Below are 52,748 nucleotides of genomic sequence, written 5' to 3'. Positions count from 1 at the left end.
GCGCTCCCGAGGTCGGCGAGATCCCCGTCACCCCTGGGAAAGGCGGCGCCTTCAAAGTCGACGGACTGCCGATGGGCACCTACCGCCTGACGGAGACCGCGGCTCCCGCGGGCTTCCGCAAACTCGCCGCCCCCATTGACATCACCATCGACGAGGACGAGAAGGTCCGCGGGCTGCCCGAAGACGGCAAGATCCGCAACGCGGCCCTCCAGACTCCCGTCCTCCCGCTGACCGGCGGTGCCGGGTCCGACGCCTTCCTCATCGCAGGCTCGGCCTTCCTGATCCTGTGCGCAGGCGCCCTCTGGATCGCCCAGCGCAGGCGCAAGCACCGGGACGCCTGAGCGGGTACACCCACGAAGTCGAACACGGGGACATCATGAGCATTCGTCGACGCAAAGGCGCCGAGCCCGCAACATCCTGCGCGCTCGCAGAACCGCCGAACGGCCGGACGCCCTCGATGGGGGAGCGTCGCGCCTGGCGCCCCGACGGCTTCTCGATCATCGCCTCCGTCTTCGCGATCATCGGGATGCTTACGCTCCTGTATCCGAACATCGCGAGCTGGATCAGTCAGTACAACCAGTCGCGGATCGTGTCCGAATACGGTCTGCGCGTCGCTGCGGCCAGCTTAGAAAAAGAGGCCCAACTCCAGCGGGCCCGCGAATACAACGAGGGGCTCCGCGTGGGAGCCGTCCTCGAAGGGAACGTGAGCATCCCGAAGTCAGAGGGAGAATCGGAGGGGACTGAAGGCGAGTACCGCTCGATCCTGTCGCTCAACGACAGCGGCCTCATGGGCCGCATCCGGATACCCTCCATCGAACTCGACCTGCCTATCTACCACGGCACCGATGACCAGACCCTTCTCGAAGGGATCGGCCACCTCGAAGGAACCTCCCTGCCGGTCGGAGGCTCCGATACGAGGACGGTGCTGACCGGGCACCGAGGGCTCGCGCAGGCCCGCATGTTCACCGACCTGGACGCCGTCGAGATCGGCGACGTCTTCACCCTCGAGGTGTTCGGCGAGGTCCTGGCCTACCGGGTCTCGGAGAAGAAGGTCGTCGAGCCCGAAGCGACCGAGTCCTTGCAAGCGGTCCCCGGGAAGGACCTGGCCGCCCTGGTCACCTGCACCCCGATCGGCATCAATACGCATCGGATCCTCCTCACGGGCGAACGCATCGCCCTGCCCGCGGCTAAGGGGTCTCCCGCCCCCTTCTCCGCCCCCACCGTTCCCGGCTTCCCCTGGTGGGCCCTGGGGCTCGCGGCGACGATCATCGCCATCGGCCTCTACATCCGATGGGCGGGCTCCCCGCGCTCCCCTCGGCGAGCGCGGGCCCGATGAAGCGCGGCCATTCATCGCCCGAGCACCGCCCTCGTGCCCACGAGCGCTCCTGAGGGAAGCTGCTGCGACTCGTAGCGCATGACAACGAAAGGAAAACATGAACCCTTCCTCGCCCCAAGCAACACGGACGATCATCGCCTCCGCGGCACTGGCCCTCGGCCTTGCGGGCATCGGCGGTGCGGCTCATGCCGCTGATCCCGCGGCGGGGAACATCCCCCGCTTCGAAGACGGCGTCATCAATGTCCACAAGCACTCGAATCCGGGAGGGGAGCTCTCCCGTGCCGACGGCTCCGCCCAGTCGCTCCTCGAGGGCGCGAAGCCCCTGGCGGGAGTCGAGTTCACCCTGTATCAGGTCCAGGGCGTCGACCTCGCAGGTGCGCAGAGCCTGAACGACAACAGCGGCTGGGATCTCGTTCAAAAGCTCACCGAGAACGACTTCTCATCCGAAGCGCGCGTGGACAACGAGGGCTCCCCGACGAAGGTCACGATCGACCAGCGCGAGCACCCCCTGTCCCCGGGAACGACGATCTCGACCGACCAGCAGGGCCTCGCCTCCTTCACCAAGCAGAAGCCGGGCCTCTACGTCCTCGTCGAAGGGGCCGACAAGGGGAACAACGGGATCGTCGCCAAGGCCAAGCCCTTCTTCGTCGTCCTCCCCTTCTGGAACGCGCGCAACAAGGAATGGCTCAAGACCCTCGAGGTCTACCCGAAGAACATCGTCTCCGAGAAACCGATGAAGACGGTCTCCATCGAAAAACCCTCCGGCGGGGTCCTCACCTGGACCGTCGAACAGCGCATCCCGCTTCACGATGCGAGCACCTCGCTCTCCTCCTTCAAGATCGTGGACGACCTGTCCAAGGCGGGGGTGACCGAGACGACCCTGACGAGCATCGAGAAACTCGAAGTGATCTCCGGGGAGCAAACGAGCCTTCTCATCAAGAACGCCGACTTCACGGCGACCCTCGAGGGCGCGAGGCTCACCATTGAGGTTAAGCCCGAGGCGATGCGCAAGCTCGTCTCGGGGGCGAATGCGCGGGTCACCTACACCACTCGCGGTGAACACGGTCTCTACTCCAACACGGTGAGCACCTTCATCAACGATCCCGCCAAGGAGATCGGAACCAGCACGAAGACCGCCCGACTCGGTCGCGTCGAAGTCAAGAAGGTGGACAAGGAGACGAAGAAGGCGCTCGCCGGCGCCGAATTCAAGGTCTGTCTCCAGGAGGCGCAGACGGGCGCCGACTGCCAGGGCATCGCCAGCTTCACAACCGACGACCAGGGCAAAGCCGTTCTGAACGGCCTCAGGGCGCCCGGCAAGTACGTCCTCGTCGAGACCAAAGCGCCCGCGGGCTACGTCCTCGACCCCGCGGTCCGTCCCTTCGAATTCTCAGGTGAGGAAGCCGAAGCGGCGATGCTCACCGCCCCCATTCGTATTCGGCTCCGCTGAGGGGCCGAGCCCCGAGCGCCCAGAGAGGGCTTCGATCCGACTACTCGGAGCCGCGTGTGATGCACACCGTCTTGGACGACACGCCCGAGTGCGGGTACACTCGTTTCCCGGTGCTCATCGAAGGCGCGGCCGGACCCGTGTGCGGCCGCTCGGATCGATGAGCGGAATCGATCTTCCGCACGATGTCGGAGGATTCACACGCCGGCGGCGGGTTGTGAACTTGCCGCGGGTGAAGTGGATCTGACACACTGGGACGGTTGCCTCGCGATCCGCGCGGGGCGGTTTCGCAGGGCTTCTGCGAACCGGGCATCACGCCCGAGATCTTTGGACAAGACAACGGTCCGCCCCCGATCCAGGGGGAAGCCGCGCACGAGTGCCGCCGATAAGGCGACACGCCCGAGTGCGGGGACCGGTGACGAATCTGTACGAGAAGAGGTAAGACGGCATGGCGGGACAGAAGATCCGCATCCGGCTGAAGTCGTATGACCACGAGGTCATCGACAGCTCCGCGCGCAAGATCGTGGACACCGTGCAGCGAGCGGGCGCCACCGTGGTGGGCCCGGTGCCGCTGCCGACCGAAAAGAACGTGTTCGTCGTCATTCGGTCGCCCCACAAGTACAAGGACAGCCGCGAGCACTTCGAGATGCGCACCCACAAGCGGCTCATCGACATCATCGACCCGACCCCGAAGGCCGTCGACTCGCTCATGCGCCTCGACCTGCCCGCGGACGTCAACATCGAGATCAAGCTCTGAGGACATCTGCAATGACTACTGACAACACGCAGCACGCGCCCGTGAAGGCGCTGCTCGGCCGCAAGCTCGGCATGACCCAGGTCTGGGACGCCGACGGCCGCCTCGTGCCCCTCACTGTCGTTCAGGTCGACACCAACGTCGTCACGCAGGTTCGCACTGAGGACGTCGACGGCTACAGCGCCGTCCAGCTCGGCTTCGGCGAGCTCCCCGCCCGCAAGGTGACCAAGCCGATGGCCGGTCACTTCGCCAAGGCCGGTGTCGAGCCCCGCCGCCACCTCGCCGAGATCCGCACCTCCTCCGCCGACTCCTATGAGCTCGGCCAGGAGCTCGACGCCGCCACCTTCGAAGCGGGCGAGTCCGTCGACGTTTCCGGCAACACCAAGGGCAAGGGCTTCGCGGGCGTCATGAAGCGTCACGGCTTCGCCGGCGTCTCCGCCTCCCACGGTGCGCACCGCAACCACCGCAAGCCCGGTTCGATCGGCGCCTGCGCGACCCCCGGACGCATCTTCAAGGGCCTGCGCATGGCCGGCCGCATGGGTGGCGTCCGCCGTACCGTCCAGAACCTCAAGGTCCAGGCCGTCGACACCGAGAAGGGCCTGCTGCTCATCAGCGGCGCCATCCCCGGTCCGAAGAACGGCGTGGTCCTGGTTCGCTCGTCCGTGAAGGGTGCGTGAAATGTCTGACGTTCAGACCCTCGACGTCCTCGATCTTTCGGGCAAGAAGGCCGCTTCCGTGGACCTTCCCGCCGAGATCTTCGACGTTCCGACCAACATTCCGCTGATGCACCAGGTCGTCGTCGCTCAGCTCGCTGCCGCCCGCCAGGGCACGCACGCGACCAAGACGCGCGGCCAGGTCTCCGGCGGCGGCAAGAAGCCCTTCCGTCAGAAGGGCACGGGCAACGCCCGTCAGGGCTCGATCCGCGCCCCGCACTTCACCGGCGGCGGCATCGTCCACGGCCCGCAGCCCCGCGACTACGATCAGCGCACCCCCAAGAAGATGAAGCAGGGCGCACTCCGCTCGGCTCTGTCCGACCGTGCGCGCGCCGGCCGCATCCACGTCGTCACGGCCCTCATCGAGGCCGAGACCCCGAAGACGAAGGTCGCCCTCGCCGCGCTGCGCAAGCTCGTCGAGGACCGTCAGGCCCTCGTCGTCCTCGAGCGCGGGGACGAGGTCACCGCCCTCTCCCTTCGCAACGTCCCCGAGGTTCACGTGCTCTGGGCCGATCAGCTGAACACCTACGACGTCCTCGACGCCGATGACATCGTGTTCACGCAGACCGCCCTCGAGTCCTTCCTCGGCACCAAGGAGGAGACCAAGTGAGCACCCTCGAAGCGAGCAAGAATCCTCGCGACATCATTCTGAAGCCGGTCGTCACCGAGAAGTCCTCCATCCTCATGGATGAGGGCAAGTACACCTTCGAGGTCGACCCGCGCGCCAACAAGACCGAGATCAAGATCGCCATCGAAGCGATCTTCGGTGTCAAGGTCGGCCAGGTCGCGACTCAGAACCGTAAGGGCAAGACCTACCGGACCCGCACGGGTCAGGGCAAGCGCAAGGACGTGAAGCGAGCGATCGTCACCCTGCGCGAGGGTGCCATCGACATCTTCGGCGATCAGGCCTGAGAACCGGAGAGGTAGAGGACAAACATGGGAATCCGCAAGTACAAGCCCACGACTCCGGGTCGTCGCGGCGCCTCGGTCTCCGATTTCGTCGAGATCACCCGCTCCACGCCCGAGAAGTCGCTGCTCCGTCCGCTGCACAAGACCGGCGGTCGCAACTCCAACGGTCGAGTGACCTCGCGTCACCGCGGCGGCGGCCACAAGCGCCAGTACCGCGTCATCGACTTCCGTCGCCATGACAAGGACGGCGTGCCCGCGGTCGTCGCTCACATCGAGTACGACCCGAACCGCACCGCCCGCATCGCCCTCCTGCACTACGCGGACGGCGAGAAGCGCTACATCCTGGCCCCGGCGAAGCTGAACCAGGGCGATCGCGTCGAAGCCGGCCCCGCGGCCGACATCAAGCCCGGCAACAACCTGCCGCTGCGCAACATCCCCCTCGGCACCGTGATCCACGCGGTCGAGCTCAAGCCGGGCGGCGGCGCCAAGATCGCCCGCTCCGCGGGTTCGTCCGTTCAGCTCGTCGCCAAGGAAGGCCGTTTCGCGCAGCTGCGCATGCCCTCCGGCGAAATCCGTAACGTCGAAATCACCTGCCGTGCGACGGTCGGCGAGGTCGGCAACGCCGAGCAGTCGAACATCAACTGGGGCAAGGCCGGCCGCATGCGCTGGAAGGGCAAGCGCCCGCACGTCCGCGGCGTCGTCATGAACCCGGTCGATCACCCGCACGGCGGTGGCGAAGGCCGCACCTCCGGCGGTCGTCACCCGGTCAGCCCGTGGGGCAAGCCCGAGGGCCGCACCCGCCGTCCGAACAAGGACAGCGATCGCCTGATCGTTCGCCGTCGCAAGACCGGCAAGAACCGCTGAGTAGGAGTCGATAACTATGCCGCGCAGTTTGAAGAAGGGCCCGTTCGTCGACGACCACCTGCTTAAGAAGGTCGACGCCGCGAACGAATCCGGCTCGAAGAACGTCATCAAGACCTGGTCGCGCCGTTCGGTCATCACCCCGGATTTCCTGGGCCTGACCTTCGCGGTCCACGACGGTCGCAAGCACGTCCCCGTCTTCGTCACCGAATCGATGGTGGGCCACAAGCTCGGAGAGTTCGCTCCCACGCGCACCTTCCGCAGCCACGACAAGGACGATCGTAAGGGACGCCGGCGCTGAGCCGGCCCTGGGAAGAAGAGGCAGATACATGGAAGCCAAGGCGCAGGCGCGTTATGTCCGCGTCACGCCCCAGAAGGCCCGCCGCGTCGTGAACGAAGTTCGTGGCAAGGCCGTCCTGGAGGCCGCCGACATCCTGAGGTTCGCTCCTCAGGCCGTCGCCACCGATGTCCGTAAGGTGCTCCTCAGCGCCGTCGCCAACTCGAAGGTCAAGGCGGAAGCCGCCGGCGAGACCTTCAACGAGGCTGAGCTTCAGATCATTGAAGCTTTCGTCGATGAGGGCCCGACCATGAAGCGCTTCCGTCCGCGCGCTCAGGGGCGCGCAGGACGCATCCTCAAGCGCACGAGCCACATCACGCTCGTGGTCGGCACCAAGGAAGACAAGAAGAAGGGAGACCGCTGATATGGGCCAGAAGGTCAACCCCACCGGGTTCCGCCTGGGAATCACCACCGATCACCGGTCCCGCTGGTTCTCCGATTCCACGACGAAGGGTCAGCGCTACGCCGACTACGTCGCCGAGGACGTCGCCATCCGCAAGAACCTCACCGAGAACCTCGAGCGCGCGGGCATCTCGAAGGTCGATATCGAGCGCACCCGTGACCGCGTGCGCGTCGACCTGCACACCGCCCGCCCGGGCATCGTCATCGGCCGCCGCGGCGCCGAGGCCGATCGCCTTCGCCAGGACCTCGAGAAGCTCACCGGCAAGCAGGTCCAGCTCAACATCCTCGAGGTGAAGAACCCCGACATGGATGCGCAGCTGGTCGCCCAGGGCATCGCTGAACAGCTCGCCGCCCGCGTCTCCTTCCGCCGCGCCATGCGCAAGGGCCTCCAGTCCGCGCAGCGCGCCGGCGCCAAGGGCATCCGCGTGCAGGTCTCGGGCCGCCTCGGCGGCGCCGAAATGAGCCGCTCGGAGTTCTACCGCGAGGGTCGCGTTCCGCTGCACACCCTCCGCGCCAACATCGACTACGGATTCCACGAGGCGCGCACGACCTTCGGTCGCATCGGCGTCAAGGTGTGGATCTACAAGGGCGATCTGACCGAGCGCGAATTCGCTCGTCAGCAGGCCGAGCAGGCCAACCGCGGCGGACGCCGCGGTGATCGTCGCGGCCCGCGCCGCGGCGGACGCCCGAACCAGGAGACCGCTCAGCAGCAGGCGCCCGTCGAGGCCGCGCCCGCCGCTACTGAAAACGGAACGGAGGCCTGAGCCCCATGCTCATTCCCCGTCGTACCAAGTGGCGCCGTCAGCACCGCCCGCACCGTACAGGTAACGCCACCGGCGGCACCGAGCTCGCCTTCGGCGAGTACGGCATCCAGGCGCTGACCGGCGCGTACGTGACCAACCGCCAGATCGAGGCGGCACGTATCGCGATGACGCGCCACATCAAGCGTGGCGGCAAGGTGTGGATCAACATCTTCCCGGACCGTCCGCTCACGAAGAAGCCCGCCGAGACCCGAATGGGTTCCGGTAAGGGCTCCCCGGAGTGGTGGGTCGCCCCCGTCAAGCCGGGCCGCATCCTGTTCGAGCTGGGCGGCGTCGACGAGGCCCTCGCCCGCGAGGCCATGCGCCGCGCCCAGCACAAGCTTCCGATGAAGACCCGTTTCGTGGTCCGAGAGGGTGGTGACATCTGATGGCGGAAAAGGGTCTGACCACCTCCGACCTCGATGCCATGGACGACGCCCAGCTGTCCAAGGAACTCGAGAAGGCCAAGGCCGAACTCTTCAACCTGCGTTTCGCGCAGGCGGTCGGCTCGCTCGAGGATCACGGCCGCATGAAGACCGTGCGCCGCGACATCGCCCGGATCTACACGATCGCGCGTGAGCGGGAGCTCGGCTACCGCACCGCCCCGAGCACCGAGGAGTGAGTGACATGGCAGAATCGACCGAGCGCAACGACCGTAAGGTGCGCCGCGGCTACGTTGTGAGCGACAAGATGGACAAGACCGTCGTCGTTCAGATCGAGGACCGCGTGAAGCACGCCCTCTACGGCAAGGTCATGCGCAAGAACAAGAAGGTCAAGGTCCACGACGAGAACAACGAGTGCGGCATCGGCGACCTCGTTGTCATCATGGAGACCCGGCCGCTGTCGGCGACCAAGCGCTGGCGCGTCGTGGAGATCCTCGAGAAGGCGAAGTGATCCTTCACCGGAACGAGTGATCCTTCGGGTTCAGCTCAGGGTCCGGCCCCTCTTCGGAGGGGTCGGACCCTTTTCCACGCCCTCCCGGAGGGCGGCTCCGGAAGCGGCCCGCAGTACTTGCGAAGGGCTTCGGCCCCGCCCTCGCCCCTCCCGGGCCCGTTTCATGGGGCAGATCACCGAAAAGACGGTTTCGTCCTCGGCGCGGATGAGGGTAGGCTTGAACAGTTGCGTGACGCGGGTGCAGTGCACCCTCGTCGATAGTGCGAGCGAGCAACATCACGACCCTGTGGTGCGTTCGCGCTGTTGTCGGCTCTCGATGCGCAACGGTCAATGCACGTTCGGCAAGGCTCGCGGGAAGTAATGCTCCCAAGAGAACCTGCTCGACGACAGGAGTCAATAGAAAATGATCCAGCAGGAGTCGCGACTCAAGGTCGCCGACAACACGGGTGCGAAGGAGATCCTCACCATTCGTGTGCTCGGCGGCTCCGCGCGCCGCTACGCGGGAATCGGCGACACGATCGTCGCCACCGTCAAGGACGCCATCCCCGGTGGCACCGTCAAGAAGGGCGACGTCGTCAAGGCGGTCGTCGTCCGTGCCCGCAAGGAGACCCGTCGTCCCGACGGCTCCTACATCCGCTTCGATGAGAACGCGGCCGTCATCATCAACTCGAACGGCGAACCGCGTGGTACGCGCATCTTCGGCCCGGTCGGCCGCGAACTGCGCGACAAGAAGTTCATGAAGATCGTGTCGCTCGCGCCGGAGGTGATCTGATGGCAGCCAAGATCCGTAAGGGCGACCTCGTCGAGGTCGTGCGCGGCCGTTCATCCGACGAGAAGAAGCTCGCCAAGCGCAATGCTCGTCGCGCCGCCGAGGGCCTCGAACCCCTCAAGCCGGGCGACAAGGGCAAGCAGGGGCGTGTCATCAAGGTCTTCCCCGCCGAGGGCAAGGTCCTCGTCGAGGGCATCAACCTCAAGACCCGTCACCTTCGCCAGGGTCAGCAGGGCCAGGCCGGCGGCATCGAGACGATCGAAGCCCCGATCTCCCTCGCCAAGGTCGCCCTGGTCGACCCCGACACCAAGAAGCGCGTTCGCGTCGGATTCCGCGAGGACACCGTCGAGCGCGATGGCCGCACCCGTACCGTCCGGGTCCGCGTGACCCGCGGCGGCGCCAAGCGCGGCATCGAGCAGGGCAAGGAGATCTGAGCATGGCCCCGCGTCTCAAGGAAAAGTACGTCTCGGAGATCCGTGACGCCCTCCGCGCCGAGTTCAAGCACGAGAACATCATGCAGGTCGGCGGCCTCACCAAGATCGTCGTCAACATGGGCGTCGGCGAGGCGGCCCGCGACTCGAAGGCTCTCGAGGGCGCGATCCGCGACCTCACCCTCATCACCGGCCAGAAGCCCGTGACCACCAAGGCCAAGAAGTCCATCGCGCAGTTCAAGCTCCGCGAGGGCCAGGCGATCGGCGCTCACGTCACGCTCCGCGGCGACCGCATGTGGGAGTTCCTCGATCGTCTCCTCTCGACCGCCCTTCCCCGAATCCGCGACTTCCGCGGCCTCTCGGCGAAGCAGTTCGACGGGCACGGCAACTACACCTTCGGTCTCACCGAGCAGTCGATGTTCCACGAGATCGATCAGGACTCCATCGACCGCGTTCGCGGCATGGACATCACGGTCGTCACCTCGGCCGCGACCGACGAAGAGGGCCGCGCCCTTCTGCGTCACCTCGGCTTCCCGTTCAAGGAGGACTGACACATGGCCAAGACGTCCCTGAAGATCAAGGCGGCGCGCAAGCCGAAGTTCGGCGTCCGCGCCTACACCCGGTGCAACCGCTGCGGTCGTCCGCACTCCGTGTACCGCAAGTTCGGACTGTGCCGCGTGTGCCTGCGCGAGCTCGCCCTTCGCGGCGAACTCCCCGGTGTCACCAAGAGCAGCTGGTAAGAATCTGACGTCGCAGGTCCCGGTGTACCGGAGAAACCGCGACGAGGAAGGGGAGAATCCCCAATGACAATGACAGACCCGATTGCAGACATGCTCACACGTCTGCGCAACGCGAACCGCGCTCACCACGACTCGGTCTCCATGCCGTACTCGAAGCTGAAGAACGCGATTGCCAACATCCTGGTCGAGGAGGGCTACATCGCCTCGACGTCCGTTGAGGACGCCCGCGTGGGCAAGACCCTCATCCTGAACCTGAAGTACGGCTCGCACCGCGAGGCCGCGATTCAGGGGCTGCAGCGCGTGTCCAAGCCCGGTCTGCGCGTGTACGCCAAGTCCACCAACCTGCCCAAGGTCCGCGGCGGCCTCGGCGTGGCGATCCTGTCCACGTCCTCCGGCCTGCTCACCGACCGTCAGGCGGCCGACAAGGGCGTGGGCGGGGAAGTCCTCGCCTACGTCTGGTGATGAGGAGGCTTCACAATGTCGCGAATCGGTAAGACCCCCATCGCCATCCCCGCCGGAGTCGACGTCGCCATCAATGGCGCCGACGTCACCGTCAAGGGCAAGAAGGGCGAACTCACGCACACCGTCGCCGCTCCGATCTCGGTCGCGATCGAAGACGGACAGATCCTGGTCACCCGCCCCGACGACGAGCGCGCCTCGCGTTCGCTCCACGGGCTCACCCGCACGCTCATCGCGAACATGATCGTCGGCGTGACCGAGGGCTACAAGAAGGAGCTCGAGATCACCGGTACCGGTTACCGCGTGGTCGCGAAGGGCAAGAACCTCGAGTTCTCGCTCGGCTTCTCCCACACCGTTCCCGTCGCCGCCCCCGAGGGCATCGAGTTCACCGTCGAATCCCAGACCAAGTTCACGGTCCACGGCATCGACAAGCAGCTCGTCGGCGAGACGGCCGCTCGCATCCGCAAGCTGAAGAAGCCCGAGCCCTACAAGGGCAAGGGCATCCACTACGTGGGTGAAACGATCCGTCGCAAGGTCGGAAAGGCTGGTAAGTGATGGCTTACACCGTCAAGGGCAAGGGCAAGTTCGTCGCTCGCAAGCGTCGTCACCTCCGCCTGCGCAAGAAGGTCAACGGCACGCCCGAGCGCCCCCGTCTCGTCGTCACCCGTTCGAACCGTCACATCGTCGCCCAGGTCATCGACGACACCGTCGGTCGCACTCTCGTGTCCGCCTCGGACATGGAGACCGCCCTCGTCAACGAGGAGGGCACCAAGACCGACAAGGCCCGCAAGGTCGGCGCCCTCGTCGCCGAGCGCGCGAAGGAGGCCGGCGTGACCGCCGTCGTCTTCGACCGTGGTGGCAACAAGTACCACGGCCGCATTGCGGCCGTCGCCGAAGCCGCCCGTGAGGCCGGCCTCGAGCTGTGACCGGATCCAAGGAAAGAGAGATCAACTGATGGCTGCACCGCAGCGAACCAGGAACGGTCAGGAAGGCTCTGAGCGTTCCGGCGACGGCGAGCGTCGCGACCGCCGCAATGGCCGCGGCAACGACCGCGACAACCGTCGCGGCAATGACAAGAACGAGTACATCGAGCGCGTTGTCACCATCAACCGCGTCTCCAAGGTCGTGAAGGGCGGACGCCGTTTCTCCTTCACCGCCCTGGTCGTCGTGGGCGATGGTGAGGGCACCGTCGGTGTCGGCTACGGAAAGGCCAAGGAAGTTCCCCAGGCCATTTCCAAGGGCGTCGAAGAGGCGAAGAAGAACTTCGTCCGCGTCCCGATGATCCGCCGCACCATCACGCACCTCGTGCAGGGCCGCGACGCCGCCGGCGTCGTGCTGCTCCGCCCGGCCGCCCCGGGAACCGGCGTTATCGCCGGCGGTCCGGTCCGCGCCGTGCTCGAGGCCGCCGGTGTGCACGACGTGCTCACCAAGTCCCTCGGCTCCGACAACGCGATCAACATCGTCCACGCGACGATCGACGCGCTCAAGCAGCTCGAGCAGCCCGAGGCCGTCGCGGCACGCCGCGGCCTCCCGCTCGAGCGGGTCGCCCCGGCCTCGATGCTCCGCGCTCGCGCGGAGGGCGAAGCCGAGAAGCGCGCTGCTGCTGAGAAGGCTGAGGCCGACAAGGCCTCCGCGGGGGTGAATGAGTGATGGCGAAGATCAAGATCACGCAGATCAAGTCCACGATCGGCGCCAAGCAGAACATGAAGGACACCCTGCGCACCCTCGGGCTGCGCAAGATCGGCCAGTCCGTCGTCCGTGAGGACATCGCCACCGTTCGCGGTGCGGTGCACACGGTGCGTCACCTGGTCACCGTTGAGGAGGTCGACTGACCATGGCGGACTCGAAGAACGCCTCGCAGGAGAAGGTGCAGATCGTCAAGCTGCACCACCTGCGGCCGGCCCCCGGCGCCAAGACCGCGAAGACCCGCGTGGGTCGCGGTGAGGGCTCCAAGGGTAAGACCGCGGGACGTGGCACCAAGGGCACGAAGGCCCGCTACCAGGTGTCCGCAGGTTTCGAGGGCGGCCAGATGCCGATCCACATGCGCCTGCCGAAGCTCCGCGGCTTCAAGAACCCCTTCCGCGTCGAATACCAGGTCGTCAACGTCGCCAAGCTCGGGGAGCTCTTCCCCGAGGGAGGCAAGGTGACGGTCGAGGATCTCGTCGCGAAGCACGCCGTCCGCGACGGCGCGCCCGTCAAGGTGCTCGGCTCCGGCGAACTGTCGGTGAAGCTCGAGGTCGAGGTGGACTCCTGGTCCGCCTCCGCCGCCGAGAAGATCACCGCGGCCGGCGGAACCATCACCGCCCGCTGACGTGCGATCGGGGGCGGCCCGGACTCCGGGCCGCCCCCGTTTCTCGTCACTGATCCCCTTCGGGATCCCCCTCGGGTCCCGTTCACGACACGACCGTGCGCGAAGCCCCCTGAAACCTGGGGTAGGCTGGCACGGTCGCCGGAGCTGCGCCCCCGGCATGCCCGTCACCAGTAGGAGGAAGCCTTGCTCAGTGCATTCGCCCAGGCGTTCCGCACGCCCGACCTGCGCCGCAAGCTGCTGTTCACGCTGTTCATCATGGCGATGTTCCGCCTCGGCTCGTACATCCCGACACCGGGTGTCGACTCGCAGGCGATCCAGACATGTCTCGCCCAGCAGTCCGAGGCGAACCTCCTCGACCTCGTCAACCTCTTCTCCGGCGGCGCACTCCTCCAGCTGTCGATCTTCGCGCTCGGCATCATGCCGTACATCACCGCGTCGATCATCATCCAGCTGCTGCGCGTGGTGATCCCCCGATTCGACGACCTCCACAAGGAGGGGCAGACCGGTCAGGCGAAGCTCACGCAGTACACGCGCTACCTCACGATCTTCCTCGGCGTCCTCCAGGCGACGACCACGATCACCCTGGCCCGCACGGGCCGCATGTTCTCCGGCTGCAACGCCAAGATCATCGCCGATGAGTCGGCGATCATGTTCCTCATCATGGTGATCGTCATGATGGCGGGCACGGGCGTCGTCATGTGGCTCGGCGAGCTCGTGACCGAGCGCGGCATCGGCAACGGCATGTCGCTCCTCATCTTCACCTCGATCGCCGCCCGCCTCCCCTCCCAGATGATCGCCATCGGCCAGGCGGGCAAGTGGGGCTCGGTCCTCGCGATCCTCCTTCTGCTCCTCGCGGTCACGCTCGCGGTCGTCTACATCGAACAGGCCCAGCGGCGCATTCCCGTGCAGTACGCGAAGCGCATGGTCGGCCGCCGCCAGTACGGCGGGACGACCACGTACATCCCCTTGAAGATCAACATGTCGGGCGTCATCCCCGTCATCTTCGCCTCCTCGATCCTCGCGCTGCCGATGATGGTGGCGCAGTTCGGCCAGCCCACCGACGGCTGGGTGCAGTGGATTTCGGCGAACTTCCACCAGAACTCTGGGGTCTACCTGACGCTCTACGCGCTCTTCATCCTCTTCTTCGCCTTCTTCTACACGTCGATCACCTTCAACCCGGAGGAGACGGCGGACAACATGAAGCGCTACGGCGGCTTCATCCCCGGTTACCGCGCCGGACGCCCGACCGCCGAGTTCCTGGCCTACGTGATCAACCGTCTGACGACTGCTGGCTCGCTCTACCTCGTGGTGATCGCCCTCCTGCCGTCGCTCCTCATCATCCCCTTGAAGCTCTCGCCGGGTCAGATGCCCTTCGGCGGCACCACGCTCCTCATCGTCGTGGGCGTCGGCCTTCAGACGGTCAAGGAGATCAACACCCAGCTCCAGCAGCATCACTACGAAGGATTCCTCCGATGACGTCCGTCATTCTCCTCGGCCCTCCGGGGGCCGGTAAGGGCACGCAGGCCGCCCGCATCGCGGAGCGGCTGGGCATCCCGGCGATTTCGACCGGTGAGATCTTCCGGACCAACATGGCCGAGGGCACCGAGATCGGCCTGCAGGCGAAGGCGTACATGGATCGGGGCGAGTTCGTCCCCGATTCGGTGACGAACGCGATGGTCCAGGCCCGTCTGTCGGCTCCGGATGCCGCGGGGGGCTTCCTCCTGGACGGCTACCCCCGCAATGTCGAGCAGGCGCGCGTCCTCGCGTCGATGTGCGAGGACCTCGGGCAGTCCATCGACCTGGTCCTCGAGATCGAGGTCGACGAGGACGAGGTCGTGGCCCGCATGCTCAAGCGCGCCGAGGAGCAGCACCGCGCCGATGACACGGAGCCCGTGATGCGCCACCGTCTTGAGGTGTATCACCAGCAGACCGAGCCGGTCGCCGCGTTCTACGCCGACCACGACCTCCTGGAGGTCGTCGACGGGACCGGTTCGATCGATGAGGTCACCGCCCGCATCTTCGCGGTTCTCGACCGTTTGGAAGGCCGCTGACGTGGCCCGTATCGAGCTCAAGACGATCGAGCAGCTCCGCTGGATGCGGCGCGCCGGTCTGGTCGTCGCGGACATCCACGCCTCGCTGCGGGACGCGGCGCGCCCGGGTGTGACGACGGCGGAGCTCGATGAGGTCTCGGCCGAGGCGATCCGCCGTAACGGCGCGACCTCGAACTTCCTCCACTACTTCGGTTATCCGGCGACGGTGTGCATTTCGGTGAACGACGTGCTCGTCCACGGCATTCCCGGTTCGCAGCGCCTGGAGGCCGGCGACATCGTGAGCTTCGACTGCGGTGCCTGGGTCGGGCAGGCCGGGCGCCAGTGGCACGGGGATGCGGCCTTCACCATGGTGGTCGGGGATCCTTTCATCTCGGATGCGGATTTCGCTTCGGGGACGAGGGCGAGCGGCCCGGCCCCTGCGGGTGTGTCCGAGGAGGTGCTCCGCAAGCGGCGTGAACTCGATGCGGTGACGCGCGAGGCGCTGTGGGCGGCTCTGGCGGGTATCGCCCGCGGGAAGCGCGTGAGCGCGGTCGGCGCAGCCGTCGAGGAGGTCGTGGCGGCTCGCGCCCTCGACTTCGGCTGGGAGGCCGGCATCATCGAGGAGTACACGGGCCACGGCATCGGCACGGCGATGCACCAGGAGCCGGAGGTTCTGAACTTCAACGCCCGTGGTATTTCGCCGCGCCTGAAGCCGGGCATGGCGCTGGCGGTGGAGCCGATGCTGACGACGGGTTCGATCGAGACCTTCACCGAGGACGATGAGTGGACGGTGCGGACCGAGGACGGCTCGGATGCGGCGCAGTGGGAGCATTCGATCGCGATCCTGCCGGACGGGGTCTCGGTGTTGACCGCTGCGGACGCGGGTGCGGCCGGGCTCGCGCCCTACGGGATCACTCCGATCAGTCTGGACTGATTGCTCGGGCCGGATGCCGTGACGGAACTCGGGGGGCGGAGCGCAATGCGCTCCGCCCCCCCGATTCGCGTCCGCCCGGTGAGACTCCTCGTCAGGAGGAAGCCCGTTCCTCCTTGCGCCCTCGGTACCACCTGTAGGTGAGGTAGGCGGGGCTCTGTTGCAAAAATCGTGAAGCTTGAGCATGCTTGGCGGAGATTGGACGGACGGAACGATGACGGATTTCAAGTGGCGCCATTTCCAGGGTGATGTGATCCTGTGGGCGGTGCGCTGGTATTGTCGCTATCCGATCAGCTATCGCGACCTTGAGGAAATGCTGGCGGAACGCGGCATTTCGGTCGACCATACGACGATCTATCGCTGGGTCCAGTGCTACGCCCCGGAGATGGAGAAGCGGCTGCGCTGGTTCTGGCGGCGTGGCTTTGATCCGAGCTGGCGCCTGGATGAAACCTACGTCAAGGTGCGGGGCAAGTGGACCTACCTGTACCGGGCAGTCGACAAGCGGGGCGACACGATCGATTTCTACCTGTCGCCGACCCGCAGCGCCAAGGCAGCGAAGCGGTTCCTGGGCAAGGCCCTGCGAGGCCTGAAGCACTGGGAAAAGCCTGCCACGCTCAATACCGACAAAGCGCCGAGCTATGGTGCAGCGATCACCGAATTGAAGCGCGAAGGAAAGCTGGACCGGGAGACGGCCCACCGGCAGGTGAAGTATCTCAATAACGTGATCGAGGCCGATCACGGAAAGCTCAAGATACTGATCAAGCCGGTGCGCGGTTTCAAATCGATCCCCACGGCCTATGCCACGATCAAGGGATTCGAAGTCATGCGAGCCCTGCGCAAAGGACAGGCTCGCCCCTGGTGCCTGCAGCCCGGCATCAGGGGCGAGGTGCGCCTTGTGGAGAGAGCTTTTGGCATTGGGCCCTCGGCGCTGACGGAGGCCATGGGCATGCTCAACCACCATTTCGCAGCAGCCGCCTGATCGGCGCAGAGCGACAGCCTACCTCTGACTGCCGCCAATCTTTGCAACAGAGCCCTTGCCCGCCTGCTTTGCCAGCTGGATACCCTGCCGCTGCCGCTCGCGCCTTTCCTGGTAATCGTCCCGCGCCATTTGTAGAGCCAGGCGTAAAAGCATGGCCTGCACACTCTCCAGCACCACCTTTGCCACGCCTTCGGCTTGGTCGGCCAGGTCGGTTAAATCGACAATGCCAGGCACTGCCAGCCGTGCGCCTTTGTCTTGTATCGAGGCAATTAGTTTCTCGGCTTCTGGTAGGGGTAGGCGGCTGATTCGGTCTATCCGCTCGGCAATGACCACCTCACCCGGCTGCAAGTCGGCAATCATCCTTAACAGCTCCGGGCGGTCTGCTCGCGCTCCGCTGGCCTTCTCACGGTAAACACCGGCAACGTAATAGCCCGCGTCCTTTGCGGTCGTGATTATTTCCTCTTGACGTTCCAAGTCTTGCGCGTCCGTGCTGACGCGCAGATATACCCGCGCAACTTTCATGGCTCTGGCTCCTTTGGCTATGCCTCAAAGTGCCAGTTTATCGCCGGTGGCTCATAGCTCAAAAGGTCGGCTTATAAGTGTCGTTTTCAGAAGACGGCTGCACTGAACGTCAGAAGCCGACTGCACTATAGCAGCGGAGGGGTTGGATCCATCAGGCAACGACGGGCTGCTGCCGGCCATCAGCGGACGCAGGGAGGACTTTCCGCAACCGGCCGTTCGATGCGGCACCGATGGCCTTCGCGCAGGGGTAGTGAATCCGCCAGGATTGACTTGCGCTGCCCTACCTCTCACTAGTGAGGGGCGGCAGCGCATCAAGCGGTGAGCGCACTCCGGCACCGCCAACTTTCAGCACATGCGTGTAAATCATCGTCGTAGAGACGTCGGAATGGCCGAGCAGATCCTGCACGGTTCGAATGTCGTAACCGCTGCGGAGCAAGGCCGTCGCGAACGAGTGGCGGAGGGTGTGCGGTGTGGCGGGCTTCGTGATGCCTGCTTGTTCTACGGCACGTTTGAAGGCGCGCTGAAAGGTCTGGTCATACATGTGATGGCGACGCACGACACCGCTCCGTGGATCGGTCGAATGCGTGTGCTGCGCAAAAACCCAGAACCACGGCCAGGAATGCCCGGCGCGCGGATACTTCCGCTCAAGGGCGTCGGGAAGCGCAACGCCGCTGCGGCCCTCGGCCTGGTCCTTCAGCCACCATGCCCGTGCACGCGACAGCTGCTCGCGCAGGCTGGGTGCCAAGCTCTCGGGTAACATCAAGGCCCGATCCTTGGAGCCCTTGCCCTCCCGCACGATGATCGTGCCGTGATCGAAATCCAGATCCTTGACCCGCAGTTGCAAACCCTCACTGATCCGCATGCCCGTTCCATACAGAAGCTGGGCGAACAAACGATGCTCGCCTTCCAGAAAACCGAGGATGCGAACCACTTCATCCGGGGTCAGCACCACCGGCAAGCGCCGCGACGGCCGAGGTCTTCCGATCTCCTGAAGCCAGGGCAGATCCGTGCACAGCACCTTGCCGTAGAAGAACAGCAAGGCCGCCAATGCCTGACGATGCGTGGAGACCGAAACCTTGCGCTCGTTCGCCAGCCAGGACAGAAATGCCTCGACTTCGCTGCTGCCCAAGGTTGCCGGGTGACGCACACCGTGGAAACGGATGAAGGCACGAACCCAGTGGACATAAGCCTGTTCGGTTCGTAAGCTGTAATGCAAGTAGCGTATGCGCTCACGCAACTGGTCCAGAACCTTGACCGAACGCAGCGGTGGTAACGGCGCAGTGGCGGTTTTCATGGCTTGTTATGACTGTTTTTTTGTACAGTCTATGCCTCGGGCATCCAAGCAGCAAGCGCGTTACGCCGTGGGTCGATGTTTGATGTTATGGAGCAGCAACGATGTTACGCAGCAGGGCAGTCGCCCTAAAACAAAGTTAGGTCGCACAGGTACCACATGGAAAGAAATACTGCCGAAGATATATTTGCTGCCTGCGAGCGTGCATTAGCGAATCTTATGGAGGCAGAGATTGCAATTGCTCAAATCTCCGATCCAGTAGAGCGCGCCGAGCTCATGAAGGCACTTTTGAGTTCACTCGCCGAAATAACTGCAGGTGTTAGGGCCTCGGCTTTGCGCCAGTATCCTGACATTCATCCGCCGGAGCCACATGGAGCGCCTGATACAACAATCGTTGAAGAAGATGTCGCTATAGTCTCCCAACTGACCACTATTGACATTACCGCCATAGACAAAGCCCTCCTAGCAGAGTGCGCATCTTCTTGGCAAAAGGTTGCCCGTGTTGTGGGGGATGCATTGCACTCTTCCTCCCCAAACCTCAAAAAAGTTCCAGTTGGCTATTACGCCCAAAGGATTATTGCGCTGGTCGAGCTCGGAAAGCTTGAATCTCAAGGAAATCTTCATTACATCCGAAGCAGTGAGGTCAGGCTTCCAAATGACAGTAAAAGTGCAGCCTAACCCTTCAATCAACAGGGACAGTCCAAAGCTAGCGCTTTGTCCTGCCCCTTATTTCAAACGTTAGACATCATGAGGGACGCAGTGATCGCCGAAATTTCGACACAACTGTTAGAGGTGCTTAGTGTCATTGAGCGCCATCTGGAGCCGACGTTGCTGGCCGTGCATTTGTACGGCTCCGCAGTGAATGGCGGCCTGAAGCCATACAGCGATATTGATTTGCTGGTTACTGTGACTGTAAGGCTTAATGAAACAACGCGGCGAGCTTTGCTCAACGACCTTCTGGAGGTTTCGACTTTCCCCGGCGAGAGTGAGGCTCTCCGCGCTATAGAAGTCACCATTGTCGTGCACGACGACATCATTCCGTGGCGTTATCCAGCTAAGCGAGAACTGCAATTTGGAGAATGGCAGCGCAATGACATTCTTGCGGGTATCTTCGAGCCAGCCACGATCGACATTGATCTGGCTATCTTGCTGACAAAAGCAAGAGAACATAGCGTTGCCTTGGTAGGTCCAGCGGCGGAGGAACTCTTTGATCCGGTCCCTGAACAGGATCTATTCGAGGCACTAAATGAAACCTTGAAGCTATGGAACTCGCAGCCCGACTGGGCTGGCGATGAGCGAAATGTAGTGCTTACGTTGTCTCGTATTTGGTACAGCGCAGTAACCGGCAAAATCGCGCCGAAGGATGTCGCTGCCGACTGGGCAATGGAGCGCCTACCGGCCCAGTATCAGCCCGTCTTGCTTGAAGCTAGACAGGCTTATCTTGGACAAGAAGAAGATCGCTTGGCCTTGCACGCTGATCAGTTGGAAGAATTTGTTCACTACGTGAAAGGCGAGAGCACCAAGGTAGTCGGCAAATGATGTCTAACAATTCGTTCAAGCCGACGCCGCTTCGCGGCGCGGCTTAACTCGAGCGTTAGATGCACTAAGCACATAATTGCTCACAGCCAAACTATCAGGTCAAGTCTGCTTTTATTATTTTTAAGCGTGCATAATAAGCCCTACACAAATTGGGAGATATATCATGAAAGGCTGGCTTTTTCTTGTTATCGCAATAGTTGGCGAAGTAATCGCAACATCCGCATTAAAATCTAGCGAGGGCTTTACTAAGCTTGCCCCTTCCGCCGTTGTCATAATCGGTTATGGCATCGCATTTTATTTTCTTTCTCTGGTTCTGAAATCCATCCCTGTCGGTGTTGCTTATGCAGTCTGGTCGGGACTCGGCGTCGTCATAATTACAGCCATTGCCTGGTTGCTTCATGGGCAAAAGCTTGATGCGTGGGGCTTTGTAGGTATGGGGCTCATAATTGCTGCCTTTTTGCTCGCCCGATCCCCATCGTGGAAGTCGCTGCGGAGGCCGACGCCATGGTGACGGTGTTCGGCATTCTGAATCTCACCGAGGACTCCTTCTTCGATGAGAGCCGGCGGCTAGACCCCGCCGGCGCTGTCACCGCGGCGATCGAAATGCTGCGAGTCGGATCAGACGTCGTGGATGTCGGACCGGCCGCCAGCCATCCGGACGCGAGGCCTGTATCGCCGGCCGATGAGATCAGACGTATTGCGCCGCTCTTAGACGCCCTGTCCGATCAGATGCACCGTGTTTCAATCGACAGCTTCCAACCGGAAACCCAGCGCTATGCGCTCAAGCGCGGCGTGGGCTACCTGAACGATATCCAAGGATTTCCTGACCCTGCGCTCTATCCCGATATTGCTGAGGCGGACTGCAGGCTGGTGGTTATGCACTCAGCGCAGCGGGATGGCATCGCCACCCGCACCGGTCACCTTCGACCCGAAGACGCGCTCGACGAGATTGTGCGGTTCTTCGAGGCGCGGGTTTCCGCCTTGCGACGGAGCGGGGTCGCTGCCGACCGGCTCATCCTCGATCCGGGGATGGGATTTTTCTTGAGCCCCGCACCGGAAACATCGCTGCACGTGCTGTCGAACCTTCAAAAGCTGAAGTCGGCGTTGGGGCTTCCGCTATTGGTCTCGGTGTCGCGGAAATCCTTCTTGGGCGCCACCGTTGGCCTTCCTGTAAAGGATCTGGGTCCAGCGAGCCTTGCGGCGGAACTTCACGCGATCGGCAATGGCGCTGACTACGTCCGCACCCACGCGCCTGGAGATCTGCGAAGCGCAATCACCTTCTCGGAAACCCTCGCGAAATTTCGCAGTCGCGACGCCAGAGACCGAGGGTTAGATCATGCCTAGCATTCACCTTCCGGCCGCCCGCTAGCGGACCCTGGTCAGGTTCCGCGAAGGTGGGCGCAGACATGCTGGGCTCGTCAGGATCAAACTGCACTATGAGGCGGCGGTTCATACCGCGCCAGGGGAGCGAATGGACAGCGAGGAGCCTCCGAACGTTCGGGTCGCCTGCTCGGGTGATATCGACGAGGTTGTGCGGCTGATGCACGACGCTGCGGCGTGGATGTCCGCCAAGGGAACGCCCGCCTGGGACGTCGCGCGGATCGACCGGACATTCGCGGAGACCTTCGTCCTGAGATCCGAGCTCCTAGTCGGGGTCTGCTGAAGGTTGAGTTGACTCGTTTCCTTCTACGCCGCGAGTGCGACTTTGCCCAGCATAACCATTTCAAACTCGATCGGTGTCAACCGCCCGAGCCCGCGCTGGCGGCGCTTGCGATGATACGTCCCCTCGATCCATGACACGATCGCGAGGCGCAGCTCCAGCCTGGTCCGCCACGACTGCCGATCGAGCACGTTTTTCTGCAGCAAACTAAAGAAACTTTCCATCGCTGCGTTGTCCGCGGCTGATCCCACTCGGCCCATCGAGCCGCGCAGCCCGGCCCGTGTGAGGGCTTGCTGAAACTTCCGCGACCTGAATTGAGATCCGCGGTCCGAGTGCACCACAACACCTGTCGGGATGCCGCGGTGGGCGACCGCCATCTCGAGCGCGTCTACCGCAAGTCTTGCCTTCATGCGCTTATCGATCGAGTAGCCGACAATCTTGTTCCCGCACAGATCTTTGATCGCACACAGGTACAGTTTTCCCTCCGCGGTCCAATGCTCGGTGATGTCTGTCAGCCACACCTGGTTTGGGGTGTCAGCGGTGAAGTTGCGTTGCACGAGATCGTCTCCCACGGGCGGGCCAGCCTGCTGGTAGCGGCGTGTTCGCTGCGTGATCACAGAAGTGATCCCAGCCACGTTACACAGCCGCCACACGCGTCGCTCTGACAACACATGACCGAGGTCTTCCAGCTCGTCAGAGAGACCCCGATACCCAAACTCGGGCTCTTCCGCATGCAAATCATGCAGCTCATTGATCAAGTGCGCCTCTTCCCATACGCGGTCAGCGACGGGCTGCCGCACCCACTTGTAGTAGCCCTGTTTGCTGAAGCCCAACACCCTGCACGTCACCGCGACCGGCACCCTGATGGGGGCGCCGGCCGCAGCCAATTCACGGACGAGCGGGTACATCATTTTGGGGGCGTGATGTGTACCTGTGACAGATACGCTGCCGCGCGGCGCAGCACCTCAACTTCTTGTTCGAGGAGCCGGTTGCGTTTCATCAGCTCCCGCACCCGCGCATCCTCGACCGGCGACTCAACCTCTTTTGACGCGGGTAACCCCATGTCGGCACGGTCAGCGTCAGTCACCCATTTTGAGAGCGCCGACTTCGACACCCCAAGGTCTTTGCCGATCTGTCTTTGACTGTTGCCTTGTCGCACCAGCGCGACCGCGTCGCGCTTGAATTCCTCGCTGTACTTCGCCATGGCTCATATCCTCCCAGCCCGTCCCTTCGAACAAGCATCCAGGAGTCAACCAAAGCTTCAGCAGACCCATCAGGAAACGCAATCGAGACGGACGGCAAACGAAAGTGAGCGACCGCTAGAGAGCTGAACAGACCCGACGAGTCCGATCCGGTCTACCTGAAAGCGCAGATCCGGACACGAAAAGCACGAATTGCGACGCAATGGTCCGGGATCAAGCCGCTTTCATCTGGATCACTCGGCGGCCGGGATACGGCGACTTAGAGCCCTGTACTGGCGGGGCGAGTAGCCCACACTCTGTTTGAAAAGCCGCCCGGCATAGTCTGGGTCAGGCCATCCCAACTGAGATGCAATCGTAGCGATTGGCGCGTCGGTGGTGCGCAAAAGTTCAGCCATTCGCTCGGCCCGCAGCATTGTCAAGTAGGCGATCGGGGTCTTGCCGAACGCTTCGCGAAACACCCGGCCGAGCCTCGACCGTGACAAATGCACTGAAGCGGCGAGCCGGTCTAGCGTCCACTCCTCGGCGAGCCCGTCGCGAAGCATTCGAGCAGCCAGGCGCGCTTCTTCCTGCACTGGTGAGAACGCGCGGCGCCGTGGCAAACGCGGCAGCACACTTGTCCGGCCACGAGGCACGATACCTCCATCGTCGAGCGTTGGCACGACGATGTCGAAGATGCAGAACAGGAGCGCTTGGAGCCGGTAGAACCGCTCCGGCAACAGGCCATTCGTGCTTAGGGCGGTTAGTTCGTCCAGCCATGGCGTAAGCAAGCTAGCTCGGTTTTCCCCGAGGCGCACTACATGAATCGGGTCAGTATCTTGGGCATCGAGGAAGGTCTGGGTGTCGAGCCGATCGGTGAAGTGCGCAGCGTACTGCCAGAAGATCTGATCGACCAGATAGTCGTTGTCCACGTACAGTGTGGTTATGGTGACCCATGGTTCCGGCTCGACACGGAACAGGGTACAGGGAGAGATCAGCGCAACGTCACCGATATTGAGATAGTGGTCACCGAACTTTCCGAACAGAATTGCGGACCCCGCGCGAACAACCGCCATCTGGGCGCAGTCGAACGCACGGGGCCCGAGAGGGCGATGCATGGTCCCTAAGCGAGCCACGACTGGTGAAAACTCGCTACCGCGTGTTCTCACTAACCTTGGCACCACGTCGAGCTCCTGGCTCGTCCATGTACGCCTCCGTTGTCGTTGGCGGACGCAATTGCACCTGTCGGACTCGCCACGAGTGAGTCCTCACTGATCCTCGGCAAATCGGCGCCCAAAGTAGCGAGCCAAATCCGTGGCGAGTTCATTGTCGAAAGTCCCGTCTTGCTCCCTCTTGGTCGTGCGGTTGCCGGCGTTGGGTAAGGCGGGACCACAACACGGCCCATGTATCAGCCCGGAGATCGCGTGGCAGGCGAACATCCCCGAGTGACAGCTCACTGAGCACTCGGGATGCCTGGTTGCTTGGCGCTCCACTCGCTCGGCCAAGGATCTGTGGGAGAGTGCGACCTCTGCCGGTGAACGCTGCACGCACGAAGCTCTCATAGTTGCGCCGTTCCGCTGAAGACACGAGGGGTTTTTCGCGGCGAGCTATGTGGAGAATTCCACCGTCTACGCTTGGCTGCGGTGCGAAATGGCGTGCTGGTACTCGACCACGCAACTCGAATACATACCAGGGAGCGGCTTGTGCAGTCATCATCGTGCATCCGCCGACGCCAGCCCGCTTCCGTGCGACTTCCCACTGTGTCAGTAGAACTGCATAGTTCCAGGTGGATGATTTAAGCAGGCGGCGCAGAATTGGGGTCGTCAGGTTGAAGGGGATGTTCCCCACTATGACCGGAAAGTCGAGTGAGAAACGCAGAGCGTCGGCACGCTCGACTCGAACTGTAGGAATATCCCGCTGCAAACGTTTGACAAGTTGTTCATCAACATCGATTGCGGTGATATCTCGATTTAGTAGAGACAGTTTCCGCGTGATGGCACCATCGCCGGCACCTACTTCAAGGATGCTCCCTTCTGTATCGCGAACGACCGCAATGAAACGGTCAATGGTGCTGGGACTACGGAGAAAGTTCTGGCCGAGTTCATGACGGCCGCCAAAGGTTGATTGAAATCGCATGTGAGCGCTCCAAGAGTCATGGGAATTGGAGCACCCGACGTCACAACGAACACTGAAAGAGGTGGGAACGCGCGCGCGGGTGCGGTGGACACTCCGTGCGATGGCGTCAACAATCTGGGTTCAAAAAGAGAGCGCTCAGGTCGCTACGAGCGACTGTCGCTATCCCCAGAGAGCGCCATCAGCGCGCGAAAATCAAAGTTCCCATAAACGTCAGGCTACTTGACCCTCCGTAGAATGCCAAGCCGCTGGCCGACGTGTCAACGGACGTCGTTCCCCATGCTTCCGGGCTAGGCTAGGTGAATCGCGCGACCCGGCGTGGTATAATTTGCGCCATGGGTGCGCTGATTCTTTAGTACGGGACGCCGCGTTGAGCTCTCTCCGTGGTGGGTCCTATGCGCGCCGGGCGGTAGTACGTTGCAGGCGCGAGGTTCCCGTACACCGTGCGACTCCGTTTTCGAGTCGCACCTGTTGCGATTCTGCTGGTGTTCCCGCCTGCCGGTCGCGCAGAGGAGTTCGCTTTGCCCCGTTCAACACCGTTCAACCTGCACACGAGTGCCACTAAAACCCATCACCGTATTTGCTCAATCCGGAACGGCACCGTCCGTTTCGCCGACATGTGGTGTTCCGAAACATCGATATCAGCGTCGGGGCTCACGAACGACTCGCGGTCATCGGGGACAACGGCGCCGGAAAATCGACCCTCCTGCAGGTTCTCGCCGGAATCGTTTCCCTGGAATCCGGTGAGCGCACCGTCGAGCTTCCAGGTGGCTTCGTCCTTGCCGAGCAGCAACCTCACTTTCCACCCGAAGCCACGATCTCCAACGCACTAGACGAGTTGCTAGTCGAGGTTCGAGAGATCGAGGCGGCAATGCAGCACATCAGCGATAGCATTGCGGATGCTGCTGAATCCGAACTTCCTGCTCTCCTCAACAACCTGGCTGAACTAACAGATCAATTTGAGGCCAGAGACGGGTACGGCGTTGACCAGAGAATCGACGCTGCACTCAACCAACTCTCCCTTGAAGGTTTGGATCGCACCCGTCTCGTGGGTTCACTATCCGGCGGCGAGCGTACGCGACTAGCGCTCGCGGCGGCGCTGTCCTCTCAATCGGACTTGATCCTCCTCGACGAACCCACGAACGACCTCGACGAAAAGGGCGTGGCATGGTTAGAGGAGAGACTCTCGGAACATCGAGGTGCGCTTGTCGTCGTGACTCACGATCGGGCGTTTCTCGACCGAGTAGCAACAGAAATTGTCGCCGTGGAAGATGGGGAACTCCGGAGGTATGGCAACGGTTACGCGGGATACCTTGCCGCGCGCGACACAGAGCGACAGCGCCTCCTCACTCAGTACGAGACGTGGCGGCAGGAACTCTCTCGGAGTGAGGCATTGTTGGCCTCGAACTCGTTCCGCCTCACTGCAATTCCGCGCAAGCAAGAGAGAGCTAGCTTTGGTCACGGTGCTTTCCGGGCTCGAAGCAGCGACCACGGCGCGACAGGAAGAGTCAGGCAAGCCAAGGAACGCGTGGCACGATTGCACGCAGACCCAGTGTCAAGACCCGCAGACCTTCTGAGCTTTTCGCCCGCCTTCACAAACCGGTCGCTCGTCCAGGACCCCGACGCGATGCCCGAGCAAACACTACTCCTAGCCGCGCATTCGCTACGCAACAGGGCGAGCATCGGACAACCGGGGCTGCTGCTCGACTCGCTCGAAGTTCACGAGGGCGACCGTTGGCTCATCGCGGGACCAAACGGAGCGGGGAAGACCACGCTCCTGCGCGCGCTTGCCGGCGAGTTCCCCCTGCAAGAAGGCGAGATATGGGGGACACCCGACCTTCGCATAGCATGGCTCCGGCAGGAACCCGCGGGCGAGATCGGAAGCACCCTTTTGGAAGCGTTTGCCGAGGCAACACACTCCTATGCGGGGGACGCAGCAGAAACGCTTCTCGCACTGGGGCTCTTCTCGCCACGTGACCTGGAACTACAGATGAACAAGTTGTCCGTTGGGCAACGTCGACGCATGGAAGTCGCCGTTGCGGTGTCCGCGCCCAGTGATATTTTGTTCCTCGACGAACCCACGAACCACCTTTCACCGGAACTTGTCGAGCAAATGGAAGACGCGCTACGCGATTACCCAGGGGCAGTCCTCACCGTTACACACGATCGGCGATGGCAAGAAAAAGTGCTGGCAAGAGGCAGTGTGCAAAGAGTTCATGTTGACCTCGGCGGCATAGCGAGCGTTGAATGTTGAGTGTTGAATGACTTCCGAAGGATGCCGCGTGAATTGGCAGACGGGCCCCTCACTTCCGGTGGCGTGACGTCGTTCTCAGGGGCAGTCGCCGTCTGTCTCAGGCGGAGTGCCCCTCGACTGATGTCTACCCGATATTGCTAAAGAACGCGCGAAGTGCATAGAGAGCTTGTACCGGAAGAACTCCGTTGCCGAGAACAGCGGTCTGCTGGTTTAGTGTAAGCCCATGGGCTTCAGCTGTCACCCAGCCTGTGGGAAGCCCCATCAGCCATTCGACGAACTCCGGTGCCGGGCGAGGTCCAGCCTTCTTCGTCAGGAGTTCAGGTGACGGAGCTTGGCGTCCTGTGACGCGTTCCCAGCGAGTGATGGCGTCGGCGTAGCGTCCCCATCGTCGAGCAGCGCGTCGATCAGTGAACACAGAGTCTCGGAGTCGTTGTTCTTGTTCGGTGAGCCATGCGGTCCGTGGAGGGCGAAGTCGATGATCTGGTGTGAAAGCGCGATGGTCCCACGACGCGCCTTCACCTGCTGCAGACTCTCTCCGCCTCGGGAGACGTCCGAGGCGAGCGGGGTCCGGAACAGTGCGACGGGCGAGGATGAAGACTCGGTAGCGAGGGTGCGGTGCACCGATGGCGGAAGCGGGAAGACCGATCCATTGCGCGTCATACCGGAGGTCGGCCAGGTCTCCCAGAACTGCTCCTGCTGCCCGAAGAGGTCGAGCTGCGGTTTCTCCCAGATGCCACGGGTCGCGTTCCATACCGCGAGAGGTAGCGGCTTCTGGGTTTGCATGTTCGGGGTTGCGTTGCTCATTCTTGTCTCCTTCGTTGCCTGCGCGGATTGCGTCTGCGGAGAGCAGTCCGCGGACGTTCTCAATCACAACCCACTCGGGTTGCAGTACGTCGATCGCCGCTGCCATGTGCGCCCACAAGCCGGAGCGAGTGCCGGGTTTCAGGCCGGCCATTTTCCCCACAGTCGATATGTCCTGGCAGGGAAACCCGCCGCAGAGTATGTCTATCGGTGGAACGGTACCCCAGTTGATCGCAGTGATGTCGCCGAGGTTCGGGGCATCTGGCCAGTGGTGGGAGAAGACGCGGGCGACGGGTTGGTTGATTTCGGAGAACCAGACCGTGCATGCGTCGAAGGCTTCCTCGACCGCAAGATCAAGTCCCCCGTAGCCCGAGAACAGCGATCCGAGCCGTAGCGGTGTGGTCCGGTCGGTCGGGGTCTGAGTAGCCACTGGGAAACCTCCTGTAACGGTGACTCCGGAGCTTTGCTGTTGCTCCGAGCTGGTCACTCACCAGGTGCACGAACCACCCCAGCACGCCGCCACTCAGTCGATGCCTCGCATCTCGCGCTAGCCGCCGTCGACGCGTAGCGTCTCCGACCTCTCACGGTTCGCTCGAACGGGTTGTCACGCGTCTTGCAAGCGAGGTCCGGCACCCGATTAGCCGGGTGCCGGAGGGTGTGCTGTGGGAGGGTGATGACACCTGGGTCTGCTGAAGGTTGAGTTGACTCGTTTCCTTCTACGCCGCGAGTGCGACTTTGCCCAGCATAACCATTTCAAACTCGATCGGTGTCAACCGCCCGAGCCCGCGCTGGCGGCGCTTGCGATGATACGTCCCCTCGATCCATGACACGATCGCGAGGCGCAGCTCCAGCCTGGTCCGCCACGACTGCCGATCGAGCACGTTTTTCTGCAGCAAACTAAAGAAACTTTCCATCGCTGCGTTGTCCGCGGCTGATCCCACTCGGCCCATCGAGCCGCGCAGCCCGGCCCGTGTGAGGGCTTGCTGAAACTTCCGCGACCTGAATTGAGATCCGCGGTCCGAGTGCACCACAACACCTGTCGGGATGCCGCGGTGGGCGACCGCCATCTCGAGCGCGTCTACCGCAAGTCTTGCCTTCATGCGCTTATCGATCGAGTAGCCGACAATCTTGTTCCCGCACAGATCTTTGATCGCACACAGGTACAGTTTTCCCTCCGCGGTCCAATGCTCGGTGATGTCTGTCAGCCACACCTGGTTTGGGGTGTCAGCGGTGAAGTTGCGTTGCACGAGATCGTCTCCCACGGGCGGGCCAGCCTGCTGGTAGCGGCGTGTTCGCTGCGTGATCACAGAAGTGATCCCAGCCACGTTACACAGCCGCCACACGCGTCGCTCTGACAACACATGACCGAGGTCTTCCAGCTCGTCAGAGAGACCCCGATACCCAAACTCGGGCTCTTCCGCATGCAAATCATGCAGCTCATTGATCAAGTGCGCCTCTTCCCATACGCGGTCAGCGACGGGCTGCCGCACCCACTTGTAGTAGCCCTGTTTGCTGAAGCCCAACACCCTGCACGTCACCGCGACCGGCACCCTGATGGGGGCGCCGGCCGCAGCCAATTCACGGACGAGCGGGTACATCATTTTGGGGGCGTGATGTGTACCTGTGACAGATACGCTGCCGCGCGGCGCAGCACCTCAACTTCTTGTTCGAGGAGCCGGTTGCGTTTCATCAGCTCCCGCACCCGCGCATCCTCGACCGGCGACTCAACCTCTTTTGACGCGGGTAACCCCATGTCGGCACGGTCAGCGTCAGTCACCCATTTTGAGAGCGCCGACTTCGACACCCCAAGGTCTTTGCCGATCTGTCTTTGACTGTTGCCTTGTCGCACCAGCGCGACCGCGTCGCGCTTGAATTCCTCGCTGTACTTCGCCATGGCTCATATCCTCCCAGCCCGTCCCTTCGAACAAGCATCCAGGAGTCAACCAAAGCTTCAGCAGACCCTCTTCCGCGCGGGGAAGAACGCATACTGCCCGGCCCGGGCGTGGTCTATTGGAACGTTCCCGTGGTCGACACGACGAGATCGCCGTTCGGCAAGGAACTTGGCCGCGCCGCCTGGAAACGTACGACCACGAATCGCAACATCCGCACCGTCAACAAGATCGCGGCGTGAGCCGCGACAATGAGGATCGCACCGGAGCGATCACACCCCAGAAGCCGCGCATTGTTCGCGGCGCACTGCGCCTGGTGTCCGTCCGATGATGCGTGTGAAGGCGCGGTTGAATGCCGCTTCGGAGTGGTAGCCGAGTTCGGTGGCGAGTCGGGCCGCGGTGGTGTTCTCTTCACGGAGCCGGGTGTGGGCGATGTTCATCCGCCAGCGGGTGAGGTACGCGATCGGTGCTTCCCCGACGAGCTCTGCGAAACGCGTGCTGAATGATGAGCGCGACATCGCTGTGAGAGTTGCGAGTCGTTCGAGCGTCCATTCGTGACCAGGGTTGGCGTGGATTGCTTCAAGCGCTCTGCCGATTCGTTCGTCTTGCACGGCGCGTAGCCATCCGGTGCCGGTGTCGGGAGCGGTGGCGAGCCAGGTGCGGATCGCTTGGATGACGAGGATATCGGCGAGTCTGGTCGCCACGGCTTCCCCGCCGGGCTGTGTGCGGGAGAGTTCACCGGCCATGAGGCGCAACGTGTCACGGATCGCTCCGTCGGCGGAGGCAGTGTCACCGCCGACGGACAAGAGCTGTGGGAGCGCACGCATGAGCTCTCGTGCTGCGGGGTCGTCGAACGTGACGATGCCGCAGATCAATTGGCCGGGGCGGCCATCGCCGCCGTGCTGCAGGCGGGAGTAGCGGTCGGTGAGGTACTGCTGCGGCAGGAGATCGACGCGAGGACCTGACGGCGCGTCTGGCGCGCTGGCGAGATGATGTCCGAGTCCATGTGGCACGAGCGCGAGGTCTCCTGCCCGCAGCTCGCAGGGTTCACCGCCGGGCAGTCGGATCCAGCAGGTACCGGCGGTGACGACGTGAAAGCTGATGGAGTCGGAAATGGCTGGCATCTCGAGTGCCCAGGGCTCGGTGAGCTGGGCATGGCAGTAGAACGTGCTGCGCATTCGAAGCGTGTGCAGTACTCGGGCCAACCGATCCGTGCGGCCGGGCGTGACGGCATCTTCCATGCATACAGCTTCGCATGGATGGTTACGATAGTTCCGCCCATTTCGGTTGAACGAGCAAGAATATTGAATTCTGAGTCATAGATTTACCTTCGTTTACCTCGTACTGTCGAACTATTAAGTGAGTTATACGACCGAAGGGAAACGCGATGTACGTCATTGCTGGGGCAACAGGCAGAGTCGGATCGAATGCGGCAAGGCAGCTACTGTCCGCGGGAGCGGAAGTGCGGGTGCTCGTGCGCCGCAGGGCTGATGCCGATGCCTGGGAGGCGCAAGGAGCCGGAGCACGCCTCGTCTCATTGGACGACCGTTCCACACTGACTGAAGCGCTTACAGGTTGCGCTGGGTTCTTCGCCCTGCTTCCGTTCGATCTCACGGTCGACGCTCTCGACGACCACGCGGAACGTCTGATCGAGTCGATCGCTGGGGCCGTGGCCGACGCCGGGGTGCCGCATGTCGTGCTGCTCTCGTCCGGGGGTGCGGACCTTGCCGAGGGTACCGGACCGATCGCAGGGCTGCACCGCATGGAAGTCGCTCTGCGTGCAACGGGAACGGTGCTCAGTGCGTTACGCTCGGGTCACTTCCAGGAGAAGCTCACCGATGTGCTCGATGCGGCTCGCGAGAGCGGCATCTACCCCGTGTTCGCAGGTTCGGCGGATATGCCCATCCCGATGGTCGCCACTGCTGACCTTGGAGCAGTCGCCGCCGATGTCCTGCAATCCCCTCCAGGCGTGAGCGAAGCAATTGATGTTCTCGGCCCTTCGTATTCGGAGCGAACTGTTGCTACGGTGTTGGGTCGCGCACTGGGCCAGGAATTGACGGTCGAGCTGATCCCAAAAGAAGCATGGGTGGACGCATTTACCGAAGCAGGCTTCCGGTCGCATATCGCAGTAAGCCTTGCCGAGCTGTATCAAGCTGATCAACAGGGGCTGCTCGCGCCACGTGGCGACCGCCGGGTTAGCGGGCATACGCCGATCGAGGTCACGATCGACCGCCTCCTCCGGGCAAACTGAAGAGGCAGACAGAGATGTCCGTCCTTCTGACGAGCATGCTCTCGGTCGCGACCGTCACCAATGGGCTGCTCGCAGGAGCGTTCTTCGTATTCTCCTGCGCCGTCGTTCCCGGCCTCCGACGTGTAGATGATCACACATTCGTGCGCGCGTTCCAGACGATCAACCGCGCGATTCTGAACGGATGGTTCTTGAGCATTTTCATCACGGCTCCCATCACAGGAGTTGCCTGTGCCGCATTCAGCGTCTGGTGGAACGCGCCGTTCCCACCCACGCTCATCTGCACTGCTGCAGGTGGATCGTTGCTCACCTTCATCATCACGGCAGCAAAGAACGTGCCGCTGAACACCCAGCTTGATCGCGCGACGTGCGGTAACCCGGAAGAGATCCGGGCTGCACGCCAAGCCTTCGAACGCTCATGGGGGCGCTGGAACTTCGTCCGCACGCTCGCCAGCGTCGTGGCGCTCGGCTGCCTTGTCATCGCGGAGATTTCAATATAGTCAGACGCCTCCAGGTCGAGGGCTGTCATGCCGGTGTGTAGTCAGGCAGGTCAATGTCGGACGCTTTGCTGAACTGTTTCTCCATGAAGCCTCGCATAGGCCAGCGTGTTGCCCACGACATCGACGCCTGCATGAACCGGATCGCAAGAGCCGTCATCGGCGCATATCCGCCAGGCCCGCCCGCAAGCTGCTGCGCACCCTCGACATACGGGCGAACGAGGCGATCGTACGCCGCGAACGCAGCGGCATGGTCGCTTCCGTCTCCGAGTTCTCCGGCGAGCACATAGGCGCCCACCAGCGCGACGCTGGTGCCGAGCCCGCTGAGCGGGGTCGGACAGGCGGCTGCATCCCCGATCAGGGCAATGCGGCCATTCCACCAGCGAGACAGTTGAACCTTCCCCATCTCATCGAACGAGAAATCCGATGCCGAGCGCGCGGCCTCGAGCAGCCGCGGAACATGCCATCCGACACCACCGAACCGATCTTCCAGGAGTGCGATCTGGGAGGCGCGGTCGCGTCGGTCGTGGCCGACCCTCTCTCCGGGGCGGGTACGAAAGCTCAGCGCTGCTTTGGACTCACTTGGCTGGCTCCCGGGCCTGATCGAGGCCACGAGTCCGCCGGTGTGGTTGTACAACTGATACCAGTTGTCGAGTTCTTCGAACGCCGGAGCGGTGAACCATGCCGTGTACAGCCCGAGCGGATGGACGAAGTCCTCTTCCCGCCCAAAAGCGGCCGTCCGAACTGCCGAATGTAAGCCGTCGGCGCCGATGACGAAATCGAAACGCTGTGGGCGTGCGCCACGGAACGTGACATTCACGTAGTTCGAACTCTGCGCGAGCTCGGTGATGGTGTCGTTGAAGATCCACTCGATACCGTCACCGAGCTGTTGGTAGAGCAGGTCGACGAGATCGCCGCGGAGGATCTCGATCTCCGAGATGAATCCTTCTCCCGAACGCATCCGTCGGCATGGCGGCGCGTGTCTGGCCGTGTGCGTCGACCCAGGACATGCCCGCCTGCTCGAGGCCGATCGCACGCGCCCCATTGAGCAGCCCCATACGGTCGATGACTGTGCGTCCGGCGCCGCGCAGGTCGACGGCTTGACCGCCGGGCCCTGGGCTGGGAGCGATCTCGACGATCGTGACGGAGAATCCGTGCCTTCGAAGCCAGTAGGCGCATGCCAGTCCTGCGATGCTTGCGCCAGAGATGAGTACTCGTCGTTCATTCATATTCATGACGCCAAACCTAAGGAAGGCCTGAGATGGTGAGCAAGCTCGTACTAGTACAGCGATGCTGAGACCTGCTCCACTGTGACGGAATGGCAAGGTTCTCATCGCTTGCCAACGCTGGTGTTCTAGTACAGGATGGCAAGGGTGGGAACGTCATCTGCGGAGATCGCTGCCGAGCTGCGGGCGCAGATATTTGCTGGAGAATTGCGGCCCGGGGAGATGCTTCCTTCTGCCAGGGAGATCACTGGTACGTGGAATGTCGCAATTGCAACGGCCAGTCGTGTGCACGCACTACTGCGATCCGAGGGACTGGCGACACCGGTGCCCGGTGTCGGAACGGTCGTCGCGACAACGGCACCAGGGGCAAGGGGTGGGCGCAGCTCACGAGACGCACCCCAGCACCCACAACGGCGGCAGCATGTGCAGCGTCCGGTGCCGGAAGCAGATGATGCCGTTGCGGAACGCATCGTAACTGCCGCTGTTTCCATCGCCGATGTCGAGGGTATTGACTCGCTTTCGATGCGGAGGGTCGCGAATGTGGTCCATATGGGGTCGGCCACGCTATATCGGTTCTACCCGAGCCAGGAACATCTGCTTTTCGCGATGATGGATCGTGCGCTTCGCGATTGGTCTGCGGGTGATGAAGTCGGGACCTGGCGTGAAGATCTGATCCGCGGACATCGAGAGCTGTGGCGAGTGTTCCGACGGCATCCGTGGCTTGCTCCGCAGCTTTCCGTCACACGCCCGCAATTAGTGCCCGCAGCACTCGTCTTCGCAGAGTGGGTGATTCGAACACTCACTCGGGCGGGTATCAGTGCCGAAGAAGCGATGGAGACGCACATTCTGCTCTTCACGCAGGCGCGAGGCACGGCAATTTTGCTCGAGCCCGAAACAGAGGCAGAATCTATCACCGGTGTCGATGCAGATACCTGGATCGATGAGCGTATCGACAAACTCGAGCAACTCAGTTCGAATGAGAACCACGCCGCGCTGAAATCCTTGATCGGCTCGGGTTATGCCCTCGATCTTGATCGTGCCTATGAGCGCGGTCTGGCGCTTATGGTGGACGGGATCTTTTCCCGTCTCGCGCGAACCCGCTGAGCGTCGAATGAGGTCACGATTCGCTCGAGGTCAATGACGCTGTGCGGGAGTGAGAGAATCCGTCGATCAGTGCTGTCAGGCCGAAATCGAATTCCCGGTCGCGTTCAGGAACGCTCGCATTGCCGACCTCTGCGGTTTGCTCCTCCAGTACGACACCGACGGTGTATCGGCTGACCGCGATGAGCATGCTGATGGCTGTCTGTTCATCGAATCCCTGAGACACGAGAAGCCCGACTTGCTGACCGGAAGCCTCAGCTCCTTCGTCGGTGTCGTCGCCGGATGGTCTGCGGTGGTGCTCAGCGTGGAGACGCGCACCGTCACGGACCGCGTGTAGTGCGTGGCGGAAACTTCTTGCGTTTCGCAAGAGAAATGCGTCCCATTTCTCGTCGGACTCGGGGAAGGAAGCGTGATGCTCTCGGTCAAGCACGTCGCTCGCCAGCGCTGCGAGGAGTTCGGCCTTCGTGCGGAAGTGCCAGTAGAGGCCGGGCTGCTGTACCTGTAAGTGAGCCGCCAGCGCGCGAGTGGTGAAGCCATCGAGCCCAGTCTCGTCGAGCACCTGCCGGGCCCCGAGCAACACGGACGTGCGGTCGAGACGCTTCCGGTGGTGAGTCATAGTTGCACTTTATCATCGATAACTTTATCTTAGATAAAGTGACTGCTCGCTACTCTCATTGTGGAATCCTGACAGCCGTGCTCATCACGGCGACCCTCGATGCTGCAGGGCTGGGCCTCGTGATGCCGATCTTGCCTACCCTTCTCGACCAGGTCGGTGCCCCCGACGACATGATCCCACTGCACGTCGGACTACTGACAGCGCTCTATGCGATCATGCAGTTTCTTTGCGCCCCGATCCTTGGCCGACTCTCTGACCGTTTCGGACGCCGCCGCGTGCTTGTCGCCTCCCTCGCAGGCGCGACGATCGACTACCTCGTGCTCGCACTGACGGACACGCTGTGGGTCTTTTACCTCGCCCGCGCGGTTGCAGGCATTACCGGCGCCACGAACGCCGTCACCGCGACGGTGATCGCCGACATTACTCCGCCGGATCAGCGCGCAAAACGCTACGGGTGGCTCGGCGCATGCTACGGCGGTGGCATGATCGCGGGTCCCGCCATTGGCGGTCTTTTCGGCGGGGTCTCACCGCATCTGCCATTCCTCGTCGCCGCCGCGCTCGCCGGAATCACCCTCGTACTCAGCGCGAGTCTTCTGCGTGAGACGCGGCCACCGGGCAGCAACGGCTCGCACGCACAGCAACCCGGTACGGCGAAGCGAACCGCAGTGCCGGGGATGCTTATCCTTCTCGCAGTCTTCGGCATCGTGCAGTTCATCGGCCAAGCACCAGGCTCCACCTGGGTGCTCTTCACGCAGCAGCGCCTCGACTGGAACCCCGTCGAAGTCGGCGTTTCGCTATCCATCTTCGGAATGGTGCAAGTATTCGTGCAGGCGGCACTGACCGGACGCATCGTGTCCCGGATCGGCGAGACCCGGGCGATCCTCGTCGGTATCGCCGCAGACGCCATTGGGCTCATCGGCCTTGCCCTCATCGCCAGCACATGGGCGATGCTACCGATCCTCGCAGCGCTCGGACTCGGCAGCATCACGTTGCCCGCACTGCAGACGCTGCTCTCGAGACGCGCGCCCGAGCAGCAGCAGGGACGCCTGCAGGGAACACTTGCAAGCCTGAACAGCCTCACCTCGATCATCGGCCCGGTCACCTTCACCGGCATTTTCGCACTCACCCGAACGAATGCAGACGGCACCCTCTGGATCTGCGCCGCAGCGCTCTACGTTCTCTGCGCCCTCCTGATGATCCGTGAGACATGCGCCTCACGGCGATCTCGATAACCGCGCTAAGGTGCCATCCCGATGCGACGGGATCGCTCTGCCACCAGTCAAGTCTCCCGTAGCCGGTATGAGCTGACAAGCACGGATATGGTGACTCGCTCGGGCAGGTCGTCGTCCGAGACCTCTGCCGGGGTGATGTGCCGCGCACTCGGCGTCATTCCGAGCAGATCGCGAGCCGTTTGCGGTTCAATCTCTGCGATGTAGCCGACGTGTTGATCTCGCTCCTGTTCGAAGAACGGTGCCAGGGCGTCATGCAGGCGTTGCTCCTTGGAAACATCGATAGTCACCGAGTCGGGCACATCGCGGCGCAACTCGGCCAGGTGGTCGACCGTCGGACGCACCACGATCAGGCTGCCGTTCGGGCGGAGGACCCGGTGAAACTCGCCGGGGTTGCGCGGAGCGAACATGTTCAGCACAGCATCCACCGACTGGTCGGCCAACGGATACGGGCGGAACACGTCCCAGCTCGCTGCGGCTGCTCGCTCGTGGACGCGCGCAGCGACCCGCAGCGCACGCACCGAGGAGTCAAGCCCCAGGCCGCGAGCCCCGGTCACTTTGTCGAGCGCACCGGCGAGGTAGTAGCCGGTACCACAGCCAACATCGAGAACTATGCCATCACGAGGGATCGTATGAGACACCATCGTCGAGACGGCCCGGCGTATCGGCTCGTAGGCGCCGGTCGCGAGGAAACGTTCTCGAGCTTGGATCATCGGCGCATCATCCCCGCTGATCGCATTAGTCCCAGACAGTAGGCTGACGTAGCCGTGCCGAGCGATGTTGAAGGTGTGTCGCTGACGACAACGCAGTGCCCCCGGTGTCAGTTCGAGGCGACCGGCGCAGATCGGGCACCGGAGTGAGTCACGGATAGCGCTGAGGCCAGGTGCGGCCAGGGCTGACATGATGGTCTACCTCTCTTCGGTCGAACGACGGTGTCAAAGACGATCTCGGCCTTCTGGGGGCGAGACAACGACTCTCACACAGTCATCGGCGGTCTTGTGGGATCCGGAGTTGGAAAGTTGGTTGAAGTCTTAGGAGCCGTCTTGCACATTTACGGGTACAGGACTGCCTTACACGGGGTATCCGTAGCGAAGTAGCAAGATGATTCCGGACGCAATCGCGAAGACGAGAAACGTCAAAGCAATCCAGGGGCATGCCCAGCGGCTGGTCGCATACGTACCACGCTTCAGAGGTGGAAACATGGTGACGAGACCGGCGACTTGAACAACAGCGAGCACAAGGTAGGACCAGTCTTCGAATATCCATGCCAGGGGAATAAAATGCAACGCCACACATATCCCGATCCACCACCCGTACCAGCGAGTCAATCCCCGCCGGGCGAGAAAAATACATCCGACACCGATGAGCACAGCTTCAGCAAGAACAATGAGACCAAACACCCAATAGCGACCCTCGAGAGCAGTTGGTGTTGTCCAATTGCGCCATACGAGGAGCCCGGCAGCTATCGCGATAAGCATTCCCAGCACTGAACCCGTACCGAGGGCGCCTCGGAGCCGAGGTTTGGGGTCTTCCTGGGACCACCCGAGCCATGCAGCGGCCATCATGGACAACCAGGCGACCGCGAATGCTTGATCTCGTAAGAAATCCGTTAGCATGTATCTCCTCGTACACCACGGCGCCGTGAAATGTCGGTGTATCCAATTGTGTCACACGAAGTTGCCCGATCTCTTGCTCGACCGTCGCGCAGTTCAATTCGGGACAAGCTGATTTAGATATTCGACGAGCCCGTACCCGCGGGCGACTTCGTGCTCTGTTAGATAGTGCGAGGGCGAATAGCTAGCGAGCACGAACACGGTCAGCTGTTTGTGGAATCATTCGCTGGCAAGAGTCGTTCGCGTAGCTGTTCATTCAGCATCACCTCTTTGCGCTTCATCAGCGGCGTGAATGGACAATGTGGCGGCCACATCGACCGATGAGGGACCTCCGGGAAAACCGGCCTGGGAGATGATCACAGCCCCGAAAACGGCGCTCCAAAAGGTTTTCGTGGCGCGGTCGATGTCTTGGTCTATCGTCCAGTGCTGCTCCCATAGCTTTCTTACTAAGAACTGCTCTGACTGGCGAAACAGGACATTGAGTCCAGCTTCAACTTCTGGCTGCAGCGTGGGGTTCCCGCGCGCGAGTGCGAGGGCGCTCACTACAACCGTTATTGACGGCATGGTCAGAGCAGTTCGGGCAAGGACTCGCTTCATGGCATCCGGCGTGCTGGCTCTACGCCCGGCTTTCTGCAGCCGCTCCGTATCTCGCAGAAGCAACCCGAATGCGACATCAACGTACAGTGCATCCTTGGACCCAAAGTGATGAGTGATCTGGTTGGGATACACCCCAGCCGCCTTTGCCAACTCGCTCATTGTGACCTCTACAAACTTGCGGTCTGTGAAGAGCGTCATTGCTGCGGCACGAATTCTACGGCGCGTGCCCGCTCCTCGCACCACTTGCTTGCGCTGGTTCTTATCGCTCACGCATCAATTGTATGTGATACAGTTCAACTTGATCATCATACAAGTTAGGGAGAGTCTTGATGCGAATTGCAATGACGGGGTACGGGGCGGTAACCCCGCTGGGGGCTGATGTAGAAGCCCTGTGGTCCGGGTTGCTTGAGGGGCGCTCTGGCATTTGTGAACTCGACGGCCTCGGCGACACATGGGCCAGTCTCCCGGTGCGTGTCGCCGCTCCGGTAACGACTGATCTCGAAGTGGTGCTCAGTCGCGTTCGCGCACGGCAGCTTGACCGCAGCCAGCAGTTAGCGCTTGCTGCGACCAGAGAGGCATGGCTTGATGCAGGCCTTTGCGACATAGACCCCGAACGTCTGGCTGTCGCAGTGGGCACTGGTGTTGGTGGCGTAGAGACACTCCTTGAGCAGGATGACGTGCTCGAGAGCCGGGGTGCGCGTCGTGTTTCTCCACGCGCCGTGCCCATGCTGATGCCCAACGGTGCCTCGGCTCAGATCAGTATCGAGTACTCCGCGAAGGCCGGTGTGTACACTCCGTCTTCGGCCTGCGCATCCGGAGCCGAGGCTATCGCCTTGGGAGCACGACTCATCGAGGCTGGCGAGGCGGATGCGGTAATTGCAGGTGGTGTTGAAGCGGCAATCACCCCGCTTACTCTGGCGGGCTTCGCGCAAGCGCAAGCGCTCGCGAAGCCCGACGGCGGCGACGTCACGTGTCTTTCCCGCCCATTCGACGCCAACCGTAGAGGCTTCGTGCTGGGTGAGGGTGCCGGGATCGTGATCCTTGAGAGTGAGAGGCACGCTGCCGCACGCGGTGCCCGCGTCCACGCCTGGCTCGCCGGTTGGGGCATCACCGCGGACGCGCACCACATCACCGGCACCGAACCAAGCGGACATGGGCAGGTCCGCGCCATTCGCAAGGCACTCACAGTGGGTGATCTCACGGTGAACGACATTGACCATGTGAATGCCCACGCGACCGGGACAGTCGTCGGGGATCGCGCTGAAGCACAGGCGCTCGTTGAAGTTTTTGGGGAAGACATCAACGTCACCGCCCCGAAGGGTGCGCTCGGGCACTTGGTCGGAGGGGCGGGAGCCGTCGAAGCGATCATCACGGCACGAACCATTGAATCAGGGATCATTCCCGCGACTGCCAACCTTCAAAGTATTGATCCCGAGATTCATCTTGACGTGGTCACGGAGGCTCTCCGCACTCGGGTCGGGGCAGCGGTCAGCAACTCCTTTGGGTTCGGCGGACAGAATGTGACGCTCGCAATCTGCTCAGCATAGAACCATTCCTCCGAGGCAATCTTATGCTTTGCGGGGGCCGCACATGATGGAAGAGAGGTAGCCGATTCCTGCGAGGAGGTGGAGAGCTGCTCCGATGACGCAGAATGCTTGACCGGCGACGCCGAATAGATGGAGGTTCGGGATCGCTCCGAGTCCGACGAGCAGAATGCCTGCCATCAGGACGGCCGTGCGAATCTTTCCGATCCATGACACTTCGGGAGCATGGCTGGGGCGGACCATCAGGTAGGTCACACCCAGCGCTACATCTACCGCTGCGATGCCGAGCGCAACCCAGATGGAAACGTGGCCAGCCATGACAAGTGCCAATGCGATCACGGCCACACCGATACGATCAGCGACCGGGTCGAGCACGGCACCGGTCTTGCTGGTCTGGCCGAGCTTGCGGGCGAGGGCGCCGTCGACCCAATCACTAGCCCCGAAGATCGCCAGGAGTACCACGGCGAGCACTGGTCGCGAGCCGTCCACGAGGAGGACCGCGACCGGGGCGACGAGCGCAAACCAGAGCAGCGTGACGGCGTTGGGGATCGTCGCCCAGTCGCGAGGGCGCTTGCTGTCTGTGGTGCGATTCATGGGTGGACTCTCTTTCGGTAGCGAATAAGCAGCCAGCCCGTCACGACAATGGCGAGGACTGCCAGAGTTGGGAGTGTGAATTGTTCGACGGCGTCAAGGAGGGCGCTCCCGACGGCTCTGTTGCAAAAATCGTGAAGCTTGAGCATGCTTGGCGGAGATTGGACGGACGGAACGATGACGGATTTCAAGTGGCGCCATTTCCAGGGTGATGTGATCCTGTGGGCGGTGCGCTGGTATTGTCGCTATCCGATCAGCTATCGCGACCTTGAGGAAATGCTGGCGGAACGCGGCATTTCGGTCGACCATACGACGATCTATCGCTGGGTCCAGTGCTACGCCCCGGAGATGGAGAAGCGGCTGCGCTGGTTCTGGCGGCGTGGCTTTGATCCGAGCTGGCGCCTGGATGAAACCTACGTCAAGGTGCGGGGCAAGTGGACCTACCTGTACCGGGCAGTCGACAAGCGGGGCGACACGATCGATTTCTACCTGTCGCCGACCCGCAGCGCCAAGGCAGCGAAGCGGTTCCTGGGCAAGGCCCTGCGAGGCCTGAAGCACTGGGAAAAGCCTGCCACGCTCAATACCGACAAAGCGCCGAGCTATGGTGCAGCGATCACCGAATTGAAGCGCGAAGGAAAGCTGGACCGGGAGACGGCCCACCGGCAGGTGAAGTATCTCAATAACGTGATCGAGGCCGATCACGGAAAGCTCAAGATACTGATCAAGCCGGTGCGCGGTTTCAAATCGATCCCCACGGCCTATGCCACGATCAAGGGATTCGAAGTCATGCGAGCCCTGCGCAAAGGACAGGCTCGCCCCTGGTGCCTGCAGCCCGGCATCAGGGGCGAGGTGCGCCTTGTGGAGAGAGCTTTTGGCATTGGGCCCTCGGCGCTGACGGAGGCCATGGGCATGCTCAACCACCATTTCGCAGCAGCCGCCTGATCGGCGCAGAGCGACAGCCTACCTCTGACTGCCGCCAATCTTTGCAACAGAGCCGTAGGCGGCGCGGGCGCCGAAGACGACTGCTGCAACGATGAATACCCAGTTCAGCCGCTGGATGAAGATCGCCATGGCGCAGAGGAAAACGGTGAAGCCCCACGTCCAGAGGGCTTCGCGCCCGCGGGCGGAGGGAGAGGCGTTCGCGAGCGTGTTCATGCGGTCCCTCGCAGCGACGTGATCATTTCAACCCCCTTGTTGAAAACGATTCGACAACGGCAGTGTCATCGTCGGTCACGGTCATTGTCAAGGGCGCGGTCACGGTCAATGCACTGGCGGCCCGGGAATCCGATGGTGCGCACCGTGGCGGTTTTCGCCGTCGCGTGCGCCTGAGGCGTTCTTGAAGCGCCAGAGTGATCCCCACCGCTCGAGCCTCGGGCGGATCGTCGGAAGGTGAGGCATTCGACAGGGCGGCGGACTATCATGCTCGGCCCGAAATGCCGTATTGTTGATCTTCGGGCGTGTCGCCAATCGACGTGTACCCGCGTCGTGACGCGCCCCGCGGCCCCGGCCGCGACGCATCCGATGAACGTAGAGGACAGACGGAGGATATGGCGAAGAAAGACGGCGTCATCGAAATGGAGGGCACGGTCATCGAGGCCCTCCCCAACGCGATGTTCCGCGTGGAGCTGAAGAACGGCCACGTCGTTCTCGGTCACATCGCGGGGAAGATGCGACAGCACTACATCCGGATCCTCCCCGAGGACCGGGTCGTCGTCGAACTGAGCCCCTACGACCTCTCCCGAGGCCGTATCGTCTACCGCTACAAGTAAGAACCGACACTTCCGCCCCTCGGGGCGGTGGAGGAACCACCATGAAGGTCAAGCCGAGTGTCAAGAAGATCTGTGACAAGTGCAAGGTGATCCGTCGCCACGGCAATGTCATGGTCATCTGCGACAACCCCAGGCACAAGCAGCGTCAGGGCTGAGACCCGCCGCGCAATAGGGGGCGCCTAGCCCCGCAGCATCGCGTCCACCGCCGCAAGGCGACCCCCGGTTCGGAGGCCGGGGCCGGGTGGCTCACCCGGAAGATGCGATGACGACCTCCGAGGAACAACTGGAGCACCAACAACATGGCACGTATTGCCGGTGTCGACCTCCCCCGCGAGAAGCGCATGGAGATCGCGCTCACCTACATCTACGGAATCGGCCGCACCCGCGCCGCCGAGACCCTCGCCGCCACGGGCGTCAGCCCGGACGTGCGCGTCAAGGACGCAACCGAAGAGGATCTCGTCAAGCTGCGCGAATACATCGACGCGAACTTCAAGGTCGAGGGCGACCTCCGCCGCGAAGTTCAGGCCGATATCCGCCGCAAGATTGAAATCGGCTCTTACCAGGGCCTTCGTCACCGTCGTGGCCTGCCGGTCCACGGTCAGCGCACCAAGACCAACGCGCGCACCCGCAAGGGCCCCAAGCGCACCGTCGCAGGCAAGAAGAAGGCCAAGTAAGGCCTCGGGACAGGCGTTCGCGCCCCTCCCTTCAACGACTGAAGAAGGAACTGTAAAGCAACATGGCAGCTGCAAAGACCTCGCGCTCCGGTGCCGCTCGCAAGCCGCGCCGCAAGCTCTCCAAGAACGTCACTCACGGTCACGCGTACATCAAGTCGACGTTCAACAACACGATCGTGTCCCTGACCGACACGACCGGTGCCGTCATCGCCTGGGCCTCCTCCGGCCAGGTCGGCTTCAAGGGCTCCCGCAAGTCCACCCCCTTCGCCGCTCAGCTCGCGGCCGAGGCGGCGGCTCGTCGCGCCCAGGAGCACGGCATGAAGAAGGTCGACGTCTTCGTCAAGGGCCCCGGCTCCGGCCGTGAGACCGCGATCCGCTCCCTCCAGGCCGCGGGCCTCGAGGTCGGCTCGATCCAGGACGTCACCCCGCAGGCTCACAACGGCGCCCGCCCCCCGAAGCGCCGCCGCGTCTGATCCGTCGCATCGGGCAGGCCGCTTCGCCCTCGGCGCCCAGGGGCATCCGCGAGGAACCCCACGGGCAGCCGGGTGAACGCCCGCCCCACGTCCGAGTCGGCCGATCGGCAGGCTCGCACCCCCTGTCCCGCGAAGGCGGGAACGACTGTCCGGCGTCATATGGCGGGCGCCGGGAAGAAAGGACCACGACGTGCTCATTGCAGAGCGACCCATCCTCACCGAGGAGAAGGTCAGCGAATTCCGCTCGCGCTTCACGCTCGAGCCCCTCGAGCCCGGATTCGGCTACACCCTGGGCAACTCCCTTCGTCGCACCCTCCTGTCGTCGATCCCCGGCGCGGCGGTCACCTCGATCCGCATCGACGGCGTCGCGCACGAGTTCCGCACGATCGAAGGCGTGAAGGAGGATGTCGCTGAGATCATCCTCAACATCAAGCAGATCGTCCTCTCCTCGGAGATGGACGAGCCTGTCGTGATGTATCTGCGCAAGGCTGGCCCCGGCGAGGTTCTCGCCGGCGACATCCAGCCCCCGGCCGGCGTGGAGATCCACAACCCGGAGCTCCACCTCGCCACCCTGAACGACAAGGGCAGGATCGAGATCGAACTGACCGTCGAGCGCGGGCGCGGCTACGTGTCCGCCGCTCAGAACAAGGACCCGCAGGCCGAGCTCTCGCGGATCCCGATCGACTCGATCTACTCGCCCGTCGTCAAGGTGACCTACAAGGTCGAGGCGACCCGTGTCGAGCAGCGCACCGACTTCGATCGCCTCGTCATCGACGTGGAGACGAAGCCGGCGATCACGCCGCGCGACGCCCTCGCTTCCGCGGGTAAGACCCTCGTCGAGCTCTTCGGCCTCATGCGCGAGCTCAACGAGGAAGCCGAAGGCATCGAGGTCGGACCGTCGACGACGGATGCGACCCTCGCCGCGGACCTCGCCCTGCCGATCGAGAGCCTCAACCTGCAGTCGCGTTCGTACAACGCCCTGCGTCGTCGCGGGATCCTCACCGTGGGCGAGCTCGTCGCCCACTCCGAGGCCGATCTTCTCGACATCCGCAACTTCGGAACGAAGTCGATCGAAGAGATCAAGGACGCGCTCGCCGCGCTCGGCATGACCCTCAAGGATTCCGTCATGCCGTCCTTCGACGAGCCGGACTCCGGATCGATCCAGTTCAGCGACGAACAGTCCATCTGACCCCGAGCGTCCGATGGACGCGAATAATCCGTAGGAGACACAATGCCCACTCCCAAGAAGGGCGCCCGCCTGGGCGGCAGCCCGGCGCACCAGAAGCTGATCCTCGCGAACCTCGCGACCCAGCTCATCGAGCACCGCGCGATCACCACGACCGAGGCCAAGGCCAAGCTTCTCCAGCCCTACTTCGAGAAGCTCGTCACCAAGGCCAAGCGCGGCGACATGCACGCCCGTCGCACGGTCGCCAAGAAGATCACCTCGAAGGAAGCCGTCTACCTGCTCTTCGACGAGATCGCTCCGGCGATCGACTCCGAGCGTCAGGGCGGCTACACCCGTCTGATCCGCGTCGGCAACCGCAAGGGCGACAACGCCCCTCTCATGCGCGTCGAGATCGTCCTCGAGAAGCTTGAGAAGAAGGCGGTCGTAAAGGCCGCTGAGACCACCGCCGCCAAGGCCGCGGAGAAGGTCGAGGAGGCTCCGGTCGAGGAAGCGGCTGAGGCTCCCGTCGAGGAGGCCGCCGTCGAGGAGACTGCCGAGGCCGAGAAGGCCGAGTGATCGACCCGCGTCCGGCTCGATGCGCGCGCGTCGAGCCGGACGCGATGATCCGCTGATCGCCCGTGAGGGCGGACGAGGGCGGGGAGGGAATGTTTCCCTCCCCGCCCTTTCGTCGTGTCTCGCGGAAGGGGGCGTCGGCGCAGTCCCTACTTCGCAAGAGCGGCGTCAGATGGAGAGGGCGAATGTTACGGTCGCCGGGAAAGGGAGTTCGAACGAGAGAGGGTGAATCCCGTGGAGCAAATGATCGAGGTGAATCTCAGTCCCCGGTTGGTGGCTGATTACTTCATCGCTCGGGATGATGAGCGCGCGGATCCGGACGTGACTCAGATGAGGCTGGATAAGCTCATGTATTTCGCGCAGGCAAGTTACCTGGCGGAGACCGGCATCGCCTCTTCGATTTCGCCATCTTCGCTTTTGAGCACGGCCCCGTCATTTCCTCGATCTACGAGGAATTCCGTCCCTTCGGGCGCTCCACCATCGCGGTGAAGGACGACGACATCGCGTCACTTGCAAAGGATCGGTGTCGTGATTTACCGCCGAACACCCTCCGCTTCCTTGACGCGGTGTGGAACAAGTACGGTGAATTCTCCGCAAGCGAATTGCGTCGGATGTCCCATGATGATGCGCCGTGGCTGAATGCCTATGACCGGGCGTCCCGATACTGCCCGATGGATGACGAGGCGATTCGCGACTATTACCGCAGCGATGCCAAGCGCCGGGATCTTGTTCACTGCGAGACCGTCTGGTTCGTCCATGAGCAGGTCTGGAGCGAACTCGAGGCCCTGGATGCCGCTTTCTGACGAATCATGCACGGTTCCGTGGGTGCGGGTAGAGCGCCTCGGCGCGACCCGTTTGCTCTTCACCGTCAAGGCGGCGAGGGCGCTGATCTGCGGCGAGCGCGTTCCTCGGTAGAGGTGATGCAAGAGCTCTCGGCTTCGGACGCTCGCCTCGCGGGATGCAGACGCCGATAGCATGGGGGCATGTCCGAACTCATGACCCTCGCCATCGATTGCGGCGGGGGCGGCATCAAGGGATCCGTCCTCGATCCGCGCGGGACGATGGTCGCCAAGCCCCTCAGGGTGCCGACCCCCTATCCGCTGCCGCCGTCGTTGCTCGTGGAAACCGTCGTCGGGCTCTCCGAGCGCCTGCCCGCGGCGGACCGCGTGACGATGGGCATGCCGGGAATGATCCGGCACGGCGTCGTCATCGCGACGCCCCACTACATCACGAGATCCGGCCCGCGCTCCAAGGTCGTGCCCGAACTGGTCGAGGAGTGGAAGAACTTCGACATGGGCCGGGCGATCGGCCGCGCCCTCGGCCTGCCGACGAAGGTGTGGAACGACGCGGAGGTCGCCGGCACCGGGGTGATCACGGGCACCGGACTTGAAATGATCATCACCCTGGGCACAGGGCTGGGCAACGCCGTCTTCGACGCGGGCGCCCTCGCCCCGCACGTCGAGGTCTCGCAGGGCTTCGTCCGGTGGGGCCTCACCTACGACGACTACATCGGCGAGCATGAGCGTCTCCGTCTCGGCGACGCCCACTGGTCGCGGCGGGTGCGCCGCATCGTCGACGGCCTGCGCCCGATGTACATGTGGGACCGCCTCTACATCGGGGGCGGCAACTCGAAGCGCATCACCGCCGCGAACCGGGCGAGGCTGGGCGACGACGTCGTCATCGTCCCGAATGACGCGGGGATCATCGGGGGAGTGCGCGCGTGGGAGAAGTGACGACCGCGGTGATCGCGGGGGACGAGGGCGGGGCTCCGGCCGCCCAGGGGGAGGCGAAGAGCCTGCGCGTCCGGCTCGACCTCGCCTATGACGGCACGGACTTCCACGGCTGGGCGGCCCAACCGGGGTTGAGGACCGTGCAGGGCGAGATCGAGTCCGCGCTCTCCCTTGTTCTTCGGGGGCCAGTCGTTTTGACGGTGGCGGGGCGCACCGACGCGGGCGTCCACGCCCGGCATCAGGTCGCGCACATGGACGTCCCGGTGGAGGCGTGGCGCGCCCTCGCGCCGCGCCGGGCTCAGGCGGGCGACGGGGCTGCGATCGGCGAGGGCCTGGTGCGAAGGCTCAACGCTCTGCTGGGGCAGGCGCGCGCCCGCTGGGCGCGCGCGCACGGCCTGCGTGAGCCTCGCGGGTCCTCGGATGCGGTGATCGTGAGCGCGACCCCGGTCAGCGCCGCCTTTGACGCGCGCTTCTCCGCCCTCGGCAGGCGCTACTGCTACCGGCTGGCCGACGGGGCGCCCGATCCTCAGCGGCGCCGCGATGTGCTGAGCGCGCCCGGGGAGCTGGACACGGAGGCGATGAACGCCGGCGCGGCCTTCCTCCTCGGGGAGCACGACTTCCTCTCCTACTGCCGCCCCCGCGAGGGCGCGACGACGATCCGGACCCTGACGCGCTTCGAGTTCACGCGCGCGGAGCGCATCATCGAATGCCGCGTGGAGGCGGACGCCTTCTGCCACTCGATGGTCCGTTCGCTCGTCGGGGCGGCCCTCGAGGTCGGGCGTGGCAGGCGCGCGCCCGAGTGGATGGCCGAGCTCCTGGCGGGCCGCAGCAGGAGCTCGGCGGCGCCGATCGCGCCCGCGCGCGGACTGAGCCTCGAGGGCGTCGACTACCCGCCCGAGGCGCAATGGGCGGCGAGGGCCCTGCGGGCGCGCGCCCGCAGGGATGAAGTAGGGGGCTGTTGCGGCTGATCCGCGCGGCCGCGAGGGCGCGCGTCGGTCATGCGGCTCCGCGCCCCGTCCTCGTCCCCGAAGCGCCTCTGAGTGATCCGACACAGTGCCCACGGCGCTTTGACCGGTCGGGCGCGCCCCGGATAGACTGAACAACGCTGTGCGTCAGCAGCTCCTTCGGTGTCTCCCACTCGCCGTCGAGCAGCGGCCGACGCCTCGCGCGAACCGTTTCATCGTGAGCGCGGATCGAACATCAGGTCCGCAGCTCCATGACCGACAAGAATTGAAGGTTACGCCCGTGCGCACCTATTCACCCAAGCCCGGGGACGCGGACAAGAAGTGGTACGTCATCGACGCCACCGACGTCGTCCTCGGCCGCCTGGCGGCCCAGGTCGCCGCCATTCTCCGTGGGAAGCACAAGCCGACGTTCGCCCCTCACATGGACATGGGCGACAACGTCATCATCATCAATGCGGACAAGGTCGTTCTGACCGGTAAGAAGCTCGAGCAGAAGATGGCGTACCGCCACTCCGGGCGTCCCGGTGGTCTGACCGCGACCTCCTACCGCGACCTCATGGCCAAGGCGCCTGAGCGCGCGGTCGAGAAGGCCGTCCGCGGCATGCTTCCCCACAACAGCCTCGGCCGCGCGCAGTTCAAGAAGCTGCACGTCTACGTCGGCGCTGAGCACCCGCACGCCGGCCAGTCGCCGGTTCCCTACGAGATCACCCAGGTGGCCCAGTGAGCGCCTCGCGCCGCTGAGCACCGACATAAGCACTGAGGAGAACCGTGGCTGAGACCACCGAAATCGTCGAGCTGGATGAGGAGAACGCCCCCAGCTCGTACACGACCGAGACCGAGACGGCGCCCGCCGGCGCCGGCCAGTCCATCACCGCGCCCGGCGCGGGCCTGGGCCGCCGCAAGGAGGCCGTCGCCCGCGTTCGCCTGGTTCCCGGAACCGGCGAGTGGAAGATCAACGGTCGCACCCTTGAGGATTACTTCCCGAACAAGCTCCACCAGCAGCTCGTGAAGTCGCCCTTCGTCCTTCTCGACCTCGAAGGCCGTTTCGACGTCATCGCCCGCATCAACGGCGGCGGCATCTCCGGCCAGGCCGGTGCGCTGCGCCTCGGCATCGCGCGCGCCCTCAACGAGATCGACCGCGAGGCCAACCGCCCCGCGCTCAAGAAGGCGGGCTTCCTCACCCGTGACGCCCGCGTCATCGAGCGCAAGAAGGCCGGCCTCAAGAAGGCCCGCAAGGCCCCGCAGTACTCGAAGCGCTGATCGTCGCTCCGGACTGCACGTCGCCGCGGCCCCGCTCCTCGGATTCACGAGGGCGGGGCCGCGGCGCGTTGGCGTGCGGACGGGGCGCAGGCGCCCGCGCCTCCACCCGTGGTCCGTCGCCGGTGCCCGAATGCGCCGGGAGGCGAGCCGTGGGCCCTTCGACCGCTTTCGGACCGGGCCGAGTAGGCTGTCCTCAGTGCTCGGCCACGGATCGTGTCCGGATTCGACGACGGGAAGGAACCTTCATGGCGAGAATGTTCGGAACCGACGGCGTGCGCGGGCTCGCGAACGACCTGCTCACCCCGGCACTGGCCGTTCAACTCGGCCAGGCGGCAGCACGGGTCCTCACGCGGGACAACCCCTCGGGCATCCGCTCGCGCACCGGACGGCCGCGGGCGATCGTCGGCCGCGACACGCGCGCGAGCGGCGAGTTCCTCGACCACGCGATCAGCGCCGGCCTCGCCTCCTCGGGCGTGGACGTGACCCGCGTCGGGATCCTCCCGACGCCGGCGATCGCCCACCTCACGGCGACGCAGAACATCGATCTCGGGGTCGTCATCTCCGCCTCGCACAACCCCTTCCAGGACAACGGCATCAAGTTCTTCGCCCGCGGCGGCTACAAGCTCGACGATGCGCTCGAGGACGAGATCGAAGCCCTCCTCGGCAGGGTCGAAGACCTGCCGACCGGTGCGGGCGTCGGCCGCGTCATCAAGGGCGAGACCGTCGCCGACCAGAACTACGTCAACCACCTCGTCGATTCCGTCGCGACCGACCTGTCGGGCCTGCGCATCGTGGTCGATGCGGCGAATGGCGCGGCCTCCTTCGTGGGACCGGCCGCGCTGCGCGCCGCCGGCGCCGAGGTCATCGTCATCAACGCCTCCCCGGACGGCCTCAACATCAATGCGCACTGCGGCTCGACCCACCCCGAGCAGCTCCAGAACTATGTCGTCTCGACGCACGCGGACATGGGCGTCGCCTACGACGGGGATGCGGACCGCTGCCTCGCGGTCGATGCGGAGGGCAACCTCGTCGACGGCGATCAGATCATGGGCCTCCTCGCCGTCGGCATGAAGGAGGACGGGACGCTCGGCTCGGACACGCTCGTCGTGACCGTCATGTCGAATCTCGGTCTGATCCTCGCGATGAAGGAGCACGGCATCCGCACCGTCCAGACCGGCGTCGGCGACCGTTACGTGCTGGAGAAGATGCTTCAGGGCGGCTACACGCTCGGCGGCGAGCAATCGGGTCACGTCATCGACACGATCCATGCGACGACCGGCGACGGCGTCCTCACCTCTTTGCGGGTCGCCGCGCGGATGAAGCGCACCGGCAAGTCCCTCGCCGAGCTGGCCTCCATCGTCTCGCGCCTCCCGCAGACCCTCATCAACGTCAAGGGGGTCGACAAGGCCTCGGCCGGCACGAACGCGGCGGTGCAGGCGGCTGTCGTCCGGGCCGAAGAGGAGCTCGGCGAGACCGGTCGCGTCCTCCTGCGCCCCTCGGGCACCGAGCCGCTCGTACGCGTCATGGTCGAGGCGGCGACTCAGGAGCAGGCGGATTCGGTCGCACAGGCCCTCGCGGATGTGGTCAAGGAGAATCTGGCTCTCTGAAACCCCTCACGACGACGAGATGCGGCTGCGCACCCGAACAGGGTGCGCAGCCGCTCCGTGCTCCGGGGCCCTCGGAGGAGCCCCTCAGTCCTTCCTTAAAAGGAGCGACTCGACCCGGTGCGAGGCGTCCTTCTTGAAGATCATCGTGGCGCGCTCGCGGGTCGGCGCGATGTTGTCGCGAAGATTCGGCAGATTGATGGCCGACCACACCATGCGCGCGGTCGTCTCCGCCTCGACATCGGTCAGGCCCGCATAGGTCCGGAAGAAGGAATCCTCGCGGGAGAACGCCGTCCGGCGCAGCTCGAGGAAGCGGTCCACGTACCACTGCTCGATATGCGCCTCTTCCGCGTCGACGTAGATCGAGAAATCGAAGTAGTCCGAAACCGCGACGCTTACCGAACCCGGGCGGGTGCGGGGCGGCTGCAAGACGTTGAGCCCCTCGACGATGAGGATGTCGGGCGATCGGACCGACAGGGTCTCGCCCTCGACGATGTCGTACACGACATGCGAATACACGGGCACCTCGAGCGAAGGCGCGCCCGACTTCACGGCGGAGAGGAAGTCGATGAGCGCCTGGCGGTCGTAGGACTCGGGGAAGCCTTTACGGGCGAGGATACCCCGGGATTCGAGGACGGCGTTCGGGTACAGGAAGCCGTCCGTGGTCACCAGGTCGACGCGCGGCGTATGCGACCAGCGGCTGAGGAGGAGCTGGAGGAGACGGGCGACGGTCGACTTGCCGACCGCGACCGACCCCGCGATGCCGATGACGAAGGGCGTGTCCGTGGCGGAGGAATCGCCGAGGAAGGAGCGGCGCTCGTGAGCGGTGCGCCGACGGCCGTCGACGTAGAGCTGAAGGAGGGCCGACAAAGGCCGGTAGATCGCATCGACTTCGCGCATATCGAT

At 63.6% G+C, this 52,748-nt stretch carries 67 protein-coding genes and 4 pseudogenes (2 of these 71 only partly in view); 53 read left to right on the top strand and 18 right to left on the bottom strand.

Going from position 1 to position 52,748, the window contains the following annotated elements; translation table 11 throughout:
• From HD592_RS09870 to HD592_RS09735, 28 genes are all read left to right on the top strand, one after another.
• A protein-coding gene (locus HD592_RS09870) for a SpaA isopeptide-forming pilin-related protein (RefSeq protein WP_343058821.1) crosses the window boundary here: on the top strand, nt 1-341 show its 3' portion. 133 nt of this gene lie to the left of the window's left edge; only the last 341 of its 474 coding nucleotides appear in the window; its start codon lies off the left edge, out of view; it ends in the stop codon at nt 339-341.
• A 35-nt stretch (nt 342-376) separates the two neighbouring features.
• Nucleotides 377-1,336 carry a class C sortase gene (locus tag HD592_RS09865; RefSeq protein WP_246430016.1) on the top strand — a complete coding sequence of 320 codons (960 nt, stop codon included), beginning with the start codon at nt 377-379 and terminating at the stop codon, nt 1,334-1,336.
• A gap of 97 nt (nt 1,337-1,433) precedes the next feature.
• Complete coding sequence (locus tag HD592_RS09860; protein WP_184453738.1) at nt 1,434-2,783, top strand: SpaH/EbpB family LPXTG-anchored major pilin; 1,350 nt, start codon at nt 1,434-1,436, stop codon at nt 2,781-2,783.
• Nucleotides 2,784-3,228: 445 nt separating this feature from the next.
• Nucleotides 3,229-3,537 carry a 30S ribosomal protein S10 gene (gene rpsJ / locus HD592_RS09855; RefSeq protein ID WP_003790631.1) on the top strand — a complete coding sequence of 103 codons (309 nt, stop codon included), beginning with the start codon at nt 3,229-3,231 and terminating at the stop codon, nt 3,535-3,537.
• Between the two features lie 11 nt (nt 3,538-3,548).
• On the top strand, nt 3,549-4,211 hold the full coding sequence (gene rplC, locus HD592_RS09850) for a 50S ribosomal protein L3 (protein WP_184453736.1): 663 nt from the start codon (nt 3,549-3,551) through the stop codon (nt 4,209-4,211).
• 1 nt (nt 4,212) lies between these two features.
• Entirely contained in the window at nt 4,213-4,857 is a 645-nt protein-coding gene (gene rplD, locus HD592_RS09845) for a 50S ribosomal protein L4 (protein WP_184453734.1), read from the top strand.
• Nucleotides 4,854-5,159 carry a 50S ribosomal protein L23 gene (rplW, locus tag HD592_RS09840; protein ID WP_184453732.1) on the top strand — a complete coding sequence of 102 codons (306 nt, stop codon included), beginning with the start codon at nt 4,854-4,856 and terminating at the stop codon, nt 5,157-5,159. Before rplD ends, rplW begins: the two co-directional genes overlap by 4 nt.
• A gap of 24 nt (nt 5,160-5,183) precedes the next feature.
• Nucleotides 5,184-6,020, top strand: a complete 837-nt coding sequence (gene rplB, locus HD592_RS09835; protein ID WP_154476206.1) for a 50S ribosomal protein L2 — start codon at nt 5,184-5,186, stop codon at nt 6,018-6,020.
• A gap of 16 nt (nt 6,021-6,036) precedes the next feature.
• Nucleotides 6,037-6,318 (top strand): 30S ribosomal protein S19, encoded by a 282-nt coding sequence (rpsS, locus tag HD592_RS09830; protein WP_005962242.1) that lies wholly within the window; start codon nt 6,037-6,039, stop codon nt 6,316-6,318.
• Between the two features lie 28 nt (nt 6,319-6,346).
• The gene (gene rplV / locus HD592_RS09825; protein ID WP_154476207.1) at nt 6,347-6,718 is read left to right on the top strand and encodes a 50S ribosomal protein L22; all 372 of its coding nucleotides are present in this window, start codon (nt 6,347-6,349) and stop codon (nt 6,716-6,718) included.
• 1 nt (nt 6,719) lies between these two features.
• On the top strand, nt 6,720-7,520 hold the full coding sequence (gene rpsC, locus HD592_RS09820) for a 30S ribosomal protein S3 (protein WP_184453730.1): 801 nt from the start codon (nt 6,720-6,722) through the stop codon (nt 7,518-7,520).
• Nucleotides 7,521-7,525: 5 nt separating this feature from the next.
• Nucleotides 7,526-7,945 carry a 50S ribosomal protein L16 gene (rplP, locus tag HD592_RS09815; protein WP_154476209.1) on the top strand — a complete coding sequence of 140 codons (420 nt, stop codon included), beginning with the start codon at nt 7,526-7,528 and terminating at the stop codon, nt 7,943-7,945.
• Nucleotides 7,945-8,178 carry a 50S ribosomal protein L29 gene (rpmC, locus tag HD592_RS09810; protein ID WP_154476211.1) on the top strand — a complete coding sequence of 78 codons (234 nt, stop codon included), beginning with the start codon at nt 7,945-7,947 and terminating at the stop codon, nt 8,176-8,178. The genes rplP and rpmC overlap by 1 nt, the downstream gene beginning before the upstream one ends.
• A gap of 5 nt (nt 8,179-8,183) precedes the next feature.
• A complete protein-coding gene (rpsQ, locus tag HD592_RS09805) occupies nt 8,184-8,450 on the top strand; it encodes a 30S ribosomal protein S17 (protein WP_154476213.1) in 267 nt (88 codons plus the stop codon).
• A 403-nt stretch (nt 8,451-8,853) separates the two neighbouring features.
• Nucleotides 8,854-9,222, top strand: coding sequence for a 50S ribosomal protein L14 (gene rplN, locus HD592_RS09800; RefSeq protein ID WP_184453728.1), 369 nt, complete (start codon nt 8,854-8,856; stop codon nt 9,220-9,222).
• Complete coding sequence (gene rplX / locus HD592_RS09795) at nt 9,222-9,653, top strand: 50S ribosomal protein L24 (RefSeq protein WP_184453726.1); 432 nt, start codon at nt 9,222-9,224, stop codon at nt 9,651-9,653. The genes rplN and rplX overlap by 1 nt, the downstream gene beginning before the upstream one ends.
• A gap of 2 nt (nt 9,654-9,655) precedes the next feature.
• Nucleotides 9,656-10,201, top strand: coding sequence for a 50S ribosomal protein L5 (gene rplE / locus HD592_RS09790; RefSeq protein ID WP_184453724.1), 546 nt, complete (start codon nt 9,656-9,658; stop codon nt 10,199-10,201).
• 3 nt (nt 10,202-10,204) lie between these two features.
• Entirely contained in the window at nt 10,205-10,390 is a 186-nt protein-coding gene (locus tag HD592_RS09785; RefSeq protein ID WP_154476222.1) for a type Z 30S ribosomal protein S14, read from the top strand.
• 63 nt (nt 10,391-10,453) lie between these two features.
• Complete coding sequence (gene rpsH / locus HD592_RS09780) at nt 10,454-10,852, top strand: 30S ribosomal protein S8 (RefSeq protein ID WP_184453722.1); 399 nt, start codon at nt 10,454-10,456, stop codon at nt 10,850-10,852.
• A 15-nt stretch (nt 10,853-10,867) separates the two neighbouring features.
• Nucleotides 10,868-11,404 (top strand): 50S ribosomal protein L6, encoded by a 537-nt coding sequence (gene rplF, locus HD592_RS09775; RefSeq protein WP_184453720.1) that lies wholly within the window; start codon nt 10,868-10,870, stop codon nt 11,402-11,404.
• A complete protein-coding gene (gene rplR / locus HD592_RS09770) occupies nt 11,404-11,775 on the top strand; it encodes a 50S ribosomal protein L18 (RefSeq protein ID WP_184453718.1) in 372 nt (123 codons plus the stop codon). The genes rplF and rplR overlap by 1 nt, the downstream gene beginning before the upstream one ends.
• A gap of 28 nt (nt 11,776-11,803) precedes the next feature.
• Complete coding sequence (gene rpsE / locus HD592_RS09765) at nt 11,804-12,499, top strand: 30S ribosomal protein S5 (protein ID WP_184453716.1); 696 nt, start codon at nt 11,804-11,806, stop codon at nt 12,497-12,499.
• A complete protein-coding gene (gene rpmD, locus HD592_RS09760; protein ID WP_184453713.1) occupies nt 12,499-12,681 on the top strand; it encodes a 50S ribosomal protein L30 in 183 nt (60 codons plus the stop codon). Before rpsE ends, rpmD begins: the two co-directional genes overlap by 1 nt.
• 2 nt (nt 12,682-12,683) lie before the next feature.
• A complete protein-coding gene (gene rplO / locus HD592_RS09755) occupies nt 12,684-13,160 on the top strand; it encodes a 50S ribosomal protein L15 (RefSeq protein ID WP_154476234.1) in 477 nt (158 codons plus the stop codon).
• 183 nt (nt 13,161-13,343) lie between these two features.
• Nucleotides 13,344-14,636 carry a preprotein translocase subunit SecY gene (gene secY / locus HD592_RS09750; protein WP_154476236.1) on the top strand — a complete coding sequence of 431 codons (1,293 nt, stop codon included), beginning with the start codon at nt 13,344-13,346 and terminating at the stop codon, nt 14,634-14,636.
• Nucleotides 14,633-15,211 carry an adenylate kinase gene (locus HD592_RS09745; RefSeq protein WP_184453711.1) on the top strand — a complete coding sequence of 193 codons (579 nt, stop codon included), beginning with the start codon at nt 14,633-14,635 and terminating at the stop codon, nt 15,209-15,211. Before secY ends, HD592_RS09745 begins: the two co-directional genes overlap by 4 nt.
• A gap of 1 nt (nt 15,212) precedes the next feature.
• The gene (locus HD592_RS09740; protein WP_184453709.1) at nt 15,213-16,124 is read left to right on the top strand and encodes a type I methionyl aminopeptidase; all 912 of its coding nucleotides are present in this window, start codon (nt 15,213-15,215) and stop codon (nt 16,122-16,124) included.
• Nucleotides 16,125-16,335: 211 nt separating this feature from the next.
• Complete coding sequence (locus HD592_RS09735) at nt 16,336-17,100, top strand: IS6-like element IS6100 family transposase (protein WP_001389365.1); 765 nt, start codon at nt 16,336-16,338, stop codon at nt 17,098-17,100.
• An 18-nt stretch (nt 17,101-17,118) separates the two neighbouring features.
• Here HD592_RS09735 and HD592_RS09730 read toward each other — a convergent pair whose 3' ends face one another.
• Nucleotides 17,119-17,622, bottom strand: a complete 504-nt coding sequence (locus HD592_RS09730) for a recombinase family protein (RefSeq protein WP_184453707.1) — start codon at nt 17,620-17,622, stop codon at nt 17,119-17,121.
• 280 nt (nt 17,623-17,902) lie between these two features.
• Entirely contained in the window at nt 17,903-18,916 is a 1,014-nt protein-coding gene (gene intI1, locus HD592_RS09725; RefSeq protein ID WP_000845048.1) for a class 1 integron integrase IntI1, read from the bottom strand.
• 156 nt (nt 18,917-19,072) lie between these two features.
• Here intI1 and HD592_RS09720 point away from each other — a divergent pair, with 156 nt between their 5' ends.
• From HD592_RS09720 to HD592_RS09700, 5 genes are all read left to right on the top strand, one after another.
• The gene (locus HD592_RS09720; RefSeq protein ID WP_050918499.1) at nt 19,073-19,591 is read left to right on the top strand and encodes a DUF3658 domain-containing protein; all 519 of its coding nucleotides are present in this window, start codon (nt 19,073-19,075) and stop codon (nt 19,589-19,591) included.
• A 69-nt stretch (nt 19,592-19,660) separates the two neighbouring features.
• Nucleotides 19,661-20,452: an AadA family aminoglycoside 3''-O-nucleotidyltransferase gene (locus HD592_RS09715; protein ID WP_018716282.1), complete on the top strand. Its 792-nt coding sequence runs from the start codon at nt 19,661-19,663 to the stop codon at nt 20,450-20,452.
• A 163-nt stretch (nt 20,453-20,615) separates the two neighbouring features.
• A complete protein-coding gene (locus tag HD592_RS09710) occupies nt 20,616-20,963 on the top strand; it encodes a quaternary ammonium compound efflux SMR transporter QacE delta 1 (protein ID WP_000679427.1) in 348 nt (115 codons plus the stop codon).
• A complete protein-coding gene (sul1, locus tag HD592_RS09705) occupies nt 20,957-21,796 on the top strand; it encodes a sulfonamide-resistant dihydropteroate synthase Sul1 (protein WP_000259031.1) in 840 nt (279 codons plus the stop codon). The genes HD592_RS09710 and sul1 overlap by 7 nt, the downstream gene beginning before the upstream one ends.
• 127 nt (nt 21,797-21,923) lie before the next feature.
• Entirely contained in the window at nt 21,924-22,115 is a 192-nt protein-coding gene (locus tag HD592_RS09700) for a hypothetical protein (RefSeq protein ID WP_184453705.1), read from the top strand.
• Nucleotides 22,116-22,138: 23 nt separating this feature from the next.
• Here the strand turns inward: HD592_RS09700 and HD592_RS09695 are convergent.
• The 3 genes from HD592_RS09695 to erm all read right to left on the bottom strand — a co-directional run bounded on the left by HD592_RS09695 (nt 22,139) and on the right by erm (nt 25,426).
• A protein-coding gene (locus HD592_RS09695) for an IS3 family transposase (protein ID WP_184453695.1) occupies nt 22,139-23,316 on the bottom strand; the annotation gives its coding sequence in 2 pieces (ribosomal slippage) (nt 22,139-23,034 and nt 23,034-23,316; 1,179 coding nt in all).
• Between the two features lie 231 nt (nt 23,317-23,547).
• Complete coding sequence (locus HD592_RS09690; protein WP_221437876.1) at nt 23,548-24,366, bottom strand: helix-turn-helix transcriptional regulator; 819 nt, start codon at nt 24,364-24,366, stop codon at nt 23,548-23,550.
• Between the two features lie 247 nt (nt 24,367-24,613).
• Entirely contained in the window at nt 24,614-25,426 is an 813-nt protein-coding gene (gene erm, locus HD592_RS12710) for a 23S ribosomal RNA methyltransferase Erm (RefSeq protein WP_184453701.1), read from the bottom strand.
• Nucleotides 25,427-26,003: 577 nt separating this feature from the next.
• On the opposite strand from erm, the gene HD592_RS09680 reads away from it, so the two are divergent.
• Entirely contained in the window at nt 26,004-27,677 is a 1,674-nt protein-coding gene (locus tag HD592_RS09680; RefSeq protein WP_246430015.1) for an ABC-F family ATP-binding cassette domain-containing protein, read from the top strand.
• 309 nt (nt 27,678-27,986) lie between these two features.
• Here the strand turns inward: HD592_RS09680 and HD592_RS12235 are convergent, their stop codons facing one another.
• The 4 genes and pseudogenes from HD592_RS12235 to HD592_RS09665 form a co-directional block, all read right to left on the bottom strand.
• Entirely contained in the window at nt 27,987-28,481 is a 495-nt protein-coding gene (locus HD592_RS12235; RefSeq protein WP_246430014.1) for a hypothetical protein, read from the bottom strand.
• Nucleotides 28,482-28,521: 40 nt separating this feature from the next.
• A pseudogene (locus tag HD592_RS12705) lies at nt 28,522-28,908 on the bottom strand (DNA cytosine methyltransferase); the annotation flags it as partial.
• A 286-nt stretch (nt 28,909-29,194) separates the two neighbouring features.
• A protein-coding gene (locus HD592_RS09670) for an IS3 family transposase (protein ID WP_184453695.1) occupies nt 29,195-30,372 on the bottom strand; the annotation gives its coding sequence in 2 pieces (ribosomal slippage) (nt 29,195-30,090 and nt 30,090-30,372; 1,179 coding nt in all).
• A 267-nt stretch (nt 30,373-30,639) separates the two neighbouring features.
• Complete coding sequence (locus tag HD592_RS09665) at nt 30,640-31,608, bottom strand: AraC family transcriptional regulator (protein ID WP_049620405.1); 969 nt, start codon at nt 31,606-31,608, stop codon at nt 30,640-30,642.
• A 146-nt stretch (nt 31,609-31,754) separates the two neighbouring features.
• Between HD592_RS09665 and HD592_RS09660 the strand changes: the two genes are divergently transcribed.
• Nucleotides 31,755-32,618 carry an NmrA family NAD(P)-binding protein gene (locus tag HD592_RS09660; RefSeq protein WP_049620404.1) on the top strand — a complete coding sequence of 288 codons (864 nt, stop codon included), beginning with the start codon at nt 31,755-31,757 and terminating at the stop codon, nt 32,616-32,618.
• Between the two features lie 14 nt (nt 32,619-32,632).
• The gene (locus tag HD592_RS12700) at nt 32,633-33,115 is read left to right on the top strand and encodes an anthrone oxygenase family protein (RefSeq protein WP_092919879.1); all 483 of its coding nucleotides are present in this window, start codon (nt 32,633-32,635) and stop codon (nt 33,113-33,115) included.
• A 25-nt stretch (nt 33,116-33,140) separates the two neighbouring features.
• Here HD592_RS12700 and HD592_RS09650 read toward each other — a convergent pair whose 3' ends face one another.
• Nucleotides 33,141-34,073, bottom strand: a complete 933-nt coding sequence (locus HD592_RS09650; protein WP_197077864.1) for an FAD-dependent monooxygenase — start codon at nt 34,071-34,073, stop codon at nt 33,141-33,143.
• Entirely contained in the window at nt 33,991-34,341 is a 351-nt protein-coding gene (locus HD592_RS12695; RefSeq protein ID WP_368607246.1) for an NAD(P)-binding protein, read from the bottom strand. Before HD592_RS12695 ends, HD592_RS09650 begins: the two co-directional genes overlap by 83 nt.
• 135 nt (nt 34,342-34,476) lie before the next feature.
• Between HD592_RS12695 and HD592_RS12690 the strand changes: the two are divergent.
• Both HD592_RS12690 and HD592_RS12225 read left to right on the top strand, forming a co-directional pair.
• A pseudogene (locus HD592_RS12690) lies at nt 34,477-34,674 on the top strand (GntR family transcriptional regulator); the annotation flags it as partial.
• 99 nt (nt 34,675-34,773) lie between these two features.
• Complete coding sequence (locus HD592_RS12225; protein WP_235362322.1) at nt 34,774-35,442, top strand: TetR/AcrR family transcriptional regulator; 669 nt, start codon at nt 34,774-34,776, stop codon at nt 35,440-35,442.
• Nucleotides 35,443-35,455: 13 nt separating this feature from the next.
• Here the strand turns inward: HD592_RS12225 and HD592_RS09640 are convergent, their stop codons facing one another.
• Nucleotides 35,456-36,055: a TetR/AcrR family transcriptional regulator C-terminal domain-containing protein gene (locus tag HD592_RS09640; RefSeq protein WP_010889966.1), complete on the bottom strand. Its 600-nt coding sequence runs from the start codon at nt 36,053-36,055 to the stop codon at nt 35,456-35,458.
• Nucleotides 36,056-36,132: 77 nt separating this feature from the next.
• Here HD592_RS09640 and tet(Z) point away from each other — a divergent pair, with 77 nt between their 5' ends.
• Entirely contained in the window at nt 36,133-37,287 is a 1,155-nt protein-coding gene (gene tet(Z), locus HD592_RS09635) for a tetracycline efflux MFS transporter Tet(Z) (RefSeq protein WP_010889965.1), read from the top strand.
• Nucleotides 37,288-37,334: 47 nt separating this feature from the next.
• On the opposite strand, the gene HD592_RS09630 is transcribed toward tet(Z), so the two are convergent.
• The 3 genes and pseudogenes from HD592_RS09630 to HD592_RS12505 all read right to left on the bottom strand — a co-directional run bounded on the left by HD592_RS09630 (nt 37,335) and on the right by HD592_RS12505 (nt 39,764).
• The gene (locus tag HD592_RS09630) at nt 37,335-37,997 is read right to left on the bottom strand and encodes a methyltransferase domain-containing protein (protein ID WP_197077863.1); all 663 of its coding nucleotides are present in this window, start codon (nt 37,995-37,997) and stop codon (nt 37,335-37,337) included.
• A gap of 48 nt (nt 37,998-38,045) precedes the next feature.
• Nucleotides 38,046-38,186: pseudogene (locus HD592_RS12685) on the bottom strand (putative RNA methyltransferase); the annotation flags it as partial.
• A 963-nt stretch (nt 38,187-39,149) separates the two neighbouring features.
• Complete coding sequence (locus HD592_RS12505; protein WP_049620400.1) at nt 39,150-39,764, bottom strand: TetR/AcrR family transcriptional regulator; 615 nt, start codon at nt 39,762-39,764, stop codon at nt 39,150-39,152.
• 59 nt (nt 39,765-39,823) lie between these two features.
• On the opposite strand from HD592_RS12505, the gene HD592_RS09620 reads away from it, so the two are divergent.
• Nucleotides 39,824-41,041, top strand: a complete 1,218-nt coding sequence (locus HD592_RS09620) for a beta-ketoacyl-[acyl-carrier-protein] synthase family protein (protein WP_197077862.1) — start codon at nt 39,824-39,826, stop codon at nt 41,039-41,041.
• A gap of 21 nt (nt 41,042-41,062) precedes the next feature.
• On the opposite strand, the gene HD592_RS09615 is transcribed toward HD592_RS09620, so the two are convergent.
• Nucleotides 41,063-41,632: a CDP-alcohol phosphatidyltransferase family protein gene (locus HD592_RS09615; protein ID WP_184453693.1), complete on the bottom strand. Its 570-nt coding sequence runs from the start codon at nt 41,630-41,632 to the stop codon at nt 41,063-41,065.
• A gap of 174 nt (nt 41,633-41,806) precedes the next feature.
• Between HD592_RS09615 and HD592_RS09610 the strand changes: the two genes are divergently transcribed.
• Complete coding sequence (locus tag HD592_RS09610; RefSeq protein WP_001389365.1) at nt 41,807-42,571, top strand: IS6-like element IS6100 family transposase; 765 nt, start codon at nt 41,807-41,809, stop codon at nt 42,569-42,571.
• 18 nt (nt 42,572-42,589) lie between these two features.
• Here the strand turns inward: HD592_RS09610 and HD592_RS09605 are convergent, their stop codons facing one another.
• Nucleotides 42,590-42,784 carry a hypothetical protein gene (locus HD592_RS09605; protein ID WP_184453691.1) on the bottom strand — a complete coding sequence of 65 codons (195 nt, stop codon included), beginning with the start codon at nt 42,782-42,784 and terminating at the stop codon, nt 42,590-42,592.
• Between the two features lie 392 nt (nt 42,785-43,176).
• Between HD592_RS09605 and infA the strand changes: the two genes are divergently transcribed.
• From infA to glmM, 12 genes and pseudogenes are all read left to right on the top strand, one after another.
• Nucleotides 43,177-43,398 carry a translation initiation factor IF-1 gene (gene infA / locus HD592_RS09600; protein WP_073982359.1) on the top strand — a complete coding sequence of 74 codons (222 nt, stop codon included), beginning with the start codon at nt 43,177-43,179 and terminating at the stop codon, nt 43,396-43,398.
• A 41-nt stretch (nt 43,399-43,439) separates the two neighbouring features.
• The gene (gene rpmJ, locus HD592_RS09595) at nt 43,440-43,553 is read left to right on the top strand and encodes a 50S ribosomal protein L36 (protein WP_003790577.1); all 114 of its coding nucleotides are present in this window, start codon (nt 43,440-43,442) and stop codon (nt 43,551-43,553) included.
• Nucleotides 43,554-43,697: 144 nt separating this feature from the next.
• On the top strand, nt 43,698-44,072 hold the full coding sequence (rpsM, locus tag HD592_RS09590; RefSeq protein WP_184453689.1) for a 30S ribosomal protein S13: 375 nt from the start codon (nt 43,698-43,700) through the stop codon (nt 44,070-44,072).
• Nucleotides 44,073-44,134: 62 nt separating this feature from the next.
• Nucleotides 44,135-44,545: a 30S ribosomal protein S11 gene (rpsK, locus tag HD592_RS09585; protein WP_154476244.1), complete on the top strand. Its 411-nt coding sequence runs from the start codon at nt 44,135-44,137 to the stop codon at nt 44,543-44,545.
• A 190-nt stretch (nt 44,546-44,735) separates the two neighbouring features.
• Nucleotides 44,736-45,734 (top strand): DNA-directed RNA polymerase subunit alpha, encoded by a 999-nt coding sequence (locus HD592_RS09580; protein ID WP_184453687.1) that lies wholly within the window; start codon nt 44,736-44,738, stop codon nt 45,732-45,734.
• A gap of 42 nt (nt 45,735-45,776) precedes the next feature.
• The gene (gene rplQ / locus HD592_RS09575; RefSeq protein WP_184453685.1) at nt 45,777-46,286 is read left to right on the top strand and encodes a 50S ribosomal protein L17; all 510 of its coding nucleotides are present in this window, start codon (nt 45,777-45,779) and stop codon (nt 46,284-46,286) included.
• 401 nt (nt 46,287-46,687) lie between these two features.
• Nucleotides 46,688-47,086 (top strand): annotated as a pseudogene (locus HD592_RS09570) (Panacea domain-containing protein); the annotation flags it as partial.
• 180 nt (nt 47,087-47,266) lie between these two features.
• Nucleotides 47,267-48,016: an ROK family protein gene (locus HD592_RS09565; protein ID WP_184453683.1), complete on the top strand. Its 750-nt coding sequence runs from the start codon at nt 47,267-47,269 to the stop codon at nt 48,014-48,016.
• An 11-nt stretch (nt 48,017-48,027) separates the two neighbouring features.
• A complete protein-coding gene (gene truA, locus HD592_RS09560) occupies nt 48,028-48,981 on the top strand; it encodes a tRNA pseudouridine(38-40) synthase TruA (RefSeq protein ID WP_184454626.1) in 954 nt (317 codons plus the stop codon).
• 277 nt (nt 48,982-49,258) lie between these two features.
• Complete coding sequence (rplM, locus tag HD592_RS09555; protein ID WP_115726760.1) at nt 49,259-49,702, top strand: 50S ribosomal protein L13; 444 nt, start codon at nt 49,259-49,261, stop codon at nt 49,700-49,702.
• Between the two features lie 44 nt (nt 49,703-49,746).
• Nucleotides 49,747-50,238 carry a 30S ribosomal protein S9 gene (gene rpsI / locus HD592_RS09550; protein ID WP_184453681.1) on the top strand — a complete coding sequence of 164 codons (492 nt, stop codon included), beginning with the start codon at nt 49,747-49,749 and terminating at the stop codon, nt 50,236-50,238.
• Nucleotides 50,239-50,483: 245 nt separating this feature from the next.
• A complete protein-coding gene (glmM, locus tag HD592_RS09545) occupies nt 50,484-51,845 on the top strand; it encodes a phosphoglucosamine mutase (RefSeq protein ID WP_184453680.1) in 1,362 nt (453 codons plus the stop codon).
• A gap of 84 nt (nt 51,846-51,929) precedes the next feature.
• On the opposite strand, the gene coaA is transcribed toward glmM, so the two are convergent.
• A protein-coding gene (coaA, locus tag HD592_RS09540; protein WP_154476284.1) for a type I pantothenate kinase crosses the window boundary here: on the bottom strand, nt 51,930-52,748 show its 3' portion. 135 nt of this gene lie beyond the right edge of the window; the window shows 819 of its 954 coding nt (coding positions 136-954); the start codon falls outside the window, past its right edge — the gene reads right to left on this strand; the stop codon is at nt 51,930-51,932.

The sequence above is a fragment of the Schaalia hyovaginalis genome (assembly GCF_014208035.1).
Taxonomy (GTDB): Bacteria; Actinomycetota; Actinomycetes; order Actinomycetales; family Actinomycetaceae; genus Pauljensenia; species Pauljensenia hyovaginalis.
Note: the sequence above shows the minus strand (reverse complement) of the source record. Positions and strands in the feature narration are given on the sequence as shown.

What these genes read in the sequence shown, in the direction of transcription:
- HD592_RS09715 (WP_018716282.1), top strand. Translation starts at nt 19,661, where the DNA reads ATGAGGGACGCAGTGATCGCCGAAATTTCGACACAACTGTTAGAGGTG.
- rpmD (WP_184453713.1), top strand. Translation starts at nt 12,499, where the DNA reads ATGGCGAAGATCAAGATCACGCAGATCAAGTCCACGATCGGCGCCAAG.
- HD592_RS09700 (WP_184453705.1), top strand. Translation starts at nt 21,924, where the DNA reads ATGGACAGCGAGGAGCCTCCGAACGTTCGGGTCGCCTGCTCGGGTGAT.
- rplC (WP_184453736.1), top strand. Translation starts at nt 3,549, where the DNA reads ATGACTACTGACAACACGCAGCACGCGCCCGTGAAGGCGCTGCTCGGC.
- HD592_RS09650 (WP_197077864.1), bottom strand. Translation starts at nt 34,073, where the DNA reads ATGCGTTCGGGAGAAGGATTCATCTCGGAGATCGAGATCCTCCGCGGC.
- HD592_RS12695 (WP_368607246.1), bottom strand. Translation starts at nt 34,341, where the DNA reads ATGAATGAACGACGAGTACTCATCTCTGGCGCAAGCATCGCAGGACTG.
- rplD (WP_184453734.1), top strand. Translation starts at nt 4,213, where the DNA reads ATGTCTGACGTTCAGACCCTCGACGTCCTCGATCTTTCGGGCAAGAAG.
- HD592_RS09615 (WP_184453693.1), bottom strand. Translation starts at nt 41,632, where the DNA reads ATGAATCGCACCACAGACAGCAAGCGCCCTCGCGACTGGGCGACGATC.
- infA (WP_073982359.1), top strand. Translation starts at nt 43,177, where the DNA reads ATGGCGAAGAAAGACGGCGTCATCGAAATGGAGGGCACGGTCATCGAG.
- HD592_RS09610 (WP_001389365.1), top strand. Translation starts at nt 41,807, where the DNA reads ATGACGGATTTCAAGTGGCGCCATTTCCAGGGTGATGTGATCCTGTGG.
- rplE (WP_184453724.1), top strand. Translation starts at nt 9,656, where the DNA reads ATGGCCCCGCGTCTCAAGGAAAAGTACGTCTCGGAGATCCGTGACGCC.
- rpsM (WP_184453689.1), top strand. Translation starts at nt 43,698, where the DNA reads ATGGCACGTATTGCCGGTGTCGACCTCCCCCGCGAGAAGCGCATGGAG.
- HD592_RS09785 (WP_154476222.1), top strand. Translation starts at nt 10,205, where the DNA reads ATGGCCAAGACGTCCCTGAAGATCAAGGCGGCGCGCAAGCCGAAGTTC.
- HD592_RS09860 (WP_184453738.1), top strand. Translation starts at nt 1,434, where the DNA reads ATGAACCCTTCCTCGCCCCAAGCAACACGGACGATCATCGCCTCCGCG.
- rpsC (WP_184453730.1), top strand. Translation starts at nt 6,720, where the DNA reads ATGGGCCAGAAGGTCAACCCCACCGGGTTCCGCCTGGGAATCACCACC.
- rpmJ (WP_003790577.1), top strand. Translation starts at nt 43,440, where the DNA reads ATGAAGGTCAAGCCGAGTGTCAAGAAGATCTGTGACAAGTGCAAGGTG.
- HD592_RS09605 (WP_184453691.1), bottom strand. Translation starts at nt 42,784, where the DNA reads ATGAACACGCTCGCGAACGCCTCTCCCTCCGCCCGCGGGCGCGAAGCC.
- HD592_RS12235 (WP_246430014.1), bottom strand. Translation starts at nt 28,481, where the DNA reads ATGAGCAACGCAACCCCGAACATGCAAACCCAGAAGCCGCTACCTCTC.
- HD592_RS09720 (WP_050918499.1), top strand. Translation starts at nt 19,073, where the DNA reads ATGGAAAGAAATACTGCCGAAGATATATTTGCTGCCTGCGAGCGTGCA.
- HD592_RS09630 (WP_197077863.1), bottom strand. Translation starts at nt 37,997, where the DNA reads ATGATCCAAGCTCGAGAACGTTTCCTCGCGACCGGCGCCTACGAGCCG.
- HD592_RS09865 (WP_246430016.1), top strand. Translation starts at nt 377, where the DNA reads ATGAGCATTCGTCGACGCAAAGGCGCCGAGCCCGCAACATCCTGCGCG.
- HD592_RS09730 (WP_184453707.1), bottom strand. Translation starts at nt 17,622, where the DNA reads ATGAAAGTTGCGCGGGTATATCTGCGCGTCAGCACGGACGCGCAAGAC.
- HD592_RS09660 (WP_049620404.1), top strand. Translation starts at nt 31,755, where the DNA reads ATGTACGTCATTGCTGGGGCAACAGGCAGAGTCGGATCGAATGCGGCA.
- HD592_RS09620 (WP_197077862.1), top strand. Translation starts at nt 39,824, where the DNA reads ATGCGAATTGCAATGACGGGGTACGGGGCGGTAACCCCGCTGGGGGCT.
- rplP (WP_154476209.1), top strand. Translation starts at nt 7,526, where the DNA reads ATGCTCATTCCCCGTCGTACCAAGTGGCGCCGTCAGCACCGCCCGCAC.
- rpsS (WP_005962242.1), top strand. Translation starts at nt 6,037, where the DNA reads ATGCCGCGCAGTTTGAAGAAGGGCCCGTTCGTCGACGACCACCTGCTT.
- rplO (WP_154476234.1), top strand. Translation starts at nt 12,684, where the DNA reads ATGGCGGACTCGAAGAACGCCTCGCAGGAGAAGGTGCAGATCGTCAAG.
- HD592_RS09735 (WP_001389365.1), top strand. Translation starts at nt 16,336, where the DNA reads ATGACGGATTTCAAGTGGCGCCATTTCCAGGGTGATGTGATCCTGTGG.
- rplN (WP_184453728.1), top strand. Translation starts at nt 8,854, where the DNA reads ATGATCCAGCAGGAGTCGCGACTCAAGGTCGCCGACAACACGGGTGCG.
- rplB (WP_154476206.1), top strand. Translation starts at nt 5,184, where the DNA reads ATGGGAATCCGCAAGTACAAGCCCACGACTCCGGGTCGTCGCGGCGCC.
- rpsJ (WP_003790631.1), top strand. Translation starts at nt 3,229, where the DNA reads ATGGCGGGACAGAAGATCCGCATCCGGCTGAAGTCGTATGACCACGAG.
- erm (WP_184453701.1), bottom strand. Translation starts at nt 25,426, where the DNA reads ATGCGATTTCAATCAACCTTTGGCGGCCGTCATGAACTCGGCCAGAAC.
- rplQ (WP_184453685.1), top strand. Translation starts at nt 45,777, where the DNA reads ATGCCCACTCCCAAGAAGGGCGCCCGCCTGGGCGGCAGCCCGGCGCAC.
- HD592_RS09640 (WP_010889966.1), bottom strand. Translation starts at nt 36,055, where the DNA reads ATGACTCACCACCGGAAGCGTCTCGACCGCACGTCCGTGTTGCTCGGG.
- rplF (WP_184453720.1), top strand. Translation starts at nt 10,868, where the DNA reads ATGTCGCGAATCGGTAAGACCCCCATCGCCATCCCCGCCGGAGTCGAC.
- sul1 (WP_000259031.1), top strand. Translation starts at nt 20,957, where the DNA reads ATGGTGACGGTGTTCGGCATTCTGAATCTCACCGAGGACTCCTTCTTC.
- HD592_RS09710 (WP_000679427.1), top strand. Translation starts at nt 20,616, where the DNA reads ATGAAAGGCTGGCTTTTTCTTGTTATCGCAATAGTTGGCGAAGTAATC.
- rplX (WP_184453726.1), top strand. Translation starts at nt 9,222, where the DNA reads ATGGCAGCCAAGATCCGTAAGGGCGACCTCGTCGAGGTCGTGCGCGGC.
- HD592_RS09665 (WP_049620405.1), bottom strand. Translation starts at nt 31,608, where the DNA reads ATGGAAGATGCCGTCACGCCCGGCCGCACGGATCGGTTGGCCCGAGTA.
- HD592_RS09745 (WP_184453711.1), top strand. Translation starts at nt 14,633, where the DNA reads ATGACGTCCGTCATTCTCCTCGGCCCTCCGGGGGCCGGTAAGGGCACG.
- HD592_RS09565 (WP_184453683.1), top strand. Translation starts at nt 47,267, where the DNA reads ATGTCCGAACTCATGACCCTCGCCATCGATTGCGGCGGGGGCGGCATC.
- rpsE (WP_184453716.1), top strand. Translation starts at nt 11,804, where the DNA reads ATGGCTGCACCGCAGCGAACCAGGAACGGTCAGGAAGGCTCTGAGCGT.
- intI1 (WP_000845048.1), bottom strand. Translation starts at nt 18,916, where the DNA reads ATGAAAACCGCCACTGCGCCGTTACCACCGCTGCGTTCGGTCAAGGTT.
- rpsK (WP_154476244.1), top strand. Translation starts at nt 44,135, where the DNA reads ATGGCAGCTGCAAAGACCTCGCGCTCCGGTGCCGCTCGCAAGCCGCGC.
- glmM (WP_184453680.1), top strand. Translation starts at nt 50,484, where the DNA reads ATGGCGAGAATGTTCGGAACCGACGGCGTGCGCGGGCTCGCGAACGAC.
- rpsH (WP_184453722.1), top strand. Translation starts at nt 10,454, where the DNA reads ATGACAATGACAGACCCGATTGCAGACATGCTCACACGTCTGCGCAAC.
- rpsQ (WP_154476213.1), top strand. Translation starts at nt 8,184, where the DNA reads ATGGCAGAATCGACCGAGCGCAACGACCGTAAGGTGCGCCGCGGCTAC.
- rpmC (WP_154476211.1), top strand. Translation starts at nt 7,945, where the DNA reads ATGGCGGAAAAGGGTCTGACCACCTCCGACCTCGATGCCATGGACGAC.
- HD592_RS12700 (WP_092919879.1), top strand. Translation starts at nt 32,633, where the DNA reads ATGTCCGTCCTTCTGACGAGCATGCTCTCGGTCGCGACCGTCACCAAT.
- rplV (WP_154476207.1), top strand. Translation starts at nt 6,347, where the DNA reads ATGGAAGCCAAGGCGCAGGCGCGTTATGTCCGCGTCACGCCCCAGAAG.
- HD592_RS09690 (WP_221437876.1), bottom strand. Translation starts at nt 24,366, where the DNA reads ATGGCGGTTGTTCGCGCGGGGTCCGCAATTCTGTTCGGAAAGTTCGGT.
- rplR (WP_184453718.1), top strand. Translation starts at nt 11,404, where the DNA reads ATGGCTTACACCGTCAAGGGCAAGGGCAAGTTCGTCGCTCGCAAGCGT.